This window comes from Nitratireductor sp. WH36-1, assembly GCF_058725515.1.
Map to the genome: position 1 here is coordinate 3,342,967 of NZ_CM178970.1, position 57,392 is coordinate 3,400,358.

General features: G+C 63.4%; 49 protein-coding genes (2 of these 49 only partly in view). 15 read left to right on the forward strand and 34 right to left on the reverse strand.

Features of this window, described 5'->3' with window-relative positions; genetic code table 11:
* The 4 genes in view from ccoG to ccoS are tightly spaced (each overlapping or abutting the next) and all read left to right on the forward strand, a layout consistent with a single transcriptional unit that may run on beyond the window.
* Positions 1-1,298, forward strand: the 3' portion of a protein-coding gene (gene ccoG, locus AC4PTT_RS16115) for a cytochrome c oxidase accessory protein CcoG (RefSeq protein ID WP_492161644.1). 280 nt of this gene lie to the left of the window's left edge; 1,298 of the gene's 1,578 nt are visible here — the last part of the coding sequence; its start codon lies beyond the left edge, outside the window; it ends in the stop codon at positions 1,296-1,298.
* Positions 1,295-1,789: a FixH family protein gene (locus tag AC4PTT_RS16120; protein WP_113154368.1), complete on the forward strand. Its 495-nt coding sequence runs from the start codon at positions 1,295-1,297 to the stop codon at positions 1,787-1,789. Before ccoG ends, AC4PTT_RS16120 begins: the two co-directional genes overlap by 4 nt.
* Positions 1,786-4,071: a cation-translocating P-type ATPase gene (locus AC4PTT_RS16125; protein WP_492161645.1), complete on the forward strand. Its 2,286-nt coding sequence runs from the start codon at positions 1,786-1,788 to the stop codon at positions 4,069-4,071. Before AC4PTT_RS16120 ends, AC4PTT_RS16125 begins: the two co-directional genes overlap by 4 nt.
* Positions 4,068-4,268: a cbb3-type cytochrome oxidase assembly protein CcoS gene (gene ccoS / locus AC4PTT_RS16130; RefSeq protein WP_206544750.1), complete on the forward strand. Its 201-nt coding sequence runs from the start codon at positions 4,068-4,070 to the stop codon at positions 4,266-4,268. Before AC4PTT_RS16125 ends, ccoS begins: the two co-directional genes overlap by 4 nt.
* Before the next feature lie 101 nt (positions 4,269-4,369).
* Here ccoS and AC4PTT_RS16135 read toward each other — a convergent pair whose 3' ends face one another.
* From AC4PTT_RS16135 to AC4PTT_RS16155, 5 genes are all read right to left on the reverse strand, one after another.
* Complete coding sequence (locus tag AC4PTT_RS16135) at positions 4,370-4,795, reverse strand: universal stress protein (protein WP_206544749.1); 426 nt, start codon at positions 4,793-4,795, stop codon at positions 4,370-4,372.
* A 14-nt stretch (positions 4,796-4,809) separates the two neighbouring features.
* Positions 4,810-7,503: a TRAP transporter permease gene (locus AC4PTT_RS16140; RefSeq protein ID WP_206544748.1), complete on the reverse strand. Its 2,694-nt coding sequence runs from the start codon at positions 7,501-7,503 to the stop codon at positions 4,810-4,812.
* An 80-nt stretch (positions 7,504-7,583) separates the two neighbouring features.
* Positions 7,584-8,564: a TAXI family TRAP transporter solute-binding subunit gene (locus AC4PTT_RS16145; RefSeq protein ID WP_113154363.1), complete on the reverse strand. Its 981-nt coding sequence runs from the start codon at positions 8,562-8,564 to the stop codon at positions 7,584-7,586.
* 290 nt (positions 8,565-8,854) lie between these two features.
* Positions 8,855-10,177: an aspartate aminotransferase family protein gene (locus AC4PTT_RS16150; RefSeq protein WP_283801520.1), complete on the reverse strand. Its 1,323-nt coding sequence runs from the start codon at positions 10,175-10,177 to the stop codon at positions 8,855-8,857.
* Positions 10,174-11,079 (reverse strand): MurR/RpiR family transcriptional regulator, encoded by a 906-nt coding sequence (locus tag AC4PTT_RS16155; protein ID WP_113154361.1) that lies wholly within the window; start codon positions 11,077-11,079, stop codon positions 10,174-10,176. Before AC4PTT_RS16155 ends, AC4PTT_RS16150 begins: the two co-directional genes overlap by 4 nt.
* A gap of 69 nt (positions 11,080-11,148) precedes the next feature.
* On the opposite strand from AC4PTT_RS16155, the gene AC4PTT_RS16160 reads away from it, so the two are divergent.
* The 5 genes from AC4PTT_RS16160 to AC4PTT_RS16180 all read left to right on the forward strand — a co-directional run bounded on the left by AC4PTT_RS16160 (position 11,149) and on the right by AC4PTT_RS16180 (position 16,063).
* Positions 11,149-12,015, forward strand: a complete 867-nt coding sequence (locus AC4PTT_RS16160; RefSeq protein ID WP_492161646.1) for a beta-keto acid cleavage family enzyme — start codon at positions 11,149-11,151, stop codon at positions 12,013-12,015.
* 84 nt (positions 12,016-12,099) lie between these two features.
* Positions 12,100-12,513, forward strand: a complete 414-nt coding sequence (locus AC4PTT_RS16165; protein WP_113154360.1) for an OsmC family protein — start codon at positions 12,100-12,102, stop codon at positions 12,511-12,513.
* A gap of 202 nt (positions 12,514-12,715) precedes the next feature.
* Positions 12,716-13,513 (forward strand): 3-oxoadipate enol-lactonase, encoded by a 798-nt coding sequence (gene pcaD, locus AC4PTT_RS16170; protein WP_492161647.1) that lies wholly within the window; start codon positions 12,716-12,718, stop codon positions 13,511-13,513.
* A gap of 85 nt (positions 13,514-13,598) precedes the next feature.
* Positions 13,599-15,671, forward strand: a complete 2,073-nt coding sequence (locus tag AC4PTT_RS16175) for a 3-hydroxyacyl-CoA dehydrogenase NAD-binding domain-containing protein (RefSeq protein WP_492161648.1) — start codon at positions 13,599-13,601, stop codon at positions 15,669-15,671.
* A 53-nt stretch (positions 15,672-15,724) separates the two neighbouring features.
* Entirely contained in the window at positions 15,725-16,063 is a 339-nt protein-coding gene (locus AC4PTT_RS16180) for a protein tyrosine phosphatase family protein (protein ID WP_113154357.1), read from the forward strand.
* Positions 16,064-16,134: 71 nt separating this feature from the next.
* On the opposite strand, the gene AC4PTT_RS16185 is transcribed toward AC4PTT_RS16180, so the two are convergent.
* The 4 genes from AC4PTT_RS16185 to AC4PTT_RS16200 form a co-directional block, all read right to left on the reverse strand.
* Positions 16,135-17,457: a TRAP transporter large permease gene (locus AC4PTT_RS16185; protein WP_113154356.1), complete on the reverse strand. Its 1,323-nt coding sequence runs from the start codon at positions 17,455-17,457 to the stop codon at positions 16,135-16,137.
* Complete coding sequence (locus AC4PTT_RS16190; RefSeq protein WP_113154355.1) at positions 17,454-17,984, reverse strand: TRAP transporter small permease; 531 nt, start codon at positions 17,982-17,984, stop codon at positions 17,454-17,456. Before AC4PTT_RS16190 ends, AC4PTT_RS16185 begins: the two co-directional genes overlap by 4 nt.
* Before the next feature lie 379 nt (positions 17,985-18,363).
* The gene (locus AC4PTT_RS16195) at positions 18,364-19,413 is read right to left on the reverse strand and encodes a TRAP transporter substrate-binding protein (protein ID WP_206544743.1); all 1,050 of its coding nucleotides are present in this window, start codon (positions 19,411-19,413) and stop codon (positions 18,364-18,366) included.
* 216 nt (positions 19,414-19,629) lie between these two features.
* Positions 19,630-20,097: an Lrp/AsnC family transcriptional regulator gene (locus AC4PTT_RS16200; protein WP_113154353.1), complete on the reverse strand. Its 468-nt coding sequence runs from the start codon at positions 20,095-20,097 to the stop codon at positions 19,630-19,632.
* Positions 20,098-20,241: 144 nt separating this feature from the next.
* On the opposite strand from AC4PTT_RS16200, the gene hppD reads away from it, so the two are divergent.
* Positions 20,242-21,354, forward strand: a complete 1,113-nt coding sequence (gene hppD / locus AC4PTT_RS16205; protein ID WP_113154352.1) for a 4-hydroxyphenylpyruvate dioxygenase — start codon at positions 20,242-20,244, stop codon at positions 21,352-21,354.
* Positions 21,355-21,449: 95 nt separating this feature from the next.
* On the opposite strand, the gene AC4PTT_RS16210 is transcribed toward hppD, so the two are convergent.
* The 6 genes from AC4PTT_RS16210 to hmgA form a co-directional block, all read right to left on the reverse strand.
* Complete coding sequence (locus tag AC4PTT_RS16210) at positions 21,450-21,650, reverse strand: DUF2783 domain-containing protein (RefSeq protein ID WP_283801566.1); 201 nt, start codon at positions 21,648-21,650, stop codon at positions 21,450-21,452.
* 2 nt (positions 21,651-21,652) lie between these two features.
* Positions 21,653-23,269, reverse strand: coding sequence for an FAD-dependent oxidoreductase (locus AC4PTT_RS16215; protein WP_492161649.1), 1,617 nt, complete (start codon positions 23,267-23,269; stop codon positions 21,653-21,655).
* Positions 23,269-23,820: a DinB family protein gene (locus AC4PTT_RS16220; protein ID WP_492161650.1), complete on the reverse strand. Its 552-nt coding sequence runs from the start codon at positions 23,818-23,820 to the stop codon at positions 23,269-23,271. The genes AC4PTT_RS16215 and AC4PTT_RS16220 overlap by 1 nt, the downstream gene beginning before the upstream one ends.
* A 103-nt stretch (positions 23,821-23,923) precedes the next feature.
* A complete protein-coding gene (locus tag AC4PTT_RS16225) occupies positions 23,924-24,874 on the reverse strand; it encodes an MBL fold metallo-hydrolase (protein WP_113154349.1) in 951 nt (316 codons plus the stop codon).
* Positions 24,874-25,893 (reverse strand): fumarylacetoacetate hydrolase family protein, encoded by a 1,020-nt coding sequence (locus tag AC4PTT_RS16230; RefSeq protein WP_206544740.1) that lies wholly within the window; start codon positions 25,891-25,893, stop codon positions 24,874-24,876. The genes AC4PTT_RS16225 and AC4PTT_RS16230 overlap by 1 nt, the downstream gene beginning before the upstream one ends.
* Before the next feature lie 91 nt (positions 25,894-25,984).
* Positions 25,985-27,298, reverse strand: coding sequence for a homogentisate 1,2-dioxygenase (gene hmgA, locus AC4PTT_RS16235; protein ID WP_206544739.1), 1,314 nt, complete (start codon positions 27,296-27,298; stop codon positions 25,985-25,987).
* Positions 27,299-27,495: 197 nt separating this feature from the next.
* On the opposite strand from hmgA, the gene AC4PTT_RS16240 reads away from it, so the two are divergent.
* The gene (locus tag AC4PTT_RS16240) at positions 27,496-27,981 is read left to right on the forward strand and encodes a MarR family winged helix-turn-helix transcriptional regulator (protein ID WP_113154346.1); all 486 of its coding nucleotides are present in this window, start codon (positions 27,496-27,498) and stop codon (positions 27,979-27,981) included.
* A gap of 55 nt (positions 27,982-28,036) precedes the next feature.
* On the opposite strand, the gene tdh is transcribed toward AC4PTT_RS16240, so the two are convergent.
* The 5 genes from tdh to AC4PTT_RS16265 all read right to left on the reverse strand — a co-directional run bounded on the left by tdh (position 28,037) and on the right by AC4PTT_RS16265 (position 35,589).
* On the reverse strand, positions 28,037-29,071 hold the full coding sequence (tdh, locus tag AC4PTT_RS16245; protein ID WP_113154345.1) for an L-threonine 3-dehydrogenase: 1,035 nt from the start codon (positions 29,069-29,071) through the stop codon (positions 28,037-28,039).
* 159 nt (positions 29,072-29,230) lie between these two features.
* On the reverse strand, positions 29,231-30,418 hold the full coding sequence (locus AC4PTT_RS16250; protein WP_297558397.1) for a glycine C-acetyltransferase: 1,188 nt from the start codon (positions 30,416-30,418) through the stop codon (positions 29,231-29,233).
* 800 nt (positions 30,419-31,218) lie between these two features.
* The gene (locus tag AC4PTT_RS16255; protein WP_492161578.1) at positions 31,219-32,262 is read right to left on the reverse strand and encodes an IS110 family RNA-guided transposase; all 1,044 of its coding nucleotides are present in this window, start codon (positions 32,260-32,262) and stop codon (positions 31,219-31,221) included.
* 243 nt (positions 32,263-32,505) lie between these two features.
* Complete coding sequence (locus tag AC4PTT_RS16260; protein ID WP_390881183.1) at positions 32,506-33,729, reverse strand: acyl-CoA dehydrogenase; 1,224 nt, start codon at positions 33,727-33,729, stop codon at positions 32,506-32,508.
* A gap of 1,152 nt (positions 33,730-34,881) precedes the next feature.
* Positions 34,882-35,589 carry a carbonic anhydrase gene (locus AC4PTT_RS16265; protein WP_492161651.1) on the reverse strand — a complete coding sequence of 236 codons (708 nt, stop codon included), beginning with the start codon at positions 35,587-35,589 and terminating at the stop codon, positions 34,882-34,884.
* 228 nt (positions 35,590-35,817) lie between these two features.
* Here AC4PTT_RS16265 and mutL point away from each other — a divergent pair, with 228 nt between their 5' ends.
* Together mutL and AC4PTT_RS16275 are read left to right on the forward strand one after the other, a co-directional pair.
* Entirely contained in the window at positions 35,818-37,737 is a 1,920-nt protein-coding gene (gene mutL, locus AC4PTT_RS16270; RefSeq protein ID WP_492161652.1) for a DNA mismatch repair endonuclease MutL, read from the forward strand.
* 147 nt (positions 37,738-37,884) lie between these two features.
* Complete coding sequence (locus tag AC4PTT_RS16275) at positions 37,885-38,115, forward strand: DUF2093 domain-containing protein (protein ID WP_113154340.1); 231 nt, start codon at positions 37,885-37,887, stop codon at positions 38,113-38,115.
* Positions 38,116-38,203: 88 nt separating this feature from the next.
* Here AC4PTT_RS16275 and lpxK read toward each other — a convergent pair whose 3' ends face one another.
* The 6 genes from lpxK to AC4PTT_RS16305 form a co-directional block, all read right to left on the reverse strand.
* Positions 38,204-39,241 (reverse strand): tetraacyldisaccharide 4'-kinase, encoded by a 1,038-nt coding sequence (lpxK, locus tag AC4PTT_RS16280; RefSeq protein WP_283801357.1) that lies wholly within the window; start codon positions 39,239-39,241, stop codon positions 38,204-38,206.
* An 82-nt stretch (positions 39,242-39,323) separates the two neighbouring features.
* The gene (waaA, locus tag AC4PTT_RS16285; protein WP_206544733.1) at positions 39,324-40,643 is read right to left on the reverse strand and encodes a lipid IV(A) 3-deoxy-D-manno-octulosonic acid transferase; all 1,320 of its coding nucleotides are present in this window, start codon (positions 40,641-40,643) and stop codon (positions 39,324-39,326) included.
* Positions 40,644-40,645: 2 nt separating this feature from the next.
* A complete protein-coding gene (locus AC4PTT_RS16290) occupies positions 40,646-41,431 on the reverse strand; it encodes a lysophospholipid acyltransferase family protein (protein WP_206554383.1) in 786 nt (261 codons plus the stop codon).
* Between the two features lie 13 nt (positions 41,432-41,444).
* Positions 41,445-41,693, reverse strand: coding sequence for a DUF4170 domain-containing protein (locus tag AC4PTT_RS16295; protein WP_113156194.1), 249 nt, complete (start codon positions 41,691-41,693; stop codon positions 41,445-41,447).
* A gap of 217 nt (positions 41,694-41,910) precedes the next feature.
* Complete coding sequence (locus AC4PTT_RS16300) at positions 41,911-42,714, reverse strand: 3'(2'),5'-bisphosphate nucleotidase CysQ (protein ID WP_492161653.1); 804 nt, start codon at positions 42,712-42,714, stop codon at positions 41,911-41,913.
* Positions 42,701-44,047 carry a TldD/PmbA family protein gene (locus tag AC4PTT_RS16305; protein WP_420506999.1) on the reverse strand — a complete coding sequence of 449 codons (1,347 nt, stop codon included), beginning with the start codon at positions 44,045-44,047 and terminating at the stop codon, positions 42,701-42,703. Before AC4PTT_RS16305 ends, AC4PTT_RS16300 begins: the two co-directional genes overlap by 14 nt.
* 115 nt (positions 44,048-44,162) lie before the next feature.
* On the opposite strand from AC4PTT_RS16305, the gene AC4PTT_RS16310 reads away from it, so the two are divergent.
* Positions 44,163-45,965: a monovalent cation:proton antiporter-2 (CPA2) family protein gene (locus AC4PTT_RS16310; protein ID WP_492161654.1), complete on the forward strand. Its 1,803-nt coding sequence runs from the start codon at positions 44,163-44,165 to the stop codon at positions 45,963-45,965.
* Positions 45,966-46,221: 256 nt separating this feature from the next.
* Here AC4PTT_RS16310 and AC4PTT_RS16315 read toward each other — a convergent pair whose 3' ends face one another.
* The 5 genes from AC4PTT_RS16315 to AC4PTT_RS16335 form a co-directional block, all read right to left on the reverse strand.
* Positions 46,222-47,112: a patatin-like phospholipase family protein gene (locus AC4PTT_RS16315; protein WP_297563030.1), complete on the reverse strand. Its 891-nt coding sequence runs from the start codon at positions 47,110-47,112 to the stop codon at positions 46,222-46,224.
* Positions 47,113-47,115: 3 nt separating this feature from the next.
* On the reverse strand, positions 47,116-48,465 hold the full coding sequence (locus tag AC4PTT_RS16320; protein WP_113154333.1) for a M16 family metallopeptidase: 1,350 nt from the start codon (positions 48,463-48,465) through the stop codon (positions 47,116-47,118).
* Complete coding sequence (locus AC4PTT_RS16325) at positions 48,462-49,835, reverse strand: M16 family metallopeptidase (protein WP_492161655.1); 1,374 nt, start codon at positions 49,833-49,835, stop codon at positions 48,462-48,464. The genes AC4PTT_RS16320 and AC4PTT_RS16325 overlap by 4 nt, the downstream gene beginning before the upstream one ends.
* An 88-nt stretch (positions 49,836-49,923) precedes the next feature.
* Positions 49,924-50,478 (reverse strand): 16S rRNA (guanine(966)-N(2))-methyltransferase RsmD, encoded by a 555-nt coding sequence (gene rsmD, locus AC4PTT_RS16330; protein ID WP_492161656.1) that lies wholly within the window; start codon positions 50,476-50,478, stop codon positions 49,924-49,926.
* Between the two features lie 3 nt (positions 50,479-50,481).
* A complete protein-coding gene (locus AC4PTT_RS16335) occupies positions 50,482-52,449 on the reverse strand; it encodes a pseudouridine synthase (protein WP_492161657.1) in 1,968 nt (655 codons plus the stop codon).
* A gap of 199 nt (positions 52,450-52,648) precedes the next feature.
* Between AC4PTT_RS16335 and AC4PTT_RS16340 the strand changes: the two genes are divergently transcribed.
* Positions 52,649-53,077, forward strand: a complete 429-nt coding sequence (locus AC4PTT_RS16340) for a nucleoside deaminase (protein WP_113156193.1) — start codon at positions 52,649-52,651, stop codon at positions 53,075-53,077.
* Positions 53,078-53,150: 73 nt separating this feature from the next.
* Here AC4PTT_RS16340 and AC4PTT_RS16345 read toward each other — a convergent pair whose 3' ends face one another.
* The 3 genes from AC4PTT_RS16345 to AC4PTT_RS16355 all read right to left on the reverse strand — a co-directional run.
* On the reverse strand, positions 53,151-53,825 hold the full coding sequence (locus AC4PTT_RS16345; protein ID WP_206544724.1) for a hypothetical protein: 675 nt from the start codon (positions 53,823-53,825) through the stop codon (positions 53,151-53,153).
* Between the two features lie 211 nt (positions 53,826-54,036).
* Positions 54,037-56,949, reverse strand: a complete 2,913-nt coding sequence (gene ileS / locus AC4PTT_RS16350; protein ID WP_492161658.1) for an isoleucine--tRNA ligase — start codon at positions 56,947-56,949, stop codon at positions 54,037-54,039.
* A 227-nt stretch (positions 56,950-57,176) separates the two neighbouring features.
* Positions 57,177-57,392 carry the final stretch of a bifunctional riboflavin kinase/FAD synthetase gene (locus AC4PTT_RS16355; protein ID WP_492161659.1) on the reverse strand. 783 nt of this gene lie beyond the right edge of the window, so 216 of the gene's 999 nt are visible here — the last part of the coding sequence; the start codon falls outside the window, past its right edge — the gene reads right to left on this strand; it ends in the stop codon at positions 57,177-57,179.

The window sequence follows — 57,392 nt, forward strand, 5'->3', positions numbered from 1 at the left end:
TCGAGATCTGGCCGCAGGAATTCTTCTATGTCGCGGGCCTGCTCGTCATGGCTGGCATCGGGCTCTTCCTGATCACCTCCACGGTGGGACGCGCATGGTGCGGCTACACCTGCCCGCAGACGGTCTGGGTCGACCTCTTCCTCGTGGTGGAACGCGCCATTGAGGGCGACCGCAATGCGCGCATCAAGCTTGATGGCGCGCCGATGTCGGTCAACAAGCTCGGCAAGCGCTTTTCCAAGCACCTGATATGGCTTCTGATCGCGGTGGCGACAGGCGGTGCCTGGGTGTTCTACTTCGCCGACGCCCCTGCCCTGCTCATCGACCTCGTGACCGGTAAGGCGGCCCCCGTCGCCTACATCACCATCGCCGTTCTGACCGCCACCACCTATGTGTTCGGCGGCCTGATGCGCGAACAGGTCTGCACCTATATGTGCCCGTGGCCGCGCATTCAGGCGGCCATGCTCGACGAAAACTCGCTGACCGTCACCTACAATGACTGGCGCGGCGAACCCCGCACCCGCCATGCGAAGAAGGCTGCGGCAGCCGGTCAGACCGTTGGCGACTGCGTCGACTGTAACGCCTGTGTGGCGGTCTGCCCGATGGGCATCGACATTCGCGACGGCCAGCAGCTCGAGTGCATCACCTGCGCCCTGTGCATCGACGCCTGTGACGGCGTGATGGACAAGCTGGGTCGCGACCGTGGTCTCATCTCCTATGCGACCCTTTCCGACTACAATGCCAACATGGCGCTCGCCACCTCCGGCGGCGCCGACGCGATCAATCCCGACCGCGTGCGCAACGAAAACGGTCGCCTGACCGACAAGGTCGCGCATTTCCGCTGGAAGAAGATTTTCCGCCCGCGCACCTTCGTCTATTTCGGCGCGTGGTCGCTGGTCGGTCTGGCCATGCTCTACGCCCTCCTGACCCGTGACCGGCTGGAAGTGAACGTCCTGCACGACCGCAATCCGCAATATGTGCTTCTGTCCGACGGCTCCGTGCGCAACGGCTACACGGTCAAGCTCCTGAACATGATCCCGGAACCGCGTGTAATCGTGCTGTCGCTCGACGGCCTGCCGGGTGCTACAATGAACGTTGTCGGCCTCGATCAGGCGGAAGGCCGCTCGGCCTCCGTGCCTGTGGAGCCGGATCGCTTGCGTGAAGTGCGCATTTTCGTCACCCTGCCTGCGGACCGTCTCGACGAGGCCGGCGAAAGGTTCAGCTTTGTTGTTGAAGACAAGGCCAGCTTCGAGAGCGACGTTTACCGGGCCAGCTTCAACATTCCGGAGGCCTCACGATGAGCAGCGCACAAAAGCAGAAAGTCTTCACCGGGTGGCACATGCTCGCCATCATGATCGCTTTCTTCGGCGTCATCATCGCGGTGAACCTGACCATGGCCTTCTACGCCAATTCGAGCTGGACCGGCCTTATCGTCAAGAACAGCTATGTGGCGAGCCAGACCTTCAACGAGCGTGCGGCAGAGGGCCGCGCGCAGGCCGCACTCGGCTGGAACGGCGACCTCATCGTTGAGGACGGCGCGATCACCTATCGCCTGACCGATGCCAGCGGCAGCCTGATCCCGCTCGACGGCGTCAAGCTGATCATGCACCGTCCCGTGACGGCGGACGAAGACACGACGCTCGAGCTTGAGCGCCGCCCCGATGGCGCTTTCGGCGTCGACCATGGTCCCGGTGACGGCACCTGGGTCGTCAGCATCACCGCCGAGGCAGGCCTCGACCATCCCTATCGCGACGTGCGTCGCATCGTCATCAAGGACGGAGCACTGAGATGAGCTGTTGCGCCCCCGGCACCGAAATGGCGCTGGAAGCGGAACAGGCCCGCGATGCCGGGCCGCGTTCGGAAGAAATCCTTCTCGCCAGCCGCACCGTCGGCGAAGGCCTGAAGCAGACGGATCTTTCCGTGCCCGGCGTCCATTGCGGTGCTTGCATTCAGACAATCGAGAGCGCGCTCGGCAAGCTTGACGGCGTTGTCGGCGCGCGTGTCAATCTCTCCACCAAGCGCGTCAGCGTGAAGTGGCGCGACGGCGAACTGCCGCCCATCATCGATACGCTGAACCGGCTGGGCTACGCCGCCCACCTGTTCGACAGCGTCGAATCCGGCAAGGACCCCGTCCTGTCGCAGCTGATCCGCGCCGTGGCGATCTCCGGCTTTGCCGCCAGCAACATCATGCTTCTGTCCGTGTCGGTCTGGTCCGGCGCGGAAGACAGCACGCGCGATCTCTTTCACTGGCTCTCCGCGCTGATCGCCCTGCCCGCGCTCGTCTTTGCCGGCGGCATCTTCTACAGCTCCGCCTGGAACGCGCTGCGCCACGGGCGCATGAACATGGATGTGCCCATCGCGCTCGGCGTATCGCTTGCCTACGGGCTCAGCATCTATGAGACTATCAACAGCGGCCAGCACGCCTATTTCGACGCCTCGGTCTCGCTCCTCTTCTTCCTTCTGATCGGACGCACGCTCGACCACGTGATGCGCGAACGCGCCCGCACCGCCGTGAAGGGGCTTGCCCGCCTTGCTCCACGCGGCGCGCTGGTCGTCGCCGAGGATGGCGGTCGCGATTATCTTCCGCTGCAGGAAGTCACGCCCGGCATGAAGCTGGTCGTCGCCGCTGGTGAACGCATTCCCGTCGACGGCGTGGTCATGACCGGCGCTTCGGAGCTGGATTGCTCCATGGCCACCGGCGAAAGCGCGCCCCAGCCGGTCAAGCCCGGCTCGGATGTGCGCGCCGGCATGCTCAACCTCACCCAGCCGCTGGTGATGGAATCGACCGCCACCGCCGACACCTCCTTCCTTGCCGAAATGATGCGCCTCATGGAGGCGGCCGAAGGTGGCCGCGCGCATTATCGCCGGCTGGCAGACCGCGCCTCTGCACTGTACTCGCCGGTGGTCCACGCCACCGCCTTCATCACCTTTCTGGGCTGGATGGCTGCCAGCGGCGACTGGCATCGCGCAATCACCATCGCCATTGCCGTTCTCATCATCACCTGCCCCTGTGCGCTTGGCCTTGCCGTGCCGATCGTTCAGGTCGTCGCCGCCCGCCGGCTGTTTGAAAACGGCATCATGGTGAAGGACGGCGCGGCCATGGAGCGCTTCGCCCAGATCGACACCGCCGTGTTCGACAAGACCGGCACGCTCACGCTCGGCATTCCCGAATTGCGCAATCTGGCAGACATCGACCCGCAGGTTCTCGCCATTGCCGCCTCCGTGGCCTCCCACTCGCGCCACCCCTTCTCCCGCGCCATTCTGCGCGCTGCGGGTTCCGCCCGCGCAACCACCACCTTCGACAGTGTCGAGGAGGTGCCGGGCCTTGGCATCGAGGCGCGCTCCGGCGGCACCGTCTGGCGGCTTGGCCGCGCAGGCTGGTCGCTTGGCCGCGAAGATGCGCATGAGAATGACGCCGGCGGCACCGTCCTTTCGCGCAATGGCGAAGAGCTGGCCGCCTTCCGCTTCGAAGACCGGCTGCGGCCCGACGCGAAGAAGGCCGTCGCCTTCCTCCAGAAGAACGGCGTCAGTGTCGAGATCATCTCCGGCGACAGCGAAGAGCAGGTCCGCGACATTGCCGAAAAACTCGGCGTCGAGCGTTTTCAGGCGGGCGTCCTGCCCGGCGAGAAGCTTGACCGGATGCGCGCGCTCGCAGCCGAAGGCCGCAAGGTTCTGATGGTTGGCGACGGGCTGAACGATGCGCCGGCACTTGCCGCGGCACACGTCTCCATGGCTCCGGCCACGGCAGCCGACATTGGCCGCAACGCCGCCGATTTCGTGTTCCTGCGCGACAACATGCTGGCCGTGCCGCTCGCCCGCGACGTGTCGCGCCGCGCCGGCCGTCTGATCCGTCAGAATTTTGGCCTGGCCATCATCTACAACCTGCTGGCCGTTCCGATCGCCGTGCTTGGCTATGTCACGCCACTCGTGGCGGCGGTCGCCATGTCGCTGTCGTCGCTGATCGTCATCGGCAATGCGCTGCGCCTGCGCACCGACAGGCGTCTTGTCGGACCGGCGGAGGCCAAGGCCCCGACACAGGGCCACAACGCGCCCCTCGCCGAGGCTGCGGCATGACCAATCTCGTCATTCTCATTCCGATTGCCCTCTTCCTTGGCGCAGTCGGCCTTGCCGCCTTCCTCTGGTCGCTCAAGAGCGGCCAGTATGAGGATCTCGACGGAGCGGCAGAGCGCATCCTGTTCGATGATGACGACAGCCCGGACGATCCGCCGAACAACCCGCCGAACAACGCGAAAGACGGGAAGAAACGCTGATCCCTGCAAGACAGGCAGACACGAAAAAACGGCCGCGCTCCCTCAGGAAGCACGGCCGTTTTCTTTGAGCTCGATTACCGGCTCGGCAATTGCAAAAAACGCTAGCGCACCACCAGAACGGAAATGGATGCGTGCCGCACAACGCGCGCGGCATTCGGCCCGATGAGGTAATCCTCCGGGCTTGGGCGCGAAGCCGACAGCACGATCAGATCCGCCTTCACTTCACCCGCATAGCGCAGGATCTCGCGATAGATCGATCCATGGCCGACAATGTGCCGATGCTTGATTTCGTCGGGCACATATTTCTTCGTGAACTCATGCAGTGCCTCATTGGCGTGCTGGATCGCGTCATGCTCATGCCCCTTGGGAAAGAAGCCGCCGACGATGGACATGCCGTAATCGGGCACAACCGTCATCACATGCAGGCGGCTACCGAAGGTACGGGCGTAATCGACCGCTGTTTCCAGCGTGCGCACCTCCCCCTCGGCATGCCCCAGATCGATGGAAACGAGAATGTCCTTATACATGGATCCTAATCCTTTCAGGCTTCTGCCGAACGCGGCGCACCGGCTTTCGGATTGCCGGTCAGCGTGCCCCCGCGGCGGCGCTGCAGGAACATGACCAGCGCCAGCAGAAGAGCGGCCGGAAGATAGAAGATCTCGCGCGGCATGCGCCCTTCGTCGCTCACCTCGACTGAAGTGATCTGAACCGGCTCGTCGGCATAGAAATCGAGGCTCGCAAGCGTCTTGCCGGCGAGGCTGTTCATGTCGAACGGCTCTTCCAGAAGCACCCGCTCCCCGTCGATCTGTGCAACCAGCCCGGTCGCTGCCTCGAAGCGGGCTTCACCCGGCTCGCCCGCAGCCCCCAGATTGAACGCCATGGTGCGCTCGTCGATCTCGTCGGGATTGTCGAAGTTCGGCCCGCGGATCGTGAAGCGGATTTCCGCATCATCGGGCTCCTCGGCAACCGCCTCGAAGATCTTCGTCGGTTCGGTTTCGATATAGGGCGGCTGAACCAGATCCAGGAAGAAACCCGGACGCAGCAGCATGAAGGTGACGAGCAGCAGCGCCGCCGACTCCCAAAGCCTGTTGCGCGCCATGAAGAAGCCCTGCGTCGCAGCCGCAAAGATCAACATGGCGACGGTCGCCTGAATGGTCACCCAGATCGCGCCCGCCCAGCTCACATCGATCAGAAGCAGATCGGTGTTGAACACGAAGATGAAGGGCAGCAGCACCGTGCGCAGCGAATAGAAGAACGCCGTGAAGCCGGTCTTGATCGGATCGCCGCCCGAAACGGCCGCAGCCGCAAAGGAGGCTAGCCCCACCGGTGGCGTCACATCCGCCATGATGCCGAAGTAGAACACGAACATGTGCGCGGCGATGAGCGGGATCAGAACGCCATTGGCGGCGCCCAGCTCCACGATCACCGGAGCCATCAGCGAGGAGACCACGATGTAGTTCGCCGTGGTCGGCAGGCCCATGCCCAGCACCAGACTGATCAGCGCCGTGAAGACGAGGATCAGCAGGATGTTGCCGCCCGACAGGAACTCGACGAACTCGGCCATCACCTGACCAATGCCCGTCAGCGTGACCGTGCCGACGATGACGCCGGCTGCCGCCGTGGCGCAGGCGATGCCGATCATGTTGCGCGCGCCGAGAATGAGGCCGACCACCAGATCGTCGAAACCTTCCTTGAAGGCCGCCCGCTGGTCTGCGCTCTGCAGACCACGGAACAGCGCCTTCAACGGCTTCTGCGTGACGATGATGACGATCAGCAGCAGCACCGCATAGAAGGCCGAGAGACCGGGCGACTTGCGCTCGACCATCAGCGACCAGACCAGCACGAAAAGCGGCAGAAGGTAATGCAGACCGGTGCGGATAACCTCGCCCGGCAGCGGCAGTTCCACCACCGGCGCATTCGGGTCGTCCATCTCCAGATCCGGCGATTTGGCCGCATACCAGATGAGCGCCACATAGGCGATCAGGAGGGCTGCCATCAGCACCGGCGCCGAGAGGTTCGGCAGCATGAACTTGATGAAATTGATCGCGTAGTAGATCACGCCAATCAGAATGACGATGGACGAAATGACGATGCCCGAGCGCATCAGGGCCACCAGGGCCGGGTGCGACTGGCGCTTCTCAAGCACCGGCATGTCTTTCTTCACGGCTTCCAGATGCACCAGATAGAGCAGCGCAATATAGGAGACCACGGCCGGCAGGAACGCGTGCTTGATCACCTGCAAATAGGGAATGCCGACATATTCGACCATCAGGAACGCGGCCGCGCCCATGACGGGCGGCATGATCTGACCGTTGACCGAACTCGCCACCTCGACGGAGCCCGCCTTTTCCGGCGAGAAGCCGACGCGCTTCATGAGCGGAATGGTGAAGGTGCCCGTCGTCACCACATTGGCGATGGAGGAACCCGAAATCAGACCGGTCATCATCGAGGCCAGAACCGCCGCCTTGGCCGGTCCGCCACGCAGATGGCCAAGCAGCGCGAAGGCGAGCTTGATGAAGAAATTGCCCGCGCCCGCCCGGTCCAGCATCGAGCCAAACAGCACGAACAGGAACACGAAGGCCGACGAAACGCCCAGCGCGACGCCAAACACGCCGTTCGGCGAGAGCCACATCTGGTCCATGGCGCGGCTGAACGAAGCGCCGCCCCAGCGGATGATGTCTGGCACGAAGGTTGACGAGCCGAAGAAGACGTAGAGCAGGAAGACAATGGCGACCACGGCGAGCGGTGGCCCGAGCGCGCGGCGCGTCGCTTCCAGCAACAGCACCATGCCGATGCCCGCCACCACCAGATCCTGTGTGATCGGGAGGCCGGGCCGCTGCGAGAGGTCGCGGTAGAAAACGAAGATGTAGAGCGCACAGCTTGCCGCCACGATGGCGAGCACCCAGTCGCTTACGGGAATGCGGTTTCGCGGGCTGGAGGCCAGCGCCGGAAACGCCATGAATGCGAGAAACAGGCCGAATGCCAGATGGATCGCGCGCGACTGCGCATCGTTTAACACCAGCGGCAGGCCGGTCATGCTGGTCAGTGTGAAAGGCAGGGGCGACGCGATGTAGAGCTGGAAAAGCGACCAGCAAAGCGCAACACCGGCAATGATATAGCCGGCAGTGCCTTCGGGATCGCGCGCTCCGGTATCGGATGACGCAACAAGATCCTGAAGTTCGTCGTCATTCAGTGGCGCTGAATTCTTGCCAGCGGTTTCAGGTTTCGTCGCCATGCGCCATCCCCTCTTGATGCGTTTTCTTCATTGGGAAAAGAAGGGCGCCCGCATGGCGGGCGCCCCTTTTTTAAACCGGCTTATTTGAGCCAGCCTTTTTCCTTGTAGTAGGCTTCTGCGCCCGGATGCATCGGGGCGGAGTTGCCCTGATTGACCATGCTCTCAGGCGTCAGGTTGGCAAGTGCCGGATGCAGCGCCTTGAAGGCGTCGAAATCCTTGAACACGGCGTCCACGAAAGCGGCCACAACGTCATCGGGAACATCAGCCGAGGTCACGACGGTCGCGCCAACACCGAAGGTGTTCACGTCATTGTCGGTGCCGCGGTACATGCCGCCCGGGATCGTCGCCTTGAAGTAGTAGGGGTTGTCGGCAACGAGCTTGTCGACTGCCTCACCCTCTACAGGCACGATCACGCTGTCACAGGTCGTGGTGGCTTCCTGGATGGCGCCAGCCGGGTGACCGACCGTGTAGGCGAACGCATCGATGTTGTTGTCGCACAGTGCGGAGCTCTGTTCGGCCGGGGCCAGCTCTGCAGCAACGGCGAAGTCCGAATTCGTCCAGCCCTTTTCAGCGATCAGCAGGTCCATGAGGGCGCGCTGGCCCGAACCCGGATTGCCGATGTTCACGCGCTTGCCCTTGAGGTCGTCAAAGGATGCAATGCCTGCTTCCTTGCGCGCCACCAGGGTGAGCGGCTCGGCGTGCAGCGAGAAGACCGAACGCAGCTTCTCGTGTGCGCCGCCATCGGCGAAATTGGCTTCGCCCTTGTTGGCATTGTACTGAACGTCGGACTGCACGACGCCGAATTCCAGGTCGCCGCCCTTGATGGCGTTGACGTTGAAGACGGAACCACCGGTCGACTCGACCGAGCAGCGAATGCCCGTCTCGCGACGGTTCTGGTTCATCAGGCGGCAGATCGCGCCACCAACCGGATAGTAAACGCCCGTCACGCCGCCAGTGCCGACGGAAACGAAGCGCTGCTCCTGGGCGCTGGCCGTCCCGGTCGCCAGCGAGCCGAGCATCGCGGCCGCGAGGCCAAAACCGAGAATGCGATGAGGTTTCATAGTGCGTCTCCCTAATGAAATGATGCTTTACGCATACGTGCACGTCGAAAGATGCTGTGGTCGGTCCGGACCGAACAACCGCAGCCGGGCATTGCGTGCGAGATGCCCGGCAAAGCGCGGCCCGCAAAGACCTGACGTGAAGCGTTAAACGCCCCCCGTCCCGAGTCAATGGCTCGGACGCGCAATTTGCAATTTGCTATGACTGAAATCTGTGTCAACGCCATTAGCGCGTAAAACACAAACTTCTGTTTTTCTTGCGGATTATTTCTTCCTCCTCCGTTTACGTAAAATTACCCTGTAGCCGCGTCGACCGCCTCTCCGAGCCGCTCGACAATCGTGTCCGCGACGGCCCTGTCGATGATGAAGGGCGGAGCCAGCAACACGTGGTCGCCGCGCGTTCCGTCGATCGTGCCGCCGGACGGGTAGACCATGAGGCCGCGTTTCATCGCTTCTTTCTTGACCGCTGCATGGACCTTGCGCGCCGGATCGAACGGCTCCTTCGTCCCGCGGTCGGCCACCAGTTCGAGACCGAGGAACAGGCCCCGCCCGCGAATGTCGCCCACATGGGCGTGGTTGCCGAAACGCGCTTCAAGGCGCTCGCGCAGATAAGCGCCCATCTCGCGCACATTGGCGAGAAGCCCGTCGCGCTCGATCACGTCCTGCACGGCCAGCGCGGCCGCACACGCCATCGGGTGGCAGATATAGGTGTGGCCATGCTGGAACAGGCCCGACCCTTCCGCAAAGGCGTCGAAGATGTGCTGCCCCAGAAGCACCGCGCCGATGGGCTGATAGCCGCCGCCAAGCCCCTTGGCGATGGTCAGCATGTCCGGTGCAATCCCGTCCTGCTCGCAGGCATGCATGGTGCCCGTGCGCCCCATGCCGCACATAACCTCGTCCAGAATGAGCAGCACGCCATAACGGTCGCAGATCTCGCGGATGCGTTTGAAATAGCCGCTCACCGCCGGCACGGCGCCCGCCGTGGCCCCGACCACCGGCTCGGCGACGAACGCCATCACCGTGTCCGGCCCCAGCGCGTTGATCCTGTCTTCCAGCGCCTGCGCGGCGCGAAGGCCATAAGCCTCTTCGCTCTCTCCGGCCTCCTGGTAGCGATAGGCGTAGCACGGGTCGATATGGTGCGTTTCGATCAGGAGCGGCCTGAACGGCTCGCGCCGCCACTCATTGCCGCCGGTCGCCAGCGTGCCCAGCGTGTTACCGTGATAGCTCTGCCGGCGGGCGATGATCCTGCGCCGCTGCGGCTCGCCCTTCTCCACGAAATACTGGCGCGCCATCTTCAGCGCCGCCTCGTTGGCCTCCGAACCGCCAGACACGAAATAGGCATGGCTGATACCCTCGGGCGCACCCGCAATCAGGCGATCCGCGAGCTGTTCGGCCGGTTCGTTGGTGAAGAAGCTTGTGTGCGCATAGGCGAGCGTCTCCGCCTGCTTTTTCAGCGCATCCACCACATCGGGGTGACCATGGCCGAGGCACGAAACGGCAGCGCCGCCACATGCGTCGATATAGGCATTGCCCGCCTCATCGAAGAGTTCGACGCCGCGGCCGCCCTTGGCAACCGGCAGTGAGGCATGGATCTGACGATGCAGAATGTGTGTCATTTGGGTTTTCCAGAACGATGCGCACGCGGCGCGGGATCGAGCAAATGGGTATTGAGGGTGGAAAGCAGCGCTTCGGTCTTTGCGATTTCCGCGAGCGCCTCCTCGCCTCCTTCGCCGGCAACGAGCGCTGCCAGAATTTCGGCGGCCGCGAAGGCCGGCGTCATCGTGTGCAGAAAGGACGGGCTCTCCGTCGAAACGATCACGCACTGGTCTGCAAGGCTGGCGAGCGGTGAAACGGCACTGTCCGTCAGCGCAACCACGGTCAGCCCCAGCGCCCGTGCGCTGGCCGCCGCTTCCACCGTCGCCCGTGTGTAGGGCGCAACCGTGGTCACGAAGAACACGTCCTCGGCGGTCGCGTGGCGCAGCTTGTCGAGCCCTGCCCCGTTCACATGGTCGAGCAGATGCGCCTTCTCGCCGAGAAAGGTCATCGAATAGGTGAAATGCGCCGCCACCGCGTGGCTCGAGCGCAGCCCGAAGCAATAGATGCGGCGCGCTGCGGCCAGGGTTGCCGCAGCGCGCGCCAGCGCTTCCAGCGTGCCGGCGTCAGCGAGATTGCCAAGCTGGGCCGCCGTCTGCGCGGCGATATCGCGCGCCAGCGCATGACTCCCGCCCTGCCTCTGCCTGGCAACCTGCTCCCCCGCCTTGCCGGCAAAGCCGAGCGCCTGTTCTTTCAGCGCCTCGCCGTGAAGCTGGCGCAGTTCGTCGTAACCATCAAAGCCGAAACGCTTCGCAAGCCGCGTCATCGTCCATGGCTGAACGCCCGCACGCCGCGCCTGCTCGCGCATGGAAAGCAGCGCCACATCGCCCGGATTGTCGAGAATGTAGCGCGCCGCCGCGCCAAGCTGGCCCGGCAGGTCTTCAAAGGATTCCGTAATGCGGTCAGCAAGTGTGGCGCGATCCATGATGGCTCATCCTAGACGGGCGCTTCAGCGTATGCAACAAGTGTTGCAAGTTGATATTAAATGCTTCAAATGGAGTATTCCGTGAGCGCATCTGCAAACGCCCATCGCGCCGCCATCGCCGTCGCCCCCAATGGTGGACGCCGCACCCGCGCGGACCATCCCGCCCTGCCGCAGACATCCGCCCAGCTGGCCGAAACCGCAGCGGCCTGCCTTGAAGCCGGTGCCGCCATGATCCATTGCCATGTGCGCGATGAAGAAGGCCGTCACATCCTTGATGCCGATGCCTATCGCGACGCCATCGCCGCCATCAGGAAGGCTGTCGGCGACCGTCTGGTGATTCAGATCACCACCGAGGCCGTGGGGTGCTATGGCGTGCGCGAGCAGATGGATGTGGTGCGCCAGGTGCGCCCGGAGGCGGTATCGCTCGCCCTGCGCGAACTGGTGCCCGACGCCTCGCACGAAGAGGAGTTTTCAAAATTTCTCTCCTTCATGCGCGCCGAGAACATCGCCCCGCAGATCATCCTCTACCACCCGGAAGAGGCGCTGCAGCTCAAGCGCATGATGGCGCACGGCCTTATCCCCTTCCCCGACATTCCGGTTCTCTACGTGCTCGGCCGCTACACGGAAGGCCAGCGCTCCGATCCTGCCGATCTCCTGCCCTTCCTTGACGGAACCATGCCGGATTTCGCGCATTTCATGCTCTGCGCCTTCGGCCCGCGCGAGGCCGCCTGCGTCACTGCGGGCTGCCTTCTGGGCGGCCATGCCCGCGTCGGCTTCGAGAACAATCTGCAACGCCCCGATGGCAAGATCGCGCCGGACAATGCGGCCCTCGTTTCCAGTGTCGCTGCATCCCTCACCGCGCTTGGCACGCCGCTCGCGACAGCCGATGATCTGCGCGGGAGCTGGGGGCTCGGCGCACCGGCAACCGGCCGCTGAGGCTTCGCCTCATCTCCGGTGGACGCGGGACAGGCGCGCCATTACATGTGGCGCGTCTGAATTGCCTTTCTGGAGTCTCTAAACATGGCGATCCGCATCAAAGCGAAAACCTACGGTCCCTTCACCACGGCCATCGGCCCTGGCAAGGTCATCAATGTCGACACCGCGCCGAAGCAGAATGTCGCCATCACCTCGCCCTCCACGGAAGAGGCCGGAACGCCGGTGGACTTCATGATCTCCGCGCTCGGCGCGTGCCTTGCGCTCTCCTTCCACCACGCCGCGCAGGAAATGAAGATCGAAGTCGGCACGGTTTCCGTGGAAGTGAGCGGCAAGAAGGCCGAGGATCTGCCCGACCGTATCGGCAGCTACGCCGCCACCGTCTCGCTCGACACCATGCCTGACGAGGCGCAGTGTGAAGAGCTGATCAAGCGCGCCAAGGCCCGCTGCACCGTTTCCAACTCGCTGAACGGTCCCGTCGAAATGACGATGGCCGGCTAACGCATCGGCCCGAAAATCGGAATCGATTTTCGGAAAGCACGATGCGTAGGTTCAACAGGTTAGAGCGTCCTTTGTGCGTCCGAATGGACGCACGGCGCTCTGGGATCAGAAGCTAAAGCGTTTCGATCTTCCGATCATTGACGACGCCGCGCCCTTCTCCCATACAGAAGCCGCCTAACGGCAAACCATGGGAGGAGAGTATATGCGCTTTGTGCGGGTAAACGGCGTCGTCATTCATCACGAGGTCAGGGGAACGGCAGGCAAGCCCGTTCTGGTCTTTTCCAACTCGCTGGGAACAGATTTCCGCATCTGGGATGGCGTCGTCGCGCGGCTCGAAGCCGATTACCGCATCGTTCTCTATGACAAGCGCGGCCATGGCCTTTCCGAGGCCACGCCGCAGCCCTATGCGCTTGCCGATCACGTCGATGATCTGGCCGCCCTGCTCGACCATCTTGACATCACCGGCGCGACCATTATCGGCCTTTCGGTCGGCGGCATGATCGCCCAGGGCCTCGCCACCTGGCATCCGCATCGCGTGTCGCGCCTTGTGCTCTGCGACACCGCCCACAGAATCGGCAATGACGACCTCTGGAACAACCGCATCGAGGCGGTGAACACGAAAGGCATTGCCGCCATCTCGGACGGCATCCTCGAACGCTGGTTCACGCCCGCCTTCCGCTCGCCGGACAACGCCGATTTCATCGGCTACACCGCGATGCTCACCCGCACCACGGTCGACGGTTATGCCGGCACCGGCTTTGCCCTGCGCGACGCCGACCTGACGGAATCGACAGCCACCCTGAAACTGCCCACCCTGTGCATCGTCGGCGATCACGATGGCTCGACCCCGCCCGATCTGGTGCGCACGCTTGCCGGGCTCATCGAAGGCGCGCGGTTCGAGATCGTGAAAGACGCCGGTCACCTGCCCTGCATCGAGCAGCCGGAGAAAACGGCCGCACTCATTGCAGACTTCCTGCGCAGCACCGCGCCCGATGCCTGAACATTTCCCAATGGGCGATATGCCGCGCTGCATTTGCCCACGCCGCACGGCAAACTGGTCACTTCAGATGACGAGAGGACTTTGAATGAGCGACACCGTAAAGATCACCCGGGACGATGGCATCGCCGTCCTCACTCTGGACAATCCCCCGGTCAACGCGCTCGGCCATGCGCTGCGCGCGCCGCTCTTCGAAGCGCTGCAGCAGGCAAAAGCCGATGACGCCGTTCAGGCCATCGTCATCACCTGCGCAGGCCGCACCTTCATCGCCGGAGCCGACATTTCCGAATTCGGCAAGCCACCGAAGGAGCCGAGCCTTCCCGACCTGATCGCCATGCTCGAAAGTATCGACAAGCCCACCGTGGCCGCCATCCACGGCACCGCGCTTGGCGGCGGTCTCGAACTGGCGCTCGGCTGCCACTACCGGGTGGCCGACAAGAGCGCCATGATCGGCCTTCCCGAAGTCAATCTGGGTCTCATCCCGGGCGCCGGCGGCACGGTACGCCTGCCGCGCCTGGTCGGCCCCGAAGCGGCGCTGAAGATGATCGTCTCCGGCAAACCCATCGGCATGGACGAAGCGGTGCGGCTTGGCGCGGTCGACCGGCTGGCCAAAACCGATCTGCTTGCAGAAGCCATCGCATTCGCCCGCGAGAAGGCGGCCTCCGGCAACGCACACCCCCACATCCGCGCACGCGCCGAAAAGCTCGCCGTCGACCTCGCCGCCTTTGACGAAGCGGTCAGGGCGGTCACGAAGAAGGCGCGCGGCCTCACCGCCCCGCACACGGCGGCCGAAGCCGTCCGCAACGCCATCACCATGGAGTTCGACGCAGCACTCGACCGCGAGCGCGAACTCTTTCTGGAGCGCCGCGACAGCGCCGAATCCGCCGCCCAGCGTCATCTCTTCTTCGCCACCCGCGAAGCCACCAAAGTGCCCGGCGTCGGTCGCGAGACCGAGGCGCGCAAGATCGCCCGCGCGGGCGTCATCGGTGCAGGCACGATGGGTGCGGGCATCGCCATGGCGCTGGCCAATGGCGGCATTCCCGTCACCATTCTGGAGATGAACGAGGACGCCATTGCGCGCGGTCTCGCCCATGTCGAGAAAACCTATGCCGGGTCGGTCAAGCGCGGGTCCATCGCGCCTGAAGAGAAGGAAGCGCGGATCGCGCGCATCTCCGGCACCACCGATTATGCAGACCTTTCCGACTGCGACATCGTCATCGAAGCCGTGTTCGAGGACATGGGCGTGAAGCGTCAGGTCTTCACCGCGCTCGACAGCGTGCTGAAGCCCGGCGCGATCCTCGCCTCCAACACCTCCTATCTCGACGTCAACGAGATCGCGGCCACCACGAAGCGTCCGCAGGATGTGGTCGGCCTTCACTTCTTCTCGCCCGCCCACGTCATGAAGCTTCTGGAGATCGTGCGCGGCGACGAGACCGCGCCCGAAGTCATCAAGACCGCGCTGACCCTTGCCCGTAAAATCGGCAAGGTTCCGGTCGTGGTCGGCGTGTGCAATGGCTTCGTCGGAAACCGCATGCTTGCCGCCCGGCGCGAGCAGAACGAAGACCTTCTCCTCTCCGGCGCAACGCCCGAGCAGGTTGATCGCGTGTTCACCGATTTCGGCTGGCCCATGGGGCCGTTCCAGATGGTCGACCTTGCCGGCCTCGACATCAGCTGGAAGCACCGCCAGTCGCTCGGTCTCACCGCCCCCATCGCCGACACGCTGTGCGAAGCGGGCCATTTCGGCCAGAAGGCCGGACGCGGCTTCTATCTCTACGAGGAAGGCTCCCGCACACCGAAGCCTGATCCCTTCGTTCAGGAGCTCATCGGGAAGAAGGCTGCGGAACTCGGCGTCGAACGGCGCGAGATCAGCGCGGACGAGATCACCGAGCGCACGCTTTACCCGATGATCAACGAGGGTGCGAAGATCCTTGAGGAGCGCATTGCCGCCCGCGCCTCCGACATCGACGTGGTGTGGGTCAATGGCTACGGCTTCCCGGTCGCCAAGGGCGGCCCGATGTTCTGGGCCGAACGCTTCGGCATCAGGACAATCGTCGAACGGCTGGAGCACTGGCACCAGAAGACCGGCAACCCGCTCTTTGAGCCTGCGCCGCTGCTTCGTCAGCTTGCATTGACCGGCGGAGGCTTTGCCGACCTCGCATAAGGCGGGGTCGCACCCTATATTCGACGCCAAACGAAACAGCGGAACGAGACAGTATGGACATTCGTCAGATTTCAGAAGAGTACGCCGTCGCCGCGCAGATCACGGCGGAAGACATCGCGACCGTGAAGGCAGCCGGTTTCAAGAGCATCATCTGCAACCGCCCCGAGGGCGAGGAAGCAGGCCAGCCCGCAGTCGAGAGCATCGCCCGCGCTGCAGAAGAGGCGGGGCTCTCCTTCCGCCATGTGCCGGTGGTTTCCGGCGCCATGACAATGGACGACGTGACCGACATGGCAGCGGCTCTGAAAGAGCTTCCCGGCCCGGTTTTCGCCTATTGCCGCAGCGGCGCGCGCTCGGCAAATCTCTACGGCATCATCAAGGAACGCGGTCTTTAAGAAGCGCCGCCCGGACGTGATTGATCGCTAAAAAAAGCGGGGCCCGTTTCCGGCCCCGCTTTTTTGTGTCCTCAATAAAGCCAGCGCAACATGAACAGCGATATCGCCGGGAACAGCGTCAAAAGCGCCACCCGCAGAATATCGCTCATCACGAAGGGCAGAACGCCGCGATAGGTCGCCGAGATCGGCGTGTCTCTCGCCATGGAGTTCAACACGAACAGGTTCATGCCCACGGGCGGCGTTATCAGCCCCACCTCCACGACGATCAGCACCAGAATGCCGAACCAGATCGCGAATTCTTCCGCGCCCAGCCCGAAATCCAGAACCGTGACGATCGGGAAGAAGATCGGAATGGTCAGCAGGATCATGGACAGCGAGTCCATCACGCAGCCGAACACGAGATAAAGCAGCAGGATCAGCGTCAGCACCATCCAGGGGCTGTAGCCCTGCTCGCTCACAAACGCCGCCATCTGCTGCGGCACCTGAGCCAGCGCCAGGAACGAATTGTAGAACCCGGCACCCAGAACGATGAAGAAGATCATCGCCGTGGCGGTTGCCGTCGCAAGGATTGATTCCACGAAGGTTTCGCGTGTCAGCCCGCCATTGATGAGCGCGATCAGGCCCGTGCCCGCCGCCCCCACCGCAGCGCCTTCCGTCGGCGTGAAGACACCCAGATAGATGCCACCCACAACCGCCAGAAACACGATCAGCACCGGCCAGACATCGAGCAGCGCCCGCATCCGCTCCGAATAGGGAGCACGCTCGCGCGTGCCGGCAGAGTCGGGCCAGAGCCGTACATAGATCGAGATGGCGAGCATGTAACCGACAGCAGCCAGAACGCCCGGCACGAGGGCCGCAACGAACAGTTTCGCGATGTTCTGCTCGGTCAGGATCGCATAGATAACGAGGATCACCGATGGCGGGATAAGAATGCCGAGCGTGCCGCCGGCCGCCAGCGTGCCCGTGGCGAGCGCGCCCGAATAGCCGTAGCGCCGCAGCTCCGGCAGCGCCACCTGGCTCATCGTCGCCGCCGTCGCCAGCGACGAGCCGCAGATCGCGCCAAAGCCGGCGCATGCGCCCACCGCCGCCATGGCCACACCACCGCGCCGGTGGCCCATCCATGTTTCAGCCGCCTTGAACAGCGCCCGCGACATGCCGCCCAGCGTTGCAAACTGCCCCATCAGCAGGAACAGCGGAATGATGGAAAGCGAATAGCCCGAAAAGGTCGAATAGGTCTCGTTCTTCAGCTTGGCGAGCACCGGCGTGACATTGCCGAACACGATCCAGCTGCCGCCGAGCCCGCACAGAAGCATGGCGAGACCGATGGGCAGACGCAGGAAGATCAGAAGAAGCAGTAACGGAAAGGACCAGAGCCCGATTTCAAGATTGGTCAATGGACACTCCCCTGCCCGAGCCCTGGCGTCGGCGTTCCGGCCCTGAATTCACGATAGCGGACGAAGACCATGTAGATCGACACGATCACCGCGATGACAGCCGCCACCAGGCAGGCCGCGTAGGGCCACCACAGGGGAAACTGGAGGATGAAGGTGGTTTCGCTGTAGCTCAGCTTGTCGATCATGCCGTAATAGAGCTGGCGGGCGATCAGCACCAGAACCAGTGTCATGATGATCTCCGTCACCAGATCGATCACATGGTTCACGCTGCCCGGCAGGAAAGCGGTGAAAATGTCCACCGTGGCATGACCGCGATTGAGCTGGCACCAGGGCAGAAAAGCAAAGACGGCAAAGCCGACGCCGGCCTGCACCAGTTCGAAATCGCCCGGCACGGGGCCGAGCCCGAAGCGCACCAGCGCGCGGCCGGTAATGCTGGCGACCGTCATGACGATCACCGCCACCAGAACGATCCCGCCCAGAATGGCCATTGTCCTGGCCAGCCAGACAATGATGCTCGATAGTCTCATGCGCCTTCCCGTCCCCCGTGCCGTCCCGCGTGCCGTCGCACGTCCAGTCCCGCGTGCCTTCGCACGTCCAGTCCCGCGTGCCTTCCCATGGCGTTCCCACTCATTCTTGTACCTTTTCGGCTTGTACCTTTTCGGCCTTGTACGTTTTCAGCCTTGTACCTTTTCAGCCTTGTACCTTTTCGGCAGGGTCCGATGACGTTAGCCAGCCACTTCTTCCCACGCAAGCGCCCGAACGCCTGCGGAACCGGAGCCCGCCGGTTCCCACCGGACCGATGCAAAGTTGAAAGATCGGATCGTCTCGCCCTTGCCGAAGCGGCGAGACCGTTCAGAAAAAGGGGCGGACCGCAGGGGCCCGCCTCGGTTTCATGGCCTCAGGGCCTTACTGACCGGTATACTGGTCGATCAGGGCGCGGGCTTCATCGATCAGCTTCTGACCGTCGATGCCCTTCTCCTTCATTTCCTCAACCCACTGGGCATAGACCGGCTCGGCGGCCTTCTTCCAGGTTTCGGTGTCCTCGGCGCTGATCTGGATGATGTTGTTGCCGCGATCCACCGCGATCTGGCGGCTCGGACCATCGGCCCCTGCCTGCGTGCTGCCGGCAAAGGCTGCAAATTCCTGACCGGAATTGTCGTCGATCACCTTTTTCAGGTCGTCGGGCAGGCTGTCATACTTCGCCTTGTTCATCGCCAGAACGAAGGTCGTCGTATAGAGCGCCTGATCGCCGCCAAATTCCGTGTGGTTGGAAACGAGCTCGGGCACCTTCAGCGCCGGCGTCACTTCCCAGGGAATGACGCAGCCATCGATCACGCCCTTGGAGAGCGATTCCGTGATCTGCGGCACCGGCATGCCCACGGGCGTCGCGCCCAGCTGGCCAAGAAGCGAGTTGATGATGCGCGTGGGGGCACGGATCTTCATGCCCTTCAGATCGTCGAGCTTCTCGATCGGCGCCTTGGAGTGCAGCATGCCCGGACCGTGAACCCAGACACCCAGCACATGCGTGTCCTTGAATTCCGTGTCCTTCATGTATTTTTCGTACAGATCCCAATAGGCGCGCGAGGTCGCCTCGGCATTGGTCATCATGAAGGGCAGTTCGAACACTTCCGTGGAGGGGAAGCGGCCCGGCGTGGAGCCCGGCAGCGTCCAGACGATATCAACGATGCCGTCACGCGCCTGATCGTAAAGCTGCGGCGGCGTGCCGCCGAGCTGCATGGCGGGATAACGCTCGATCTTGATGCGCCCGCCCGAATCCTTCTCCACCTTGTCGGCCCACGGGTCGAGCACCAGTTTCGGCACATTCGCCTGCGGCGGCAGGAACTGGTGCAGCCTCAGCGTCACCTCCTGCGCGAACGAGGCCACCGAAGCGCCCACGAGCCCGCTTGCCGCTACGGCAGCCGCCAGGGCTAATTTTCTCACGGAAAATGATTTCATGCTTCTCCTCCCGATTGCATGGTCAAAGCGCCAGCGAACGCTTCGTATCGTTGTTTACGGCTGATGCGTCTCCGCCCGAAGAACTCCCTTTCTTCGCGGGGTGGCCGTCACGCCAAGTATCCTCTGGAAACGCGCCCTCCGTCCAGCCGTGACTTTAGTGGAAATTATGTAACAATAAAGAGGAAAACCTCACAAGATTCGTAACGCAAAGCGCTTTCAGAGCGGCAGCGCACCGGTTTCCTTCAGGGTCTCCAGAACAATGGCGCTTTTCACATGCTGCACCGAGTCATGCGGCAACAGCACGCCATTGACGAAATTGGAGAGCGATTTGAGGTCGGGCGTCACGACCTTCAATATGTAGTCCATCTCGCCGGTCAGCGCGTGCGCCTCCTGCACTTCGGGCAACCGCGCAAGCAATTCGCCGAAACGGCGGGCATTGTCGGGGTTGTGCGTGGCGAGTGTTACGGTGATGATGTTGACCAGCGGAAAGCCCAGCCGGTCACGATCGAGCATCGCGGCATAGCCGCGAATATAGCCCTCCTCCTCCAGTCGCTGCCGGCGGCGCGAGCATTGCGAGGGCGATAAGTTTACCCGTTCCGATAAGTCATTGTTGGTGAGCCGGGCATCGACCTGCAAGAGGGCTAATATCTTGCGGTCATATCCGTCGATACGCGCTTCAGCCATGCAATTCTCCTCCAACATGCACGATCCACGCGCTCTTGTCACAAAATGCGCCCCAGAATGCAAGCCGCTTGCAGGCCACTCCGCCTAAAATGCCCCATGCGTTGAAAAACGCGCGCATTTTCCCAATTCAGGAGGAGTTATTCCATGGGTCCGTTCCCCCACGACGCACCGCCCCCGGAAATCACGAAGGAAAACCCGGCCGGCACGGACGGTTTTGAATTCGTCGAATTCGCCCATTCGGAGCCGGAAAAACTCGCCGATCTGTTCACCAAGATGGGTTACACGGAAGTGGCCCGTCACAAGACGAAGAAGGTCTCCGTCTGGCGTCAGGGCGACATCAACTACATCGTCAATGCCGAGCCCGGCAGCCACGCCATGCGCTTCGTCGACGAGCATGGCCCCTGCGCACCGTCCATGGCCTGGCGCGTGGTCGATGCGAAGCAAGCCTTCGATCATGCGGTTTCCAAGGGCGCAGAGCCCTATGAAGGCGACGACAGGACGCTCGACGTGCCGGCCATTGTCGGCATTGGCGGCTCGCTGATCTACTTCATCGACGCCTATGGCGACAAAGGCTCGGCCTATGAGGCCGAATTCGACTGGCTGGGCGAGAAGAACCCGCGCCCGGAAGGCGTCGGCTTCTATTATCTCGATCACCTCACCCACAATGTCTATCGCGGCAACATGGACAAGTGGTGGGACTTCTACCGTGAGCTCTTCGGCTTCACGCAGATCCACTATTTCGACATCGATGGCCGCATCACCGGCCTCGTTTCCCGCGCGATCACCAGCCCCTGCGGCAAAATCCGCATCCCGCTCAACGAGTCCAAGGACGACACGAGCCAGATCGTCGAATATCTGAAGAAATACAAGGGCGAAGGCATCCAGCACATCGCAGTCGGCACCGACGGCATCTATGATGCCACCGACAGGCTTGCCGACAACGGCCTGAAATTCATGCCCGGCCCGCCCGAGACCTATTACGAGCGCAGCCATGATCGCGTGCAGGGCCATGACGAGCCCATCGAGCGCATGAAGACGCACGGCATCCTGATCGATGGCGAAGGCGTGGTAAATGGCGGCATGACCAAGATCCTGCTGCAGATCTTCTCCAAAACCGTCATCGGCCCGATCTTCTTCGAGTTCATTCAGCGCAAGGGCGATGAAGGCTTCGGCGAGGGCAATTTCCGCGCCCTGTTCGAGAGCATCGAGGAAGACCAGATCCGCCGCGGCGTCATCAAGGTCGACGCCGCCGAATAGGCGCTACGTCAGATGCGGGCTGCACCGATTGCGGCCCGCAGGAAACACAAAGGGGCAGGACCGGAAAACGGCCTGCCCCTTCTCTCATGCGCCTGTCAGGCGCTGCCGCGTGCGGCTGCCAGCACCTTGCGGATCGTTTCCAGATCGCCCACCTGATTGGCCAGAAGCAGCACCAGCTTCGCGTTCAGCCGCGCGCTTTCCTCAAGGCTGAGCCCCTCATGCGCCGCCATCAGGGCCGCATAGAAATCATCGCCGTCAGTCCCCAGCCGGTCACGGCCGATATCCGTTCTGTCCATCGTCATTCCCTCCCCATCGCATGGGTCATGGCGGCGGCGATCTCATGGGCGTCGGGCTGCCTGAACACCGCCGCCACATGCTGGTCGGGCCTCAACAGATAAAGCCGCCCCGCGCCATAGCGTGCCGCAACCGCCCCCGCGCTGTCCTCGACATGCTCCACACCGTCCACCGCCGAAGCGCCGGGTTTCGTCACCTGCACCACATGCAGCCCCGCAGGCAGGCCGATGGGCGGATCGCAATCGACCGCCAGAAGCACGAAACCGCCGCCCGCCTCGCCGAGCAGCCAGGACGCCCTGCCTTCCACGCGCACCGGCGCATCGGCCATCGCTTCGCCCGGCGCAAGCGGGCTCTCGCCATCCCACGCCGCCTGCAATGTGCAGCCGGCCAGCGAGCACGGTTTTGAAAGCCGGCCCGAATTCACCAGTCGCCGCGCAAAATCATGCTCCTGCGAAAGTTCCAGAATGCTGTCGCGGAAAATGCGCTCCATCGCGCTCTTCGGCGTCATGAACGAAGTGGAACGCGCCGAGTTCAGGATGTTCTCATCCGCCCCGTGAACGCGCTCCTCGTCATAGGTCTCGATCAGCGAGGCCGGAGCCTCGCCCTGCACCACCAGCGCCAGCTTCCAGCACAGATTGTCGATGTCCTGAATGCCGCCATTGCCGCCCCGCGCGCCGAAGGGCGACACGATATGCGCGCTGTCGCCGGCAAAGATCACGCGATCATGCACAAAGCGCTCCAGCCTGCGGCACTGGAATGTGTAGACCGACACCCAGTCGAGCTCGAATTTCGAGTGCCCGATCACCTTGGCGATGCGCGGGATCACATTCTCCGGCTTTTTCTCTTCGTCCGGATCGGCGTCCGGGCCAAGCTGCAGATCGATGCGGTAAATATCGTCCGGCTGCTTGTGCAGCAGCGCCGACTGCCCCTTGTGGAAGGGCGGCTCGAACCAGAACCAGCGCTCGGAGGGGAAGTCCGCCTTCATCTCCACATCCGCGATCAGGAAACGCTCCTCGAACACCTGCCCCGCAAAATCGAGCCCCATCATGCCGCGCACGGGCGAGCGCGCGCCATCACAGGCGATCACCCAGGCCGCGTCCATCTCGTAAGCGCCATCAGGCGTTTCCACCTGAAGGCGCACATCGCTGCCCTTCTGCTCAAGCCCGGCAACACGGTTCTTCCAGCGCAAATCGATCAGTTCGGGAAAGTCGGCCGCCCGCTCCACCAGATACTGTTCGACGTAATATTGCTGCAGGTTGATGAAGGCCGGCATCTTATGGCCTTCCTCCGGCAAAAGGTCGAAGTTCCACACCTCGCGGTCGTGGTGGAACAGCCGCCCCACCTTCCAGGTCACGCCCTTCTCGACCATCCGTTCGCCAACGCCCAGCCGGTCGAAAATCTCCAGCGTGCGTTTTGACCAGCAGATCGCCCGGCTGCCCACCGACACGACATCATTGTCATCGAGCACGACGACGGGAACACCGCGCTGCGCAAGGTCGATGGCGGCGGCAAGCCCCACCGGCCCTGCGCCAATGATGGCGACCGGATATTGCCCGACATGCCCTTCGGCGAGTTCAGGCGGCGTGCTGTAGGGAAAGGGTTCGTAAGAGTAACGCGGCATCAGCGGTCTTCTTCCAGTTCAAGCCGTTTCAGTTCATCGCGCCTCACGGGTGCATCGAAATCGAGAAAGAACTCATCGAGTTGCGGCGGCTTCACGGAGGTTCCCGAGAGCATCGCATGCACCTGTCCGCGGTGATGGGTCTGGTGCACAAAGAGATGGGCAAGCATATCGTCGACCCGCTCGGGGAACCGACCGGCCTCGCCCCGGTCCGAAACAACACGACGTTCCATGTCGGCGTCATTGAGCCCGGCGCAAAAAGCGATCAGCCGCTCGTCCTCGACCGCCTGTGCGGCAGCCAGCGCTGCGGGGTCATCGAAAGGGCGAAACGCCGCGAAAATCGCGACCCCGATACCGCCTTCCTCAAGCGCATCGAGATAATAGCGATCAACTTCGAGAATATGGTTCAGCGTTTCGGCAATGGACGGGAAAAAGCCCGTACGCGGCGCATCAAACGCCCCCGGCTCCAGAGCAAGAACCGCCTGATAGAGCCGGTCATTGGACCAGCGATTGTTGCCGGCCATGCGGCGCATATGGTCTGCGAACGCACTCATGCCTTCCTCCCAGTCAATTCATCCGCCATCGGGTCATCCGCCATCGGGCGGCAGTCAGACCGGCGCGCGTCCTCCAAACGTCGCGCCGGCCCGCTTCATCACGTCATCCCTGCAGCGCGTCCCACATTTCGCGGTCACGTTCTGCCGTCCAGATGCGCGGCGTATCGATGCCCAGCGCTTCGTCATAGGCGCGCGCCACGTTGAACGGCAGGCAATGCTCGTAGATCGCATAGTCGGAGAATTTCGGATCGCACACCGCGCGGCAGGCGTCCCACGCCTCCTTCAGCGTGCCACCGCCCTGCGCCACACGGGCCACCGGCTGATAGGTGGACATCACGAAATCGCCCGTCAGGTCGAGCGCCTCGTTGACCATGCCCTGCCCCACCAGCGCGTCACCGCGTCCCGGTGCGATGGCGTCCAGATCGAAGGCGCGGATTTCCTCCAGCGTCGCCGGCCAGTCGTGGAAATGCCCGTCACCGCAATAGCAGGCCGAGTGGTACTCCACGATATCGCCGGTGAACATCACATTGGCGTCCGGCACGAACGCCACGATGTCGCCCGCCGTATGCGCGCGACCAAGGAACATCAGGTCCACCCGGCGCTTGCCCAGATACACCGTCATCGACTGCGAGAAGGTGGTGGTGGGCCAGGTCAGGCCGGGGATCGATTCATGCCCCTGGAACAGGCGCGGGAACCGCACGAATTCCGAATCCCAGTCTTCTTTGCCGCGTTCCACCACCATCGAGCGCGCCTTGTCGCTCATGATCACGGTCGGGGCCTGATAGGCCGATGCGCCAAGCACGCGCACCGCGTGATAATGCGTCAGCACCAGATGGCTGATCGGCTTGTCGGTGACGGAGCGCACCTTCTCGATCACCTTTTCGGCGAGGCGCGGCGTTGCCTGCGCCTCGATCACCATCACCGACTCGTCGCCAATGATGATGCCCGAATTGGGATCGCCCTCGGCGGTGAAGGCCCAGAGGTCCCGGCCGATCTCGTCAAACGAGATCTTCTTTTCGGTCAGGTCGCCTGCGGATGCGAATTGCTTGGCCATTACGCGCCTTTCTCGTATTTCTGAACCGTCTGCTCGATCGCGCCGAAGATCGAATGGCCATCGCCATCCTTCATCTCGATGCGCACCGTGTCGCCGAAGCGCATGAAGGGCGTCGACGGCTTGCCGTCATTGATGGTCTCGATCATGCGGATTTCGGCAATGCAGGAATAGCCCACGCCACCGGCGTCAACCGGCTTGCCGGGGCCGCCGTCGAGCTTGTTGGATACCGTGCCCGAACCGATGATCGCACCCGCTCCGAGCGGTCGCGTCTTTGCCGCATGCGCCACCAGCGTCGGGAAATCAAAGGTCATGTCGACACCCGCATCGGCCCGGCCGAACGGCTTGCCATTGTAGTCCACGCAAAGCGGCAGCGAGAGCTTGCCGCCGTTCCATGCATCGCCCAGCTCTTCCGGCGTCACCGCCACCGGCGAAAAGGCCGAGGACGGCTTCGACTGGAAGAAGCCGAACCCCTTGCCGAGTTCGGCGGGGATCAGGCCGCGCAGCGACACGTCGTTCACCAGCATCACCAGCCGGATCGCCGCTGCCGCCTCTTCCGGCGTCGCGCCCATCGGCACGTCATCGACGACCACGGCGATCTCGCCTTCCATGTCGATGCCATAGGCTTCATCCGCCATCACGATCGGATCGCGCGGGGCCAGAAACGTGTCGGAGCCGCCCTGATACATCAGCGGATCGGTCCAGAAGCTTGCGGGCATTTCCGCCCCGCGCGCCTTGCGCACCAGCTCCACGTGATTGACGTAGGCCGAACCGTCCGCCCACTGATAGGCGCGCGGCAGCGGCGAAAGCGCATCATGCTCATGGAAGCGCTCTGCCGGCACCGAGCCGTGATCCAGGCTTTCGGAAAGGGCTGCCAGATGCGGCGCGATCCGGGACCAGTCATCGAGCGCTGCCTGCAGCGTCGGCGCAAGAAAGGAAGCGTCCGTGCAACGGGTCAGGTCGCGCGAGACGACGACCAGCTTGCCGTCGCGCGTTCCGTTCTTCAGCGTAGCGAGTTTCATGCAATGTCCTTTATGCGTTGGGGAAGACGCGCAATCGGCGCAGGTCCACCGGACCAACGCCGATCATATCGCCTGTGGTCGCTCTGGTCGATCAGGACCAGTCGCCCTCCGGCGTTCCGTTGAAGCGCTTCTTGAGGTCCTTCCAGCAGTCGATGTAATCTTCCTGCAGTGTGTCGGTCTCGGCCGCATAGCGCGTAAGATGCTGCGGGAACCGGGTTTCGAACATGAACGCCATGGTCTCTTCCAGTTTCACCGGCTTCAGTTCGCCATGGCTGGCCTTCTCGAAGCCGAACGTGTCCGGTCCATGCGGCAGCATCATATTGTGCAGCGATGAGCCGCCGGGCACGAAACCCTCTTCCTTGGCGTCGTACTGGCCTTTGATCAGGCCCATGAACTCGCTCATGATGTTGCGGTGATACCAGGGCGGGCGGAACGTGTGTTCGGCCACCATCCAGCGCGGCGGGAAGATCACGAAATCGATATTGGCCGTGCCCTCCTCACCCGACGGCGCGGTCAGCACCGTGAAGATCGACGGGTCGGGATGATCGAACAGGATCGCTCCCACCGGCGAGAAGGTGGACAGGTCGTATTTGTAAGGCGCGTAATTGCCGTGCCATGCCACCACGTCGAGCGGCGAATGGCCGATCTCCGTCACATGAAACTGGCCGCACCATTTCACGAACAGCCGGCAGGGCGTTTCCTTTTCCTCATACCAGGCGACCGGCGTTTTGAAGTCGCGCGGATTGGCCAGGCAGTTCGCGCCGATGGGGCCGCGATCCGGCAAGGTGAATTTCGCGCCGTAATTCTCGCACATATAGCCGCGCGCCGGCCCGTCCATCAGCTCCACCTGGAAAACCATGCCTCGCGGCAGAACCGCCAGTTCGCCGGGCTGGATCTCGATGATGCCCATTTCGGTCTTGATGCGCAGACCGCCTTCCTGCGGCACCAGCATCAATTCGCCGTCGGCGTTGAAGAAATAGTCATCCACCATAGACGTGTTGAAGGCGTAGACATGGGCCGCCATGCCGGCCTGCCCCTGCGCGTCGCCCGCCGTGGTCATGGTGTGCACGCCCGACAGGAAATCGGTCTTCTCGTTCGGGATCGGCGTCGGGTCCCAGCGCAGCTGACCGAGCGCAAGCTGGTGATCGTTCACATTGGGCGCAGACTTCCACTCATCGAAGCTGACCGCCGTAAAGCGGCCGGTGTGCCTCACGCTCGGGCGAATGCGATAGAGCCAGGACCGCTCATTGGTCCCGCGCGGCGCGGTGAAGGGCGAGCCCGAAAGCTGTTCTGCATAAAGCCCGTAAGCGGGCTGCTGCGGCGAGTTCTGCCCCTGCGGCAGCGCGCCGGGCAGGCTTTCCGTTTCAAAGTCATTGCCGAAGCCCGGCATGTACTGGACGGTCATTCATTCCTCCATGAAGTCGGGGAAGCGACGAATTGGTTGCAACCGTAACCATGGCGAATGTAACTATCAACGGTACCAGAGCATCGGCCCGAAATTCGGAAAACACGATGCGCGGGTCAAACAGGTTAGAGCGTCCTTTGTGCGTCCGAATGGATGCACGGCGCTCCAGAGGGAAACATAAGGAGAAACCGCCGCACATGACCACGTCCGTTCCCCCGCCCGGCTTCCCCCGGAACGCAACCGACCGCACCATCCTCGCACTGGAGGCTTTTCTGCCCTATCGGCTCACGCGTCTCACCGATGCGATCAGCCGCAAATTCTCGCAGGCCTATCGCGCACGCCTCGGCCTGACGCGGCCCGAATGGCGCACGCTCGCCACGCTCGGCCAGTTCGGCACCATGACCGCGACCGATATCGGCGCGCATTCTTCCATGCACAAGACCAAGGTGAGCCGCGCCGTCGCCTCGCTGGAAGAGCGGCGCTGGCTCCTGCGCGAGCCCGACGCGCAGGATCGCCGCGTGGAGCGCCTGACCCTCAGCAGGGTGGGCCAGAAGGCCTATGAGGACATGGTGCCCGTCGCGCACGGCTTCGAGACGCGGCTTCTCGCCCGCATGAAGCCGGAAGAGCGCGCAGCCCTGCTCACCGGCCTTGAAGCCCTGGAGCGCGCCGCACTGGAAGATTAGAGCAATTCCGGACGGAAAACCGGCTCCCGCTTTTCCTGGAATTGCTCCAGCGGCGCTACCAGCTCATCACCACCTTGCCGGCCTCGCCGGAACGCATGGCGGCGAAGCCTTCGCGGAAATCGTCTGCGGCAATGCGGTGGGTGATCAGGTCGCGCACGTCGAGCCGCGTCTGAACCAGCGCGATCATCTTGTACCAGGTCTCGAACATCTCGCGCCCGTAAATGCCCTTCAGGTGCAGCATCTTGAAGATGACCTTGTTCCAGTCGATCTCGAAACCCGCCGGCGCAATGCCCAGAATGGCGATCTTGCCGCCATTGTTCATCACGTCGATCATGTCGCGGAAGGCCGGAGCCGCACCCGACATTTCAAGCCCCACATCAAAGCCTTCCGTCATGCCGAGCTGGCGCATCACCTCCGGCAGCGTTTCTTCCGCCGCGTTCATCGTGTGCTGCACGCCAAGCTTTCTGGCGAGCTCCAGCCGGCCCGGATTGATGTCGGTGATGACCACCTTGCGCGCGCCCACGGCCTGCGCCACCAATGCGCCCATGATGCCTATGGGGCCGGCGCCCGTCACCAGCACGTCCTCGCCCACCAGGTCGAAGGAAAGCGCGGTGTGCACCGCATTGCCAAGCGGATCGAAAATCGCCGCGATCTCATCGGGAATGTTGTCGGGGATCGGCACCACATTGTGCTGCGGCAGCGCGATGAACTCGGCGAACGCGCCCGCGCGGTGAACGCCCACGCCCAGCGTGTTGTGGCACAGATGCCCGCGCCCCGCCCGGCAGTTGCGACAATGGCCGCACACGATGTGCCCCTCGCCGGAAACCCGCTGGCCGGGCTTGTATTCCGTCACCGCCGAGCCAACCTCCGTCACCTCGCCGACGAATTCATGGCCCGTCACCAGCGGCACCGGCACGGTGTTCTGCGCCCACTCGTCCCAGTTCCAGATATGCACGTCCGTGCCGCAGATCGCCGTCTTGCGCACCTTGATGAGCACGTCGTTCGGCCCGATCTCGGGCACGGGAACACGCTCCATCCAAAGGCCCTCCTCGGGTCTGGATTTAACGAGCGCCTTCATCATGTTGGACATCGTCGACTATCCTTCCAGAGTGTTTGGGTGGCCGTCCTTCCCCCCGCCTGCGGGGAGAAGGTGCCGGCAGGCGGATGAGGGGCCTGCGCCCACCTTCAAGACAAGCAATTCCAGGAAATGCGGAAACCGGTTATCCGTCCGGAATTGCGCTAAAACGCTCTAAGCGATCACCCCAAGCTCACGCCCGATCTTTCCAAACGCCTCCACCGCGCGATCAATGTCTGCGGCCGAGTGCGCGGCAGACATCTGCGTGCGGATACGGGCAGCCCCCTTCGGCACCACGGGGAAGGAGAAGCCGATCACATAGATGCCCTCCTCCAGAAGCCGCGACGCCATCTTCTCGGCAAGTGCTGCATCGCCCAGCATGACCGGGATGATCGGGTGGTCAGCGCCCGCAAGCGTGAACCCCTGCTTTTCCATGCCGGCGCGGAAGCGCGCCGCATTGTCATAGAGTTTCTGGCGCAGGCCGGCCCCGCCCGCCACCATGTCGAAAACCCTGAGCGAGGCCGCCGCGATCACCGGGGCCAGCGTGTTCGAAAACAGATAGGGCCGCGAGCGCTGGCGCAGCCAGTCGACCACTTCGCCCTTGCCACATGTATAGCCGCCCGAGGCCCCGCCCAGCGCCTTGCCCAGCGTGCCCGTCATGATGTCGACCCGGCCTTCCACGCCGCAATGCTCCGGCGTGCCGCGTCCGTTCTCACCCACGAAACCGACCGCATGGCTGTCATCCACCATCACCATCGCATCGTATTTTTCCGCCAGATCGCAGACCGCGCCCAGATTGGCGATGATGCCATCCATGGAAAACACGCCATCCGTGGCGATCAGCCGGAAGCGCGCGCCCTCGGCCTGCTTCAGACATTCCTCCAGCGCGCCCATGTCATTGTTGGCGTAGCGATGGCGCTGCGCCTTGCACAGCCGCACGCCATCGATGATCGACGCATGGTTGAGCGCATCCGAAATGATCGCATCCTCCGGCCCGAGCAGCGTCTCGAACAGGCCCGCATTGGCGTCGAAGCATGAGGAATAAAGGATCGTGTCCTCATAGCCCAGAAAGCCGGAAATCTTCGCTTCCAGTTCTTTGTGCTCTTCCTGCGTGCCGCAGATGAAGCGCACCGAGGCCATGCCGTAACCATAGCGGTCGAGCGCCGCCTTCGCCGCCTCGCGCAGTTCCTCATTGTCGGCAAGGCCCAGGTAATTGTTGGCGCAGAAATTCAGCACCCTCTGCCCGCCGCTCTCGATCTCGGCCGACTGCATCGAGGTAATGACCCGCTCGCTCTTGTAGAGCCCGGCCTCCTTCAGGCCATCGAGTTCTTTGCGTAGATGGGAGAGGAAAGACGCGGTCATGAATGCCTCGCTCTGGGGTGGGAGGGACTGGCTTCTCTTCCACTACTACAGAGTGACGCCGCTTTCGACCATGGACAATTCTGCATTGCTTTTCCGTCGGACCGCGAAGCTCGACAAAGGTGTCGACGCCCGCCCCTCACCCCTCGCCCCTCACCCCTCTCCCTCTCCCCGCTCGCGGCGTTCCCGTGCCTTCACCCTCATCCTGAGCTTGTCGAAGGGCGGGAGTGAAGGCTTGCACCCGCGCTTCACGCTGGAGCCCTTTCATGCCGCCTCCGCCCTTCGACAGGCTCAGGATGAGGCTGCGCCGGTTCCCCCACCTCCCAAACCACCCGCAACAAAAAAGGGGCAGACGCCCAAAGCGCCCGCCCCTTTTCAAACTCTCCCGGCAGGGCGCGCCGCGCGCCGGCCCTCACCCTTACCCTCTCCCCACGCGCGGCGTTCCCGTGCCTTCACCCTCATCCTGAGCTTGTCGAAGGGCGGGGGTGAAGGCTTGCACCCGCGCTTCCCGCTGGAGCCCTTTCATGCCGCCCCCGCCCTTCGACAAGCTTCTGTAATCACGGTCAATAGGAATGCGTGTCCGGGCTTCCTGCTTCTGTTCGCGGGTCAGCGCACGGGCTGCCGCTCGATGGCGTCGGAAACGGGCATGACCATCTCAGGAACGTCGTGCGGCCGGTTTGTATCGTGGCCGCCGTCCAGCCTGTCGTCGTCGATTGCCCGCGCCGGTGCGTCCCGGACGGACGCGCTCCTTTTCGACCGCTGTCAGAGCTGTCGAAGAAGGGGCTGGAAAGTCTCTGGCGCGCTCATGCGCTGGACGAAGCCGGCCTTTCCTGCAGCATGAGGCGGAAGTCGCGGCCATCGACCCACATGCGGTGAAGGATGATGGCGAGCCGCCGGGCGACCGCCACGCGGGCCCGGTTCATGCCACGTCGCCGGGCCACCTTCAGCCCCCACCGTTTGAGGGCAAAACTCTTCCTCGTGCGCGTCAGGAGCGCGTTTGCGGCTTCGAACAGGAGGCTGCGCATCATGACGTCACCGGTTTTGGAGATGCTGCCAATATGCTCGTACTCGCCAGACTGGTCGATGCGCGGCACGAGGCCGAAGGCCGCCGGCACATCGGCCGAGCGGGCGAAACGCTCCGGCTGGTGCACGGTTGCCTTGAAGGCAAAGGCCGTGATCGATCCGACGCCAGGCGCCGTCATCAGCCGCCGGCACACCGGGTCGGCGGCGGCCTGACGTTTGATCTCGCGCTCATAGGTGCGCACCTGTGCAAGAAGGGCGGTGCGCATGGTCAGCATCGGCGCAACCAGAGCCATAAGGTCGTCACGCGCGGCAAGCCGCTCCTTGACCCGCCCCGCAAAGCCTCCCGGGCCCACGCGGCCAAGCCGGATGCCGAACGGCTTCAGATCGCCACGGATCTTGACCTGCAACTGGCGGGCCTGGGAAAGCAGGGTCGCGCGCGCCGTCAGCATCAGGCGCTGCCTATGGGCCGCCTCGTCCTTGACATGCACCCCCCGATACAGCCCCGCCCGCAATGCCTGGGCGATCATCCTGGCATCGCGCCGGTCGGTCTTCACCGGGGAGGCTTTGGCATAGGCCTTCATGCGCCGCGTCTCGATCACGGCAACCGGCAACGCCTGCGCCTTCAGCTCCCGGGCCAGCCATGGCGTCAGCGCGCCGGCTTCCAGACCGATCAGCGCAAGCGCATCGCCAAAACCCGACAAAGCAGATGAGAGGCTTGCAGGCGTCGTGGAGACCTTTATCTCCTCAACCACATGCCCGCGCCCATCAATCACGCAGACCGATGTGGCTTCCTCTGAAACGTCCAATCCGGCATAATACTCCATGGTTGCTCCCTCCTTCGCTTTGTGGCGACACCATGTCGACCACGGTTCAACCGAAGCGCCGGGGGCAACCGCTGCCCCCTGAGAAAGCGATTATGCCATCTCAGGATGAGGGCTGCGCCGGTTCCCCCCACCTCCCAAACCACCCGCAACAAAAAAGGGGCAGACGCCAAAGCGCCCGCCCCTTCTCAAACTCTCCCGACAGGGCGCGCCGCTCACCGCCGCGCGCCTGCCCTCACAATCGCATCAGAAAAACGCCTGCAGGCCCGTCTGCGCACGGCCGAGGATCAGCGCGTGAACGTCATGCGTGCCCTCATAGGTGTTGACCGTCTCCAGGTTCTGCGCGTGGCGCATCACATGGTACTCGATCTGGATGCCGTTGCCGCCATGCATGTCGCGGGCTTGCCGCGCGATATCGAGCGCCTTGCCGCAATTGTTGCGCTTCACGATGGAGATCATCTCCGGCGCCATCCGGCCCTCGTCGAACAGCCGGCCAACGCGCAGGCTGGCCTGAAGGCCGAGCGCGATCTCGGTCTGCATGTCGGCGAGCTTCTTCTGGAAGAGCTGCGTCTGCGCCAGCGGCTTGTCGAACTGCTTGCGGTCGAGACCGTACTGGCGCGCGCGGTGCCAGCAGTCTTCCGCCGCACCCATCGCACCCCAGGAGATGCCGTAGCGCGCACGGTTCAGACAGCCGAACGGGCCGCTCAGCCCCTCGGCATTCGGCAGAAGCGCGTCTTCGCCCACTTCCACGCCGTCCATCACGATCTCGCCGGTGATCGATGCGCGCAGCGAAAGCTTGCCGCCGATCTTCGGCGCGGAAAGGCCCTTCATGCCCTTTTCGAGCACAAAGCCGCGGATCTTGTTGCCGTGCGCGGCAGACTTCGCCCACACCACGAACACATCGGCGATCGGCGAATTGGAGATCCACATCTTGGAGCCGGTCAGGCGGTAGCCGCCGTCGATCTTCTCCGCGCGCGTCTTCATGCCGCCCGGGTCCGAACCCGCATCCGGCTCCGTCAGGCCGAAGCAGCCGATATATTCGCCGGACGCGAGCTTCGGCAGATATTTCTGCTTCTGCTCTTCCGAGCCATAGGCGTGGATCGGGTACATCACCAGCGAGGACTGCACGCTCATCATGGAGCGATAGCCGGAATCGATGCGCTCCACCTCGCGCGCCACCAGACCGTAGGACACATAGCCGGCGCCCACGCCGCCATACTCCTCTGGCACCGTCACGCCCAGAAGGCCCGCCTCGCCCATTTCGCGGAAGATCGCGGCGTCGGTTTCCTCGTTCATGTAGGCGTGCTCGACGCGCGGCGCGAGCTTGTCGGCGGCAAAGGCGGCCGCGGCATCGCGGATCATGCGCTCTTCATCGGTGAGCTGGTCTTCCATGAGGAACGGGTCGTCCCACACGAAATTCGATTTCGAGGATTTCGACGCGGCTTTGGCCTGTGGTGCTTCCATATTCATATGTGCCTTCCTGATGCGGTTGCGCTCTCTCGACGCCTGACTGGAGCATACAGCATCCTATGCGAAACTGCTTCAAGCTTAAAATGATTTTTTGGAAGAGGATGGTGACGGGAGGGGATGGATTGGGGTGGGGGCTCGAACGGAGACATTCACCATGAGACACGGCACACCAATAAGCCAAACCGCCTGCGCGGTGTTTCACGCCCCATCCCACCCCGCGCCTTCGTCATCCTCGGGCCTGCCCCGGGGATCCATGCCGGTCGGTCGAAACCCGCCACAACCGCCAAGGAATGGATCCCCGGATCAAGTCCGGGGATGACGAAGGAGCGAGTGTGCAGGTTAGACCCCACCGCCTGCGCGCCCTTCTCCCCGCGAGCGGGGAGAAGGTGAGGATGAGGGGCGGGCGGCAAGCGTTTAGAATGAAATGAAGGCGGGACTGATCATGCGTCCCCCACTCCTTCGTCATCCTCGGGCCTGACCCGAGGATCCATGCCGGTCGGCCGAAACCCGCCGCAACGGTCACGGAATGAAACTCGGGTCAAGCCCGGGGTGACGCAGGGCAGGAAGCGCAATAACCCACACAGCCCTCATCCTGAGCTCGTCGAAGGGCGAGGGCGACATGGAGAGCGGCGGGAAGCGCATGGTGCATGCCTTCACCCCCGCCCTTCGACGAGCTCAGGATGAGGGTAAAGGCACGGCGATGCCGCGCTTGCCACCCTGCAGTTCGGCACCTCTCACTCGCCTGCTTGGTCCTTCACACGTGCAGGTGAAAATGAAGCTGTCCCCCTTCGTCATCCTCGGGCCCGACCCGGGGATCCATGCCGGTCGGCCGAAACCCGCCACAACCGCCAAGGAATGGATCCCCGGATCAAGTCCGGGGATGACGAAGGAGCGAGTGTGCAGGTTAGGCCCCACCGCCTGCGCGCCCTTCTCCCCGCGAGCGGGGAGAAGGTGAGGATGAGGGGCGGGCGGTAAGCGTTTAGAATGAAATGAAGGCGGGGCTGATCATGCGCCCCCCCACTCCTTCGTCATCCTCGGGCATGACCCGAGGATCCATGCCGGTCGGTCGAAACCCGCCACAACCGTCACGGAATGGATCCCCGGATCAAGTCCGGGGATGACGAAGGCGGAGGGCAGTCGCGGAAGCTCCCTTTAAAGGAAGTTCACCTTCCCCGTGGCAATGTCATAAATGCCAGCAGCGGCCTTGAGCTTGCCGGCTGCATAGAGGTCGCCGAGAATCGGGCCGGCCGTCTGCGCCCTCTCCGCGTTCAGCGTCGCATTGCGCGCTGTCGCGGTCGCCAGCAGGTCCTCCGGCTCTGCCGCCATGGCGTCGTAGACCGCAGGGCGAATGGCGTTCACGAGGCTCGGCAGGTGGCCGGGCGGCAGGGTGTTGTCCTGAATCGCCTGGATCGTGGCGTCCACCGCGCCGCAGGCCGTGTGCCCCAGCACGAGGATCGTCTTGATGCCGAGAACGGCCGCCCCGTATTCGAGGCTCGCCAGCCCGTCCTCATTGATGAAATTGCCCGCCACGCGAATGACGAAAAGCTCTCCCGGCCCCTGATCGAAGATCAGCTCGGGCGCAACACGGGAATCCGCGCAGCTCACGATGGCCGCGAAGGGCTGCTGCCCCTGCGCGCGGCTGGCGCGGCCCGCCGAATGATCGGTGTTGATAGGCTGATTGGCCACATAGCGCGCATTGCCGTCCATGAGGCGCTGCAACGCCTCGTCGGGTGAGACCGGCGCTGCCGCGCCGGTTTCGGCGGATGCACGCGCGGCAAGCGGTACAGCCATCGCAAGAGCCAGACCGCCTGTCAGCAGCCCACGACGGCTAAGAATTCCAGAGTCACAATTCACGCACATAATTCAGTCGCTTTCTAAAGTTGACCCAACGTAAAGCCGCATATCTCAAAACTTACCTGATCACTCGATTTATGTTTACACTTCTAACAATCTACATCTTCTTCCCCAGCGGGCCGCGTGGGCCGCCCTTTCCGGCCCACGCGCTCCCTCACCCCGCCCCGACACAAGTGCTGGAAAGCGGTGCGGCGTCTCTTCTCGCCACCTCCGAATCCCCGTAAAATCGCCCCCATGACTGCAGCCTCCCACACCATTCGCCAGCTAAACGACACCGTGATCAACCAGATCGCCGCAGGCGAGGTGATCGAGCGGCCGGCGAGCGTCGTGAAGGAGCTGGTGGAAAACGCACTCGACGCCGGCTCCACCCGCATTGAGGTGGCGACCGCCGGCGGCGGGCTTTCGCTGCTGCGCGTCACCGACAATGGCGGCGGCATCGCGCATGACGAGCTGCCGCTCGCCGTCTCGCGCCATTGCACGTCAAAACTCACCGACGACATTCACGACATTCGCTCGCTCGGTTTTCGCGGCGAGGCGCTGCCCTCCATCGGCTCGGTGGCGCGGCTTTCCCTGCGCTCGCGCCCGGAAGGGGCCGACAGCGCCGCCGAGATCGCCGTGGAAGGCGGGCGCGTGTCGCCGGTCCGGCCCGTGGCGGCCAATCGCGGCACCACGGTGGAGGTGCGCGATCTCTTCTTCGCCACGCCTGCACGGCTGAAATTCATGAAGAGCGAGCGCGCCGAGACCGCCGCCATCACCGAGGTGGTGAAGCGCATGGCGCTCGCCTTTCCCGAGGTGCGCTTCACCCTGACGGGCTCCGACCGCAACACGCTTGAGCTGCCCGCCGTGCCGGCCGATGGCGAGGGGCTGCTGCGCCGCATCGCGCAGGTGATGGGCAAGGATTTCTCCGAGAACACGCTGCCCATCGAGGCCGAGCGCGAGGGCGTCGCGCTGTCGGGCCATGTGTCGATCCCGTCATTTTCGCGCGGCAACGCGATGCTGCAATATTTCTATGTGAACGGGCGGCCGGTGCGCGACAAGCTCCTGACCGGGGCCATTCGCGGCGCGTACATGGACGTGCTGCCGCGCGACCGGCATGCGGTCGTCGCGCTCTTCATCTCGCTCGATCCGGCGCTGGTCGACGTGAATGTGCATCCGGCCAAGGCCGATGTGCGCTTTCGCGATCCGGGCCTTGTGCGCGGTCTCATCGTCGGCGCGATCCGCCATGCGCTGGAGATCAGCGGCATGCGCGCCTCCACCTCCGGAGCGGACGCCATGCTGGCAGCCTTCCGCCAGCCGGAGCACGCAGCGCCCGGCGGCCTTTCCGGCGGCGGTGTCGAGACCGGCGGCGGCAACGCACATTATCGCTACACCCCGCCACCGCGCCCCGCACAGGACTGGCGGCTCGACACCTCCCCCACCCGCCCTCTGGACATGACGGGCAGTGCCTCCATTGCAGGCGCAGCGCCCGCCGCCGGCGGCTTTTCCGCGCCTGCCCAGTCGGCTTTCGATGTCGGTGCCGGCCTGAGCGCCGATGCCCGCGCCGGCGAGGCCGAGGCCGCACCCGAGCTGATGCGCTCCCCGCTGGGCGCCGCGCGCGCGCAGGTGCATGAAAACTACATCGTCGCGCAGACGGAGGATTCTCTCGTCATCGTCGACCAGCACGCCGCCCATGAGCGCCTTGTCTACGAGGCCCTGAAGGAGGCGCTCCATTCCCGCGCGCTGCCCGCGCAGATGCTGCTTCTGCCCGAGATCGTGGACATGCCGGAAGAAGACGCCGACCGCGTCGCCGCCCATGCGGAGTTCCTCGCCCGTTTCGGGCTGGGGCTGGAGCGTTTCGGCCCCGGGGCCATCGCCGTGCGCGAAACCCCGTCCATGCTGGGCAAGGTCGACGTGCCGCAGCTCGTGCGCGACCTGGCCGACGAGATCGCCGAGAACGACACCGCCGACACGCTGAAGGAGCGCATCGACCACATCGCCGCGACCATGGCCTGCCACGGTTCCGTGCGCTCCGGACGGCGGCTGCGCGCCGAGGAGATGAACGCGCTTCTGCGGCAGATGGAGGCAACGCCCGGCTCCGGCACGTGCAATCACGGCCGCCCGACCTATATCGAGTTGAAGCTGACCGATATCGAACGCCTGTTCGGCAGGCGTTAGAGCATCGGACCGAAAAGTGGGTACCGGTTTTCGGGTTAATCCGATGATCCAGACCAAGACCTCACGCGGCCCCGCCGGCGACAAGCAGGTTTACTTGCTGCGGCAGGAAGGTTAAGGCCCAGAGTTGATGACAAGAGGCACCAGACGATGAACCGTTTCGAAGGACCCGGCGCGCGCGAGGCACGCATTCGCTATCTGGATGGCGACTTTCAGGTCATGACCCCCGGCGCTTTCGTGCGCTGCGCCGTCACCGAACAGCCGATCCAGCTCGATGACCTGAAATACTGGAGCGTCGAGCGCCAGGAAGCCTATGTGAGCGCCGACACCTCGCTCGCCCGCGAACTGGAAATGCATCCCGAACTGCGCAAACGCGGTTAATCGGGAACCGGTTTTCCGTCCGGGATTGCGAAAAAACAGAGAGATGGAGCGGTGCAGCGTTTCGGTGAAACGATGAACGGCTCCAGACCTATTTGAGGCTGCGTTCGCGCCAGTTCTCGATCGTGTTTTCGATGATCGTCACCGGCATGTCCGCTGCCTCGAACACCGCTTCCACCTGAAGCACCCGGCTTGCCTCGGCCAGTTCGCCGAGCGCACCGCTGCCGCCGCGCAGCCGCACAAGATCCTTCTCCGTCGTGATGAGCTGAAGCCCGTCCCTGCCGGCGGCTGCGATCAGATCGCGGGCGTCGTCATCATCATAGGGGTGATGATCGGGAAAGCTCTTCCCCTCCACCACCGCGCCGCCGGCCTCGGCAACGCTGTCGAAGAATTTCTTCGGGTTGCCGATCCCCGCAAAGGCGAGAAACCGCCCGCCCTTGATGGCGCGCATGCCACGCGGCTTGAGCCGCGCCTGAAACACCGGTCGTCCCGCCCGCGAGGTCTGGCGCACCACATGGTCGGCCGCAGTGCCCTCACCCATGGTCAGAACCGCATCGGCAAAGCGCAGCTGGTCGATCAGCCGCGCCCGCAGCGGGCCGCCTGGAATGACATGGCCATTGCCCAGCCCGCGCCGCGCATCCACCACCATCACCGCGTAATCCATGTGAATGCGCGCGCTCTGGAAACCGTCATCCATGATGATGAAGTCGCAGCCGATGCCGACCAGCTCGCGCGCGCCCGTCAGGCGATCCGGCGCTACCATGGTCGGCGCATGCCGCGCCAGAAGCAGCGGCTCGTCCCCCACATGGCGCGAGAGATCCTTTTCCGCATCCACCAGATGCGCCGTGGTCATGGAGCCGCCATGCCCGCGCGACAGGAAGCCCGGCTTGCGCCCCAGCTTCCGCGCCTGTTTCGCCAGCGCGATGGAAACGGGCGTCTTGCCCTCGCCGCCAACGGTGAAATTGCCCACGCACAGGACCGGCACATCCACTTTCGCGCGTTTGGCAGACGCCATCCGGTAGCCGGCCACAAGACCGTAAAGCGCGGAGAACGGGGCAAGGCTCCAGGCCCGCCAGTCCGCCGGCTCCCACCAGAACGGAGGCGCCTCACTGGATCGCCGCGCGTCCATTCGCACGCGCGAAGGACGATCTACACTGTTCACGGAGCATCGGGATGACCGAAAACCGGTTTCCACTTTTCGGCCCGATGCTCTAGCCATGGCCCTCATCGTCCTCAAGACGACTCTTGACGATCAGTGGATGAATATAGGGATCGAGCGCCTGCAGGGTGCGGTTCAGCGCGCCCGACATGTCGTCAACCGCAGCCCGCCCGGCCTTGATCATGGTGCGCCGTGCGGAATAATTGTTGAGCAGGAAGTTCACCCCGCCCGCCAGCATCTCGCCATCGCGCACCAGCCGCGCACCGCCCGCATCGATCAGGCGGCGATAGGCGTCGCGGAAATTCTGCACATTGCAGCCAGAAAGAACCGCCGTGCCCAGACGCGCAGGCTCAATCGGGTTCTGCCCGCCCTCGCCCGTCAGAGACCGGCCCACAAAGGCGATCTCGGTCAGGCGCAGATAAAGTCCCATCTCGCCAATCGTGTCGCCGAGCAGGATATCGACATCGGCAGACACCGCATCATTGCGGCTGCGGCGCGCCACCTTGAGGCCACGCGCCTTGAATTCCTCTTCCAGCCCGTCGGCGCGCTCGGGATGGCGCGGCACGATGATGCTGAGAATGTCGGCATGCCGTGGCTTCAGCTTTTCATGAACATCCGCCGCCACGGTCTCCTCGCCCTCATGGGTGGAGACGGCAGCCCAGGTCTCGCGCTCGCCGATCTGCCCTTCCAGAAGCGCCAGCGCCTCCGGGTCAACCGGCGGAACATGCGTATCGACCTTGAGATTGCCCGAAACGGTCACGGGCCGCGCACCCAGCGTGCGGAAGCGCTCGCCGTCAACTTCCGACTGGGCAACCACATGCGCCAGGTTCTCGAACAGCGCCTCGGCCAGATAGGGCCGCTTCTGCCAGCGCGCGAAAGAGCGATCCGACAGGCGCCCGTTGACGAGAACCTGCGGCACGCGGCGCGCGCCCAGTTCAAGGATCGTCATCGGCCAGATTTCAGACTCGGCCATGATGGCCAGATCCGGCTTCCAGTGGTTCAGAAAGCGGCTGACAGCCGGCTTTAGATCAAGCGGCACATACTGGTGGATCACATTGCCGCCAAGCCGCTCTTCCGCCACCTTGGCGGAGGTCACCGTGCCGGTGGTCAGAACGATATTGATGCCATAGCCAAGCAGATGCTCGATCAGGCCGATCACGGCCGCCGTCTCGCCAACGCTGGCTGCATGCATCCAGATCAGCGGACCTTCCGGGCGCGGCTTGCCGGCCTTGCCATAACGCTCGTGCCGGCGCACCCGGTCTTCCTTGCCCTTGCCGGCGCGCCAGACGATATAGCCGCCAATCAGCGGAAAAACCGCCGCGCCTGCCCAGCGATAGGTCGTAAGGATGGTCCGTGCCCAGCGTTCACTCATGGTCATCTATCGTCGACCAGGGCGTAGGCCTTGCGGGTCGCTTCATTGAGCGAATCCGTGACCTCGCGACGCTTCTCTTCCATCACATCCGCATCCGCATCGGCGGCGACAAAAATGGGCTCGCCCAGAATGACCGCGCTGCGCCCGAAGGGCAGATTGATGGTGGTCTTGTCCCATGTGCGCTCAAGCACCTTGCGGCGGCTCGTGGCAATGGCGACCGGCACGATTGGCCGGCCGGAAATGCGCGCCAGCGTGACGATGCCAAGCCCCGCCTCGCGCGGCGTGCCATGGGGAATATCGGCGATCATCGCGACATTGCAGCCACGGTCGATCGTCTTTTTCAGCGCGATCAGCGCCTTTGCGCCACCCTTGCGGATATCGCGCTCGCCCTTGCGCCCGCCGGAGCCGCGCACCGTATCGAAACCGAGCTTCTCGGCAACGAGCGCATTCAGCTCGGCATCGGCGCTGCGCGAAAAGAGCGCAACGATCTTGTGCTTGCGCGGATTGATCGCCGGACCAAGAATATGCTGGCCGTGCCAGAGCGCTGCAATGGCCGGCGAATGCTGATCAATCGCCGCCTGCAGGTCGTCAGACCCTTTGACACGCGGATTGGTGCGGTCGATCAGGCGAATTGCGCCCGCCATCAGCGTCGCCAGCGCCTGTTTCACAAAACGCGACTTCGCCAGCGGCTTGCGAATACGGCGCCACAGCTCCTTGAAGGGGCGCGGTCCCGTCTTCTTCCGCTTTGCGGTTACGGCAGGGGAAGGCGCAGTCGCCTTGTTTTCCATATGTGGGTCCTTGCTATCCCTTGGTCGTTTCCGACGCGGGATCGAGCAGGCGGTGTAGGTGAACGATGAAATAGCGCATATGCGCGTTATCAACGGTCTCCTGCGCTTTTGCGCGCCAGGCCTTTTCGGCAGATTTGTAATCTGGATAGATTCCAACGACGTCGAGATCATCGAGGTCGCGGAAAGTTACTCCGGTCAGCGAGGACAACTCGCCGCCAAAGACCAGATGAAGAAGCTGGGAATTCTCTTTTTTCTCGGACATGACCAAGCCCATTTGCAGACGAATGTGGCAATAAGCAAATCGCTAACCGCCCGTGTAGAGGAAAACCTCGGATTTTGGAACCGTTTAGAGCAACGGACCGAAAACTGGACACCGGTTTTTCCGCTGTTCCGACGCTCCACCGATAATGTACTCCGCGCACCCGTATGAACGCATGACGATCCAACGGATGTGATTGCGTCTTCTCACGGGAAGACGCTTACGGGCGATACTCGGGAAGCGTGGCCGTCATCGTTTCCAGCAACGCGCCACTGCCGGCAGCCAGCGCACCCTTGCGCGGATCAGCCCCGGCATAGACCGGTAATCTGCCATCGGCGTCATGCAGCGCCCCGCCCGCCTCGCGCAGGATCACATCCGCCCCCGCCAGATCCCAGTCATGGGAATTGGGCTTGACGAAAGTGGCGTCCAGCGCGCCGCTCGCCACCATGGCGATGCGATAGGCAAGCGACGGCACATAACCATAGGGCGTCGTCTTCTGGCCGACCTCTTCCGGCAGCGCCTTGACCATGGGCTTGGGACCCGCAATCACAAATGCATCGCCTGCGGGTTTTACCACGATGCGTTCCCCATTGCGAAACGCACCGCCGCCCTCAAGCCCCTGATAGGTTTCAGAAAGCTCCGGGCACTCCAGCACGCCCACGACACTTCTGCCGCGAAACGCAATGCCGATGCTCACGCACCAGATGGGCCGTCCGTCGATGAACGCGCGTGTGCCATCAATGGGATCGACGATGAACACCCGCTCGCGCGCCAGTTCGTGATCAACAGCAGCCGTTTCTTCCGAAAGCCAGCCATAGTCCGGGCGCGCCGCCATCAGGCGTTCGCGCAAAAACCGGTCCACCGCCAGATCAGCCTCGCTGACCGGCGACGTGCCGCCCTTCCACCACACTTCCGGATCGCGTCGGAAATATTTCTGCGCAATGCCGCCCGCCTCGCGCGCCACCTCGGTGACCAGCGCCAGGTCGTCCTTCAACAGATCCAGTGGGCTGTTATTTTCCGGCAAGCGTCATGCCTTCCAGAAGCAGCGTCGGCGCGGCCGTGCCGAAATTGCGGTCAATGTCATTGGCCGGGATCATGTTCAGGAACATGTCCTTCAGATTGGAGGCAATCGTGACCTCCGACACCGGATAGGTGATTTCGCCGTTCTCGATCCAGAACCCGGCAGCGCCGCGGCTGTATTCACCGGTCACGAGATTGACGCCCTGGCCGAACACTTCCGTCACGTAGAAACCTGCCTTGATGCCCGCAATGAGCGCCTCCGGCGTCTCCTCGCCCGGCTCCAGCGCCAGATTGGTCGAGGACGGGTTGACGGATGACGCACTGCGAACGCCGCGTCCATTGGTGTCGGGCAGACCAAGCTGACGCGCCACCGCCGTGGAGAGGAACCAGTGCCGCAGCACGCCATCCTCGACCATGACCAGCTTTTCGCCGGCAACGCCTTCGCCATCGAAGGGGCGCGACGAAGGCCCGCGCCTGCGCAGCGGATCGTCGGTGATGGTGATGCCGGCGGCAGCCACCGTCTTGCCCATCATGTCGCGCAGGAAGCTCGACTTGCGCGCAACGGAAGCGCCATTGATGGCAGACGCCAGATGGCCGGCAATGCCGCGCGCCACGCGCGGATCGAAAACGACCGGGAAGCGGCCCGTATCGACCTTGCGGGCGTTGAGGCGCTTGACCGCCCGTTCACCGGCACTGCGACCGATCTTCTCCGGCGCATCGAGATCCAGAAAGTGAAGCCGCGACGAGTAATCATAGTCGCGCTCCATGCCCGTGCCCTCGCCCGCCAGAACGCTTACGGAGCGGGCAAAGCGCGTCGCCTCATACTGACCGATGAAACCGTCAGACGTGGCAAGCACCATGCCGCCAGCGCCGGCGCTCGCACCGCTGCCGGAAGAATTGGTAACTCCGGCAATGTCGAGTGCGGCCGCCTCTGCGGCAAGCGCGTCTTCCTTCAGGCGGTCGGCAGAAACCTCGGTCGCATCGAACAGGTCCAGATCCGCGATGTTCTGCGCCAGCCGGCCGGGCTCGGCAAGGCTCTGATACGGATCTTCGGGCGAAGCCTTGGCCATGGCCACCGCGCGTTCGGCAAGCGGAACCGGATCGGCATTGGCGGGGGCAGAAACACTGGCAACGCGCTTACCAACGAAAACCCGCAGCGACATGTCATCGCTTTCGGAAGCCTCGGTGCCTTCCACCTTGCCCAGGCGCACCGAAACGCTCTTGGAACGGGCGCGCATGACCACCGCATCCGATGCATCCGCACCGGCTTTCGTGGCGGCCTCCACAAGGGCAGCGACGCGGTCGGCCAGCTGCTGCTTTTCGTTCTTGTCTGTCATTGCGATCCCGAATGGAAAAACGTGGCGAAAGGGGAATATCTATTTGTTTCATTTATGGTTCGCGGGTCATATGTGCAATGGTAAGCTGAATTTCCAAACAGAATCCGGAGTATCCATGGCCGTCGAAGCCGCCGCACCGCTCTACTACGAACCCCTTCTTCTTCTGGGTGGAGCCGTGATTGCAGCGCCCTTGTTCGCGCGCATCGGTCTGGGCACGATCCTCGGCTATCTGGCAGCCGGCATTGCAATCGGCCCGGTCCTGCTCCTGATCTCGGATGGAAAGGAGCTTCTGCATGTGGCGGAGCTCGGCGTCGTCTTCCTGCTCTTCATCATCGGGCTTGAGCTGAAGCCCGCGCGCTTGTGGGCAATGCGGCGAAGCATTTTCGGCATGGGCCTGATCCAGGTGTCAGTCACCGGTGTGGCGCTGGCGATGATCGCAATGCTCCTGACCGACCTTTCCTATGGCGCGGCCTTTGTCATCGGCTTCGGTCTGGCGCTCTCCTCCACGGCTTTTTCCGTCCAGACGCTGGAATCCCATGGCTCATTGAACAGCCGCTATGGCCAGACGGCCTTCTCCATCCTGCTGTTTCAGGATCTCGCCATTGCCCCGCTTCTGGCGCTGATCCCGCTGCTTTCGCCGGGTGCCGAAGGCGCGGACGCCATCAGCCTCGAACGGTTTGGGATCGCGCTCGCAAGCGTTCTCGGGCTGGTTCTGGCCGGTCGCTACCTGCTCAACCCGCTCTTCCGCGTGATCGCCAACACCGGCGCGAAGGAAGTGATGATTGCGGCCGCTCTGCTCGTGGTTCTTGGTGCCGCCGCCCTGATGGAGGTTGCCGGCCTTTCCATGGCGCTCGGCGCTTTCATCGCCGGCGTGCTTCTGGCTGAATCCTCCTTCCGGCATGAGCTGGAAGCCAATATCGAGCCGTTCCGCGGCATTCTGCTCGGCCTTTTCTTCATGGCCATCGGGCTTTCGCTCGACCTCGGCATGGTCATCGACAACTGGCTGACGATCCTGATCGCAGTGCCCATTCTGATGCTGGTCAAGGCTGTTGTACTCTATGCGATCAGCCGGGCCTTCAACTGCCAGCACAATGATGCGTTGCGCGTGGCAGCCCTTCTGCCGCAGGGCGGCGAGTTCGGCTTCGTGCTTTTCACGGCCGCTGCCTCCGCCTTCATCTTTCCCCAGGCCATGGCCTCGCTGCTCATTGCCATTGTCACCGTGTCCATGGCGCTGACGCCGCTTTCGGTGCGGATCGGCGAAATGCTGGTGCGCAATGAACCCGACGAGGAGATGGACGAGGATTTCGAAGGCGCAGGCGCTGGCGTCATGATGATCGGCTTCTCCCGTTTCGGGCAGATGGTCTCGCAGGTGCTTCTTTCGGGCGGCACGGACGTAACCATCATCGATCATTCGGCAGACCGCGTGCGTGCGGCGGCGCGGTTCGGCTTCCGCATCTATTTCGGCGACGGACGGCGCAAGGAAGTGCTGGAAGCCTCCGGCATCCGCCACGCAAAGATCGTTGCCGTCTGCACCAATGGCGCGGCGTCCACCGACCACATCGTCAACCTGATCCGCGCGGAGTTCCCGCATGTGCGGCTCTTCGTGCGCTCCTATGACCGTGCCCACACGCTCTCGCTGCGCGAGCGCGATGTCGAGTACGAGTTACGCGAAACGGTGGAATCGGCGCTGATCTTCGGCGGCAAGACGCTGCAGGCGCTCGGCACAAGCGAAGAGATCGCCAGTGAAATCGTCGAGGATGTGCGCCGGCGCGATGAAGAACGCCTGGCGATCCAGGCAGTCAAGGGCATCTATGCCGGCAACGACAAGATGCGGGTGCGCCCGGTCACGCCGGAACCGCTTGTAAAGCCCAAGCGGGAAAGCCAGCGTCTGGATCACGACAGCGAACAGTCCGCATAAGAGAACAGGGCCGCGATGAGGCCCTGTCTGCCTTCACGCATCATGCCAAGGAGCTTAGCTGGAGCTGTCCGGATGCTCAGGCATGGATCCCCGGGTCAAGCCCGGGGATGACGAGTGTGTTTTGACGCTTGTACGCAACCGTATCCGAACCGGATTGGACACCGTCCCCCGTCGTCATCCTCGGGCTTGACCCGAGGATCCATGCCGGATCGTCACAACCGCGTAATCACCCAGCCAAAGACGGCCAACGGTCTGGCTATGCCCGCGCTTTCTCGAAATTCGCAACGGCGGCCTCAACCGCCCGCTTCAATTCATCCCGAATGCGCTCTGTTTCACCGAGAATGGCCTCGACCTTCATGAAATCAAGCACCCGGAACCGCGAAACCGGCGGACGGATGAGAATGTCGGGCCGTCCGTGTTCCAGCTTCATCGCGATGATCGACATCATCATCAGCTGGCTCGCACCGAACATGAGCTCGATGGAGGTCGGCGGCTTGCCGCCCGTATCGGACGGAGAGCCCACCACATCGACGGCGATCAGGATATCGGCCTCGCCATCGATGAGGTCGAACGGAACCGGATTGTAGATGCCGCCATCGATCAGGGTGCGCTTGTTGCGCTCGATCGGGCGGAAGACGGCGGGAATGGCGGCGGAAGCGGCCAGCGCCTCCACCAGCGGACCTTGATCCAGAACGACCAGAGAATGGCCAAAGTAGTCCGTCGCGGTAACCTTGAGCGGGATTTCCAGCTCCTCGAAGGTCTCCGGCACCTCAGGCGGCAGGAAGGCGCGGATGATGCGTTCGGCATTGAACTGACCGACGCGGAACCCGCCTTCCATCATCTCGGCGAAATTGCCGGGCCGCGCCTTCCACAGGCGGCTGGCGACTTCCGTGCGACTGCTGAGGATCGCGCGCGCATGGGCATGGATGTCCGTGCCGCGCATGCCGGCGGCAAAGCCCGCGCCCATCAGCGCTCCGATGGAGGAACCGGCGATGACGGTCGGCTTGATCCCCAGTTCATCGAGCGTTTCGATAACATGAAGATGCGACAGGCCGCGTGCGCCACCACCACCGAGCGCCAGCGCGAAAGTCGGCCCGCTGCCGCTTCCCTCGCCGCCTGTCCTGCCTTTCGTCACCGCCGTTTCCATCGCTTACTCTCCGCCTTGCTTCGCCGGTCCAACCACGAGAAGCGCTGGCTTCTGCGTCAGGAGGCGTGTTGCCGCCTCCTTTACGTCATCCAGTGTTACCGCGTTGATAAGATCGGCACGGCGCTCGATATAATCAACACCCAGATCATCCTCCTGCAGGCCGACAAGCGTGCGGGCAATCGCCGTGGAGGAATCCAGATTGTTGATCGCATAGGAACCGATCACATAGGTCTTGGCTGTGTCGAGCTCTTCCTGCGTCGGCCCTTCATCGCGCAGACCCGCGATCACCTCTTCCATCACCGCAAGCGTTTCATCCGCCTTCTCGGAGCTGGTGGCCGTCTGGATCGCCAGAGACTGGGCGTGGTCGCGGCTCATCAGATAGGACGATGCGCCATAGGCAAGACCGCGCTTCTCGCGCACTTCCTGGAACAGACGCGAAGAGAACACGCCGCCGCCGAGGATCTGGTTCATCAGATAGGCGGAGAAGAACTCCGGATCGTCCCGCTCGATGCCGGGATAGACGAGACGCAGCGTGGTCTGCGGCAGGGGATAGTCGACGCGGACTTCCTGACCGAGCTTCGGCTCGATGTCTTCCACGACCTGCAGCTCCGCCTCTTCCGGCAGCGCGCCGAACACCGTGTCGAGCACGGCGGCCAGACGCTCGGCGTCAATGTCACCGACAACGCCGATGGTGAGGTTGGAGCGGCCAAAGACGCGTTTGTGGAACGCCTTCAGGTCTTCCGGCGTGATGCTCGCAAGCGTCTCCAGCGTGCCTTCCGTCGAACGCGCATAGGGGTGATCGCCATAAAGCGCCTTGGCCAGCGCTTCCCCGCCCTGCTTGCTCGGATTGCGCTCGTCGGCGCGAATGCCAACGGCGATCTGGCTGCGGATGCGCTCCACCGGGTCGATGTCGAAACGCGGGCTGGTCACCGCCAGACGCACGAGATCAAGCACCTCATCGCTGTTTTCCGAAAGCATCCGCACCTGGCCGGAGATGGCGTCGGAGCTCGCGTTGAACGACATTTCCGCGCCGAGTTCTTCCATCTTCGTCTGGAAGGCGTCGGAATCGAGATCGCCCGCACCTTCATCGAACAGGCCCGTCATCAGATTCGCCAGACCGGCCTTGCCATCCGGATCCTGCGCAGCACCGCTGTCGAACGAGAACTGCATGGTGATGATCGGCAGCGAATGGTCCTCGACCAGCCACGCCTCAACGCCCTTTTCGGAGGAAACCTCCTGGATTTTCACCGCTGCCTGAACAGGCCCGGCAACGAGAATAAGGGCCAGCAGCGTTCCGGCCTTGAAAAAACTGCGCATGAAAGCACCCGGTATGAAATTCAATGTCTGGCTCATGAACGCTCTTCCCCTTCGGGAAGGAGATAGCCTTTGACCGCACGGTCAAGGTCCAGATAGCGCTCGGCCGCAGCCTTCACGTCTTCCACCGTCACGGCATCAAGCCGCTCGGGCAGGCTCGTAACGTCCTCGACCGTTCCGCCGGTGGTCAGCACCGCGCCGAACAGGTTTGCGCTGCGCACCTGGCTGTCGCGCAGGAAGATCTGGTCGCGCTGGATCTTGGTGCGCGCCGTGTCGAGTTCTTCCTGGGTAACACCCTCGTTCTTGATCTTCTCGATCTGCGCGATGATCGCCTTCTCGACGGTCGCCAGATCCGCGTCGCCACGCGGCTGACCGTAGAGAACGAGCGCGGAATAGTCATAGGCCGAGCCCTGCAGATAGCTGCCGACGCTTGCCGCGACACCCTGCTTGACCACGAGTTCCTGATAGAGGCGGCTGCGCAGCCCCTCGCCCAGGATTTCCGAGAGAATGGCAACGGCCTCGAACTCGCCCTTCTCGGCGGTCCGGTAGGAGGGAACGAACCAGTTGATCGAAAGGTTCGGCACGCTCACGCGCGGATCGCGCAGCGACACTTCGCGTGCGGTCTTCTGCACCGGCTCCATGGGGCGCGCACGCGGCGCAAGGTCCGGCCCGCGCGCGATCTTGCCGTAGGTTTCCTCGGCCATCTCGCGCACGTTCTCCGGGTCTACATCGCCGGCGACCACCAGAACGGCGTTGTTGGGCGTGTAGAAGCGGTCGTAGAAGCTCTTCAGGTCGTCATGGGTCAGACCCTCGATTTCCTGCTGCCAGCCAATCACCGGAATTCCATAAGGATGGTTCTGGTAAAGCGTGGCGTTCAGCTCTTCCGACAGGATGGAGGACGGCACATTGTCGACGCGCTGGTGGCGTTCTTCGAGAACCACCTTGCGCTCGGTCTCGATGTTTTCTTCCGAAAGCACCAGATTGCGCATGCGATCCGCCTCAAACTGCATCATTTCCGGCAGTTCGGAGGGGGCGACCTGCTGGTAATAGGCCGTGAAATCGTAGGATGTGAAGGCGTTCTCATTGCCGCCGACCGCAGCGATGGCGTCGGAGAACTCGCCCGAAGGATAGGTGCTCGTGCCCTTGAACATCAGATGTTCGAAGAAATGGGCGATGCCCGATTTTCCCGGGTCCTCATCGGCGCTGCCAACCTTGTACCACAGCATATGGGTGGCGACAGGTGCCCGGTGATCCGGGATCACGACAACTTCGAGGCCGTTCTCTAAGGTGAAACTGGAAACGGCAGTGTCGTCCTTGGCTTCCTGCGCGATGGCTATGGACGGCGCTGCAACTGCAACGATAACTGCGAATGCCGCATGACGCGCGACACCCGCGATGGGATTTTTCATGGACAAGCCCTGTTTGTTTCTGGTGTGCCCGCGCACAATGGCACGAGCTCATAACAGGGCAAAGCTATCGGTGCAAAAGTGACGAAACTCAGGCGAGCTCGACAAAGCTCGCACAGGAGGTGCCATATTCACGCCGTTCGATAAGGCGGAATCCCTCCGGCGGCTGGAAGGGAGAACCCGCTGCTTCCTCGACCATGATCAGCGCTCCGGGCTTCAGCCAACCGCCTGAACGGGCCGCTGCAAGCGCCTGTTCTCCAAAGCCTTTGCCATAGGGCGGATCGGCCAGAACGAGGTCGAATGGCAGCATCGTCCCCACCTCGCCGAGACGCGTTGCATCACGGCGAAAGATCTTGCTGCGGCCCTGAAGGCCAAGATTCTCGACATTTGTGCGGATCAGGGCGCGGGCCGCCGCCGCTTCTTCCACGAAAAGGGCAAATGACGCCCCCCGCGAAAGCGCTTCCAGCCCGAGCGCGCCCGTGCCGGCGAAGAGGTCGAGAACACGCGCATCCTCGATGCGGTCCGCATAACGGTGCTCAAGAATGTTGAACAGCGCCTGCCGTGTGCGGTCCGTCGTCGGCCGAATGGCGTCCGAAGCGGGCGTCACCAGATTGCGGCCGCGAAACTCTCCACCCACAATCCGCATGGCCTAGCTGTCCCGGCCCGGCTTCTTGCCCGCAGGACGCCCCTTGCCCGGACGCGGCGCGCCACCCGGCTTGCCTGCTCCGGGTTTGCCAAAGGATTTTCCCGCTCCCGGCTTGCCGCCCGGTTTTCCAAAGCTCTTGCCACCAGGCTTGCCGCCCTTTGCGAAACGCGGCTTGTCACCCGATGCGGGACGATCATCGCGCGAGCGGAAAGGCCGGTCCTGACGGTCCCCGCGTCCTTCACCGGACGGTTTTCCGTCCCGCGAGAAGCGCGGCCTGTCATTGCCGCCGGAGCGCTCGTCACGATCCGGACGGCCCTTGCCGAAAGGCTTGTCGCCACGCGGGCGGAAAGGCCTGTCCTCGCGGTCGCCGCGTCCCTCGCCCGACGGTTTGCCACCACGGGCAAAACGCGGCCTGTCGCTGCCACCCGAACGCTCGTCACGATCCGGACGGCCCTGTCCGTAAGGCTTGTCGCCGCGCGGACGGAAAGGCCTGTCCTCGCGGTCGCCGCGTCCCTCGCCCGACGGTTTGCCGCCACGGGCAAAACGCGGCCTGTCGCTGCCACCCGAACGCTCGTCACGATCCGGACGGCCCTGACCGTAAGGCTTGTCGCCGCGCGGACGGAAAGGCCTGTCCTCACGGTCGCCACGTCCCTCGCCCGACGGTTTGCCGCCACGGGCAAAACGCGGCCTGTCGCCGCCACCCGAACGCTCGTCACGCTCCGGGCGGCCCTGACCGTAAGGCTTGTCGCCACGCGGGCGGAATGGCTTGCCGCCGCGCTCTGCGCCGCCCGGCTTCGGCCCGCGCTTCATCGGCTGATCGCCGGCGGCTTCCGCCTCGGCCTGTTTCTTCTTGCTCAGCGGCCGTGCGCCGGGCGCCATCCAGACGTGGCTGCCACGGTTCTGGCGCGGTCCACGCTCTTCCTCGCGGCGGGCCGGACGCGTCTGCAGACGGTCACGGGCGGCTTCGCGTTTGTCTTCACGGTCGCGCTTGCGGTTCTTGATGAAGATCTTGCCGCCATCGCGTTCACGACCGGCCTGCTTCTCCTCGGCCTCGGCCTCGCGCTGCTTGTAGCCTGCGCGCACCGGCTTGTTGGAGAACGGGGTCGTGATGGGCGCATCGAAATTCGCACCGGCCTTCTCGACCAGACGCTCGCCAAGCTGCTCGCGCAGGGTGCGGCCCTTCACTTCCTGAACCTCGCCTTCGGCCAGCGCACCAAGCTGGAAGGGGCCGTAGGAAATGCGGATCAGGCGCGTGACCTCAAGGCCCAGCGCGCCAAGTACGTTCTTGACCTCACGGTTTTTGCCTTCGCGCAGGCCCAGCGTCAGCCAGGCATTGCTGCCCTGCTCGCGGTCGAGCGACGCCTCGATCGCGCCGTAGAACACCCCATCAACGGCAATGCCGTCCTTCAGGCCTTCAAGCGCAGTCGCATCGACCTTGCCGTGAACGCGCACGCGGTAGCGGCGCAGCCAGCCCGTTTCGGGCAGTTCCAGCGCGCGGGCCAGACCACCATCATTGGTCAGAACCAGAAGGCCCTCGGTGTTGATGTCCAGACGGCCGACCGTGATCAGGCGCGGGAGCCCTTCGGGCAGCGTGTCGAAAATGGTCTTGCGGCCCTCGGGGTCGCGGTTGGTGGTAACGACACCGCCCGGCTTGTGGAACAGGAAGAGGCGCGTGCGCTCGACTGCCGGCAACGGCTCGCCATCCAGCAGGATGCGATCGGAATCCCCGACATTGAATGCGGGCGTCGTCAGAACCTTTCCGTTCACCGAAACACGACCGGCCTCGATGATCGCCTCGGCGTCGCGGCGCGAGGCAACGCCCGCGCGCGCCAGCCGCTTGGCGATGCGCTCGGTGCCGGCCCTGTCGGCGTCCTGCGGGGCCGCGTCCTTCCGGTGAGCGGATTTCTGCGGCTTGTCTTCCCGGTTTGTATCTTGGGGCCGGTTCGTGTCTTTGGATCGGTCGTTCGTCATGATGGCCTTTTGCCCTGGGTCTCCGCAATACGCACTATGCGGCGGAAACGCTCCAGTAAATTAAATCAGAGATCGCACGGCGCGAAAATCGATTCCGATTTCAAACCCGATGCTATAGAGGCGGCTAGGTATCAAGTCGCAGTGCCACTTGCGAGCAAAAAGATTGAGCAGACCGACGAAAGCGAACTACACCGGCTTCATGGACGCCGCCCTCGAAGAGGCGCGGCTTGCCGCCGAACGCGGCGAAGTGCCGGTCGGCGCAGTGATTGTCCATGACGGTGCGATCATCGCCCGCGCCGGCAACCGCACCCGCGAATGTAACGACCCCACCGCCCATGCAGAAATCGTCGCCATTCGCGAGGCCTGCGAAAAACTCGGTTCCGAGCGCCTGACCGGCGCTGATCTTTACGTGACGCTGGAACCCTGCGCCATGTGCGCCGGCGCAATCTCGTTCGCCCGCATCCGCCGCCTCTATTTTGGCGCAAGCGACGAGAAAGGCGGTGCCGTCACCAGCGGTGCGCGCTTCTACACGCTTCCCACCTGCCACCACGCGCCGGATGTCTATCCCGGCATCGGTGAAGCCGATGCTGCCGAAATGCTCAAGAGCTTCTTCAAGAAGCAGCGTTGAACGAAACCAGCCTGCTGACGAAAACAGCGGGCCATGGCCCGCTGTGTCTCAATTGATGATCATTCGGCGATGATCAACCGCCCCAGGGCCAGAGACGGCCCAGGTCGAATCCGCCGCCGCCCTTCTGTGCGGCCTTCTTGGCTTCGCGGGCCTTCTTGGCCTCATCGTCACCCAGCACGCCTGTCGGCGCGGTGTCTGCCGGCTGGCGATAGGTCGTCGGCGGCTCGCTTAGATAGCGGCGCTGCGTCGGCGTGCCCTGTGCGGAGACGGATGCGGCGCGGCGCTTGAAATATTCCTCGCGCTGCTTCTTGGCGACTTCGGGATTGATGAAGCCGTCATCGCTACGCGCGTTCACGCCAATATCGCGCTCGACGGGCGACTTGTAGAAGCGGTTGTCCTGGTTCTCGGTGGCTTCAGCGCGGATGCGGGCAAGCCGCTCTTCCGGCGATTCGGGCCATGCCGGGTTCGATGTCGAAGCCACGTTTTCCTGCGGCGGCGGCAGAACCTCGGTGGAGGACGGCATCACGATGCCGGCGCGCGGCTTGTATTCGATCTTCTCCCTGTCACGCGGACCAAGAGAGAGAACACCCGTCACATCCTCGATAAGCTGCTGGTCGGCCGTTTTGTCGGTGCCATAGGTCGGAGACCCCATGCAGCCGGACAAAAGGACAGCCGAAAGGCACAGCGCGCCCGAAGCCGCAACCGCGCGCACGGAAGGCCGTGACGTTGTGGTTTCCGTTCTCTTCACTGCCACCTCTCTCCCAGAGTGCCGCCGCTCGGGCTTGGCAATCTGCTTGTCGTCCATTGTTCCAGACCGTCGGGGTATTCAGTTTCCGCGTGTCGCGCATGAATCCGGCGACAACGTGGCGTCCCTACCCGGCGGCATTTGTAGCGAAGGCGACCGCGGGAAGCAATCGGCAGCGCCGAAGCTTCCCCCGTATCCGCTAACGCCTGCCCGCCTAAAGGCGGCCAAGCGCCTGCAGTTCATGCAGCGCAGCCGCATCGCGCGCCGACACTTCCGGGAATGCGGGATCGGAGCCCACATCGTCCGTGTAGCGCCAGGAGCGCGCGCATTTCTCGCCACCGGCCCGCGCGAAGACAACACCGACACCCGGCACATCTTCAAGCGTGAACGCATCGGCCGGCGGCGCTTCGTGCCGCACGTCGATGCCGCTGGTGATGCAGATATCGGCCATGTCGCGATCGGCGATGGCCTGCTGCAGGCCCTCATCGTTCACATAGACGACCGGAGCGGCCTCCAGCGAGGAGCCGATGGTCTTTTCCTTGCGTTCGATCTCGAGCGCGCCCGTCACGACACGACGCACCTGGCGGATCTTGCGCCATTTCTCGGCCAGCGCATCGTCGCGCCACTCCTGCGAAATCGCCGGGAACTGCTCCAGATGAACGGAGCGCGCATCGGGATGACGCTCAAGCCATGCCTCTTCCATGGTGAAGGGCAGCATCGGCGCAAGCCAGGTGACGAGGCAGTCGAACAGCGTGCGGACCACCTGAAGCGACGCCTTGCGGCGCACACTCGACGGCGCATCGCAGTAAAGCGCGTCCTTGCGAACGTCGAAGTAGAACGCCGACAGTTCCACGACCATGAAGTCGAGCAATGAGCGGATGATGCGCTTGAAGTCGAAATTGTCGTAGCCCTTGCGCACCACCTCGTCGAGCTCGGCGAGACGGTGGAGCATCAGGCGCTCCAGCTCCGGCATCTCGGCGAAAGGCACATCCTCGCCCGTGTCGTGGGCGAGCGTGCCCAGCATCCAGCGGGTCGTGTTCCTGAGCTTGCGATAGGCGTCGACATTGGTCTGGATGACCGATTTGCCGAGGCGCTGGTCTTCCCAGTAATCGGTCGTGGCAACCCACAGACGCAGAATGTCTGCGCCCGACTGGTTCATGATGTCCTGCGGCACCACGGTGTTGCCCAGCGACTTCGACATCTTACGGCCATCCTCGGCCATGGTGAAGCCGTGGGTGATGACCGTGTCGTAAGGCGCCCTGCCCCGCGTCGCGCAGCTTTCCAGAAGCGAGGAGTGGAACCAGCCGCGATGCTGGTCGGACCCTTCCAGATAGACATCGGCGGGCCATTTCAGGTCCGGCCGGTCTTCCAGCGTGAAGGTGTGCGTGGAACCGGAATCGAACCACACATCCAGAATGTCCATCACCTGCTTCCAGGGCTCGCCGGCGCGCGCGCCGAGGAAGCGCTCGCGTGCGCCTTCGGCAAACCATGCATCCGCGCCCTCGGCCTCGAAAGCGTCGAGAATGCGCTGGTTGACGGCCTCGTCCTTCAGCACATTGCCGTCTTCATCGGCAAACACGCAGATCGGCACGCCCCAGGCGCGCTGGCGCGACAGCACCCAGTCGGGACGGTCGGCGATCATGGCGCGCAGGCGCGCCTGACCGGCAGAAGGCACGAAACGGGTCTCGTCAATGGCCTTCAGCGCGCGCGAACGCAGCGTCGATGCATCGCCCAGATCCTTGTCCATATAGACAAACCACTGCGGCGTGTTGCGGAAGATGACCGGCTTCTTGGAGCGCCAGGAATGCGGATAGGAGTGTTTTAGCCGCCCGCGCGCGAACAGCATGTTTTTGCCGATCAGCGCTTCGATGACCGCCTTGTTGGCGTCGCCCTTCTTGCCCTTGTCGTCGATGACGCGGGCAGGACCGCCTTCGCGGTCGGGACCGAAGCCGGGCGCATCCTTGGTGAAGTAGCCGGCGTCGTCCACGGTGAAGGGGATCGCCGGGTCGATGCCGCGCGCCTGCAGGTCACGGGCCGAATCCATCCAGGCGTCAAAGTCCTCGCGGCCATGGCCGGGCGCGGTGTGCACGAAGCCCGTACCCGCATCGTCGGTGACGTGATCACCCGGCAGAAGCGGAACGGTGAACTCGTAACCGCCGCCAACGCCCTTGAGCGGATGCGCGCAGACCATCGCGCCGAGTTCGGCAGCCGACACATCGCGCAGGCGCTTGTACTCAAGCTTCGCCTTGGCAAACGACTCTTCCGCCAGCGCATCGGCAAAGATCAGCTTTTCGCCGGCCTGCGGCCCGAAATCGTTCTCCGCACCGGTGACCTCGTAAAGGCCATAGGAGATGCGCGACGAATAGGAGACGGCGCGGTTGCCCGGGATCGTCCAGGGCGTGGTGGTCCAGATGACAACGCATGCGCCGTCAAGATCCGCAGCGCCATCGATCAGCGGGAATTTGACCCAGATCGTGTCGCTCTCGTGATCGTGATACTCGACCTCGGCCTCGGCCAGCGCCGTGCGCTCGACCACCGACCACATCACCGGCTTGGAGCCGCGATAGAGCTGGCCCGACATGGCGAATTTCAAAAGCTCGCCGGCGATCCGGGACTCTGCGTGGAAATCCATCGTCTTGTAGGGCTTCTTGAAGTCGCCCTCGATGCCCAGCCGGAGGAACTCATCCGACTGGACCTGGATCCAGTTGGCGGCGAAGTCACGGCATTCCTGACGGAACTCGTTGACCGGAACCTCGTCCTTGTTCTTGCCCTTGGCGCGGTACTGTTCCTCGATCTTCCATTCAATCGGCAGACCGTGGCAATCCCAGCCGGGCACATAGTTGGAATCATATCCGCGCATCTGGAAGGAGCGCGTGATGATGTCCTTGAGAACCTTGTTCAGCGCATGGCCGATATGGATGTTGCCATTGGCGTAGGGCGGGCCGTCATGCAGCACGAATTTCGGACGCCCGGCGGCATCCTCGCGCAGGAGGCGGTAAAGGTCCATGTCCTGCCAGCGCTCAACGAGCTGCGGCTCCTTCTTGGGAAGGCCGGCGCGCATCGGAAACTCGGTCTGAGGCAGGTTGAGGGTTTTGGAATAATCGATCTTTTCGGACGTCTCGGTCATTGTCTCGCCATGAGATGGGCAAAGCAGCGAAGGGCTTCGCCATAGCCATTATCGTAAAACGGAAAAAGCGCGTTTGACGCGCGACAAACCCCGGACCTTCCGCGACGCTCAGGCCGCACGGAAGGCCGGGCCAATAATTCGTATGGCAATCGGTATGAAACCGGCGCGTGTCATCATGGGAACGGCTTTTAGCCGAGGCGGGCCGAAGAATAAAGAGGCGATTGGCGTCAGCCGGCCAGCCCGTCGAACGCCAGCGCCAGATCGAGCGGCCCATGGGGTTTGACATCGCCAAGCAATGCGCGCGCTTCCGCCTCGTCGCGCTTCATCTGCGCGATCAGCGGATCAAGCCCGTCGAATTTCACCTCGCCGCGCAGAAAGCCGAACAGCGAAACCGAGCAGGTTTCGCCGTAAAGATCGCCGTCGAAATCGAACAGGAAGGTTTC

Bases quoted from the DNA above. Each gene is read 5' to 3' on its own strand.
- AC4PTT_RS16120 (WP_113154368.1), top strand. From the start codon at position 1,295: ATGAGCAGCGCACAAAAGCAGAAAGTCTTCACCGGGTGGCACATGCTC.
- AC4PTT_RS16125 (WP_492161645.1), top strand. From the start codon at position 1,786: ATGAGCTGTTGCGCCCCCGGCACCGAAATGGCGCTGGAAGCGGAACAG.
- ccoS (WP_206544750.1), top strand. From the start codon at position 4,068: ATGACCAATCTCGTCATTCTCATTCCGATTGCCCTCTTCCTTGGCGCA.
- AC4PTT_RS16135 (WP_206544749.1), bottom strand. From the start codon at position 4,795: ATGTATAAGGACATTCTCGTTTCCATCGATCTGGGGCATGCCGAGGGG.
- AC4PTT_RS16140 (WP_206544748.1), bottom strand. From the start codon at position 7,503: ATGGCGACGAAACCTGAAACCGCTGGCAAGAATTCAGCGCCACTGAAT.
- AC4PTT_RS16145 (WP_113154363.1), bottom strand. From the start codon at position 8,564: ATGAAACCTCATCGCATTCTCGGTTTTGGCCTCGCGGCCGCGATGCTC.
- AC4PTT_RS16150 (WP_283801520.1), bottom strand. From the start codon at position 10,177: ATGACACACATTCTGCATCGTCAGATCCATGCCTCACTGCCGGTTGCC.
- AC4PTT_RS16155 (WP_113154361.1), bottom strand. From the start codon at position 11,079: ATGGATCGCGCCACACTTGCTGACCGCATTACGGAATCCTTTGAAGAC.
- AC4PTT_RS16160 (WP_492161646.1), top strand. From the start codon at position 11,149: ATGGAGTATTCCGTGAGCGCATCTGCAAACGCCCATCGCGCCGCCATC.
- AC4PTT_RS16165 (WP_113154360.1), top strand. From the start codon at position 12,100: ATGGCGATCCGCATCAAAGCGAAAACCTACGGTCCCTTCACCACGGCC.
- pcaD (WP_492161647.1), top strand. From the start codon at position 12,716: ATGCGCTTTGTGCGGGTAAACGGCGTCGTCATTCATCACGAGGTCAGG.
- AC4PTT_RS16175 (WP_492161648.1), top strand. From the start codon at position 13,599: ATGAGCGACACCGTAAAGATCACCCGGGACGATGGCATCGCCGTCCTC.
- AC4PTT_RS16180 (WP_113154357.1), top strand. From the start codon at position 15,725: ATGGACATTCGTCAGATTTCAGAAGAGTACGCCGTCGCCGCGCAGATC.
- AC4PTT_RS16190 (WP_113154355.1), bottom strand. From the start codon at position 17,984: ATGAGACTATCGAGCATCATTGTCTGGCTGGCCAGGACAATGGCCATT.
- AC4PTT_RS16195 (WP_206544743.1), bottom strand. From the start codon at position 19,413: ATGAAATCATTTTCCGTGAGAAAATTAGCCCTGGCGGCTGCCGTAGCG.
- AC4PTT_RS16200 (WP_113154353.1), bottom strand. From the start codon at position 20,097: ATGGCTGAAGCGCGTATCGACGGATATGACCGCAAGATATTAGCCCTC.
- hppD (WP_113154352.1), top strand. From the start codon at position 20,242: ATGGGTCCGTTCCCCCACGACGCACCGCCCCCGGAAATCACGAAGGAA.
- AC4PTT_RS16210 (WP_283801566.1), bottom strand. From the start codon at position 21,650: ATGGACAGAACGGATATCGGCCGTGACCGGCTGGGGACTGACGGCGAT.
- AC4PTT_RS16215 (WP_492161649.1), bottom strand. From the start codon at position 23,269: ATGCCGCGTTACTCTTACGAACCCTTTCCCTACAGCACGCCGCCTGAA.
- AC4PTT_RS16220 (WP_492161650.1), bottom strand. From the start codon at position 23,820: ATGAGTGCGTTCGCAGACCATATGCGCCGCATGGCCGGCAACAATCGC.
- AC4PTT_RS16225 (WP_113154349.1), bottom strand. From the start codon at position 24,874: ATGGCCAAGCAATTCGCATCCGCAGGCGACCTGACCGAAAAGAAGATC.
- AC4PTT_RS16230 (WP_206544740.1), bottom strand. From the start codon at position 25,893: ATGAAACTCGCTACGCTGAAGAACGGAACGCGCGACGGCAAGCTGGTC.
- hmgA (WP_206544739.1), bottom strand. From the start codon at position 27,298: ATGACCGTCCAGTACATGCCGGGCTTCGGCAATGACTTTGAAACGGAA.
- AC4PTT_RS16240 (WP_113154346.1), top strand. From the start codon at position 27,496: ATGACCACGTCCGTTCCCCCGCCCGGCTTCCCCCGGAACGCAACCGAC.
- tdh (WP_113154345.1), bottom strand. From the start codon at position 29,071: ATGTCCAACATGATGAAGGCGCTCGTTAAATCCAGACCCGAGGAGGGC.
- AC4PTT_RS16250 (WP_297558397.1), bottom strand. From the start codon at position 30,418: ATGACCGCGTCTTTCCTCTCCCATCTACGCAAAGAACTCGATGGCCTG.
- AC4PTT_RS16255 (WP_492161578.1), bottom strand. From the start codon at position 32,262: ATGGAGTATTATGCCGGATTGGACGTTTCAGAGGAAGCCACATCGGTC.
- AC4PTT_RS16260 (WP_390881183.1), bottom strand. From the start codon at position 33,729: ATGAATATGGAAGCACCACAGGCCAAAGCCGCGTCGAAATCCTCGAAA.
- AC4PTT_RS16265 (WP_492161651.1), bottom strand. From the start codon at position 35,589: ATGTGCGTGAATTGTGACTCTGGAATTCTTAGCCGTCGTGGGCTGCTG.
- mutL (WP_492161652.1), top strand. From the start codon at position 35,818: ATGACTGCAGCCTCCCACACCATTCGCCAGCTAAACGACACCGTGATC.
- AC4PTT_RS16275 (WP_113154340.1), top strand. From the start codon at position 37,885: ATGAACCGTTTCGAAGGACCCGGCGCGCGCGAGGCACGCATTCGCTAT.
- lpxK (WP_283801357.1), bottom strand. From the start codon at position 39,241: ATGGACGCGCGGCGATCCAGTGAGGCGCCTCCGTTCTGGTGGGAGCCG.
- waaA (WP_206544733.1), bottom strand. From the start codon at position 40,643: ATGAGTGAACGCTGGGCACGGACCATCCTTACGACCTATCGCTGGGCA.
- AC4PTT_RS16290 (WP_206554383.1), bottom strand. From the start codon at position 41,431: ATGGAAAACAAGGCGACTGCGCCTTCCCCTGCCGTAACCGCAAAGCGG.
- AC4PTT_RS16295 (WP_113156194.1), bottom strand. From the start codon at position 41,693: ATGTCCGAGAAAAAAGAGAATTCCCAGCTTCTTCATCTGGTCTTTGGC.
- AC4PTT_RS16305 (WP_420506999.1), bottom strand. From the start codon at position 44,047: ATGACAGACAAGAACGAAAAGCAGCAGCTGGCCGACCGCGTCGCTGCC.
- AC4PTT_RS16310 (WP_492161654.1), top strand. From the start codon at position 44,163: ATGGCCGTCGAAGCCGCCGCACCGCTCTACTACGAACCCCTTCTTCTT.
- AC4PTT_RS16315 (WP_297563030.1), bottom strand. From the start codon at position 47,112: ATGGAAACGGCGGTGACGAAAGGCAGGACAGGCGGCGAGGGAAGCGGC.
- AC4PTT_RS16320 (WP_113154333.1), bottom strand. From the start codon at position 48,465: ATGAGCCAGACATTGAATTTCATACCGGGTGCTTTCATGCGCAGTTTT.
- AC4PTT_RS16325 (WP_492161655.1), bottom strand. From the start codon at position 49,835: ATGAAAAATCCCATCGCGGGTGTCGCGCGTCATGCGGCATTCGCAGTT.
- rsmD (WP_492161656.1), bottom strand. From the start codon at position 50,478: ATGCGGATTGTGGGTGGAGAGTTTCGCGGCCGCAATCTGGTGACGCCC.
- AC4PTT_RS16335 (WP_492161657.1), bottom strand. From the start codon at position 52,449: ATGACGAACGACCGATCCAAAGACACGAACCGGCCCCAAGATACAAAC.
- AC4PTT_RS16340 (WP_113156193.1), top strand. From the start codon at position 52,649: ATGGACGCCGCCCTCGAAGAGGCGCGGCTTGCCGCCGAACGCGGCGAA.
- ileS (WP_492161658.1), bottom strand. From the start codon at position 56,949: ATGACCGAGACGTCCGAAAAGATCGATTATTCCAAAACCCTCAACCTG.